The organism is uncultured Stenotrophomonas sp. (assembly GCF_963519925.1).
GTDB classification, from domain to species: Bacteria; Pseudomonadota; Gammaproteobacteria; order Xanthomonadales; family Xanthomonadaceae; genus Stenotrophomonas; species Stenotrophomonas maltophilia_AE.
On sequence record NZ_CAUQPH010000019.1, the window covers coordinates 1 to 47,562 of the forward strand.

The window sequence follows — 47,562 nt, forward strand, 5'->3', positions numbered from 1 at the left end:
GCCGTCTGTTAGACGGCTGCTTCTATCCTGGTAGAGCCGTCTGTTAGACGGCTGCTTCTATCCTGGTAGAGCCGTCTGTTAGACGGCTGCCTTCTGCGCGAAGAGCAGCGGACTAACAGTCCGCTCTACCCGTACGCTCTACCCCGTCCGCTCTACCTGACCTCGATACCCGTCCGCTCTACAACAGCGTTGATTCTTCAGCCGTAGGCGTCACCGACACTGGTAGGTGACGTCCTGGCGGCTGTGGCGGAAGGGGTCGGTCAGGTCGTCGGAGTATCTGCCCAGCAGCAGACGCTGCTTTGGCAGGAAATGCTGGCGGTAGAAGCGGCTCAGCGAGGCAACGCGACGGCCCTTGTCGGTGAGCAGTACACAACCGTTCTGGATCTGGATCGTGCCGGAGCTCTCCTGCTCGGTCAGGCGCACGTCCACCAGCCGGTGTTCCACCATGTATTCCTTGGTGAATACGTCCTGGAAGGCGTCCTGGCGGATGCCACCGCCGCGCTGGTCGAGTTTTTCCAGGATGTAGAAAGACAGCGAACGGTCGATCACCGTCGGCACCGAGATCGCGAATGCGTAGCCGCCCAGCAGCCATACCAGCGCCAGCAGCACCCGCTCGGCGGGCGTGAACGCGCGGAACGGCGCCGCCAGCAGGAGCAGGCCAGTCACCACCGCGGCCAGCAGGGCGTCGCCGATGGCCGCGTAGAACACCACGTCCACGGTGAAAAAGCGCACGTGCAGGAAGTGGATGCCGAGCAGCAGGCCGATGTAGACCAGGGTCAGCAGCCCGGCCTTGAGGAGGGTTGTCATGGCTTGAACACCAACAGGCGGTTGCCCAGGAACGAAAGGATGAACTGCACGATGCTGATCAGGACGAAGCCGACCCGGTAGTCGAAGTGCAGCAGGTCCGACCATACCGCCATCAGCCCGCCATTCACCAGCGCAATGCCCGCGTACAGCAGCACGAACCGCCACAGCTGGCCGCTGGCGCGGGCCTGGGTGGCGGCGAACACGAAGTAGCGGTTGCCCAGGAACGAGACGCCGATGGCCACGGCGGCGGCGAGCAGGTTGGCCACGCCCTTGGACGGCACGCGTACCACCTCCACCAGCAGGCTCAGCACGGCGAAGTGCACCGCGGTCGCTACCAACCCGTTGATGACGTAACGCAGCAGCTGGCGCAGGTCAGCGCGGCGTTGCATCCGCCGTCACCTCGATCACCCCGGCCAGGTAGTCCCGGTAAGCACCCGGCTTCTGGATGGTGCCGCGCACGATGCCACTGAGCATCAGCGTCATCAGGGTGAGCGTGCCGGTCTGCAGGAACACCAGGAACAGCACGCCCAAGGCCATCGAGAACCAGCCCGGGGTGGCGTAGCCGGCCAGCTTGAGCAGGGTGGCCACCACCGCCAGCACGATCGAGGCCGAGGACACCAGCACGCACATCAGGCCGACCCGCACCAGCACGTCCTCGGCAAATACCATCAGCGCGCGGAACCCATGCAGGGTGAGCCCGACGAAGTTCATCTTGCTCTGCCCGGCGTAACGCGGTCCCCGGTCGATCGGGCACACCGCCAGGCGCAGCTTGCTGGCGATCAGCCCGGCCGCCACGTGGGTCCACACTTCATGCATGGCATTGAGGCGATGCAGCGCACTGACCTTGATCGCCATGAAGTTGCCGAAGCTGATGGTGCGCCCGGTAAGCAGCTGGAAAATGAACTTGTAGACCACGTAGAACGCGCGGAATCGCAGGGTTTCCACCCGGCTGCGGCGGCGCGCCACGGCCACATCGACATTCTCGTCGCGGGCGGCGGCCAGCAGCTCGGCGATGGTTTCCGGCAGGTCCTCGCCGTCCGAATCCATCACCACCACGCGCTGCGCGTCGGGCAGGTTTTCTTCCACGTAGCCCAGCCCGACCGCGATGGCCTTCTGGTGGCCGACATTGCGCCGCAGCTTCAGCACCACGCCGTTGACGCCGGACCCGGACAGCTGGAACGGCTGCACCGGTTCGCGGATCGAGCCGTCATCCACCGCCACCACGAACACGCGGTCGCCGTACAGGCGCGCCAGCTCGGTGAACAACCGGGTGGAGGCAACGTGGTCCTCGTAAACCGGGGTGACCACCACGAAGGATTCGTTGGGCTCAAGCATTCCGTTCTCCTGCACGCTGGCGCGGGGCCGTCTGTTTCCACTGGTCCAGCAGCACCAGAACGCCGTACATCAACAGCAACTGTACCGGCAGCGCCACGCGCTTGGCACTGGTGGCCAGGTGCCAGGCCAGATCGTGCGGGGTGCTCAGGTACACGGCGAACAGCACGCCGAAGTACGCCACTGCAACCAGCAGCGCGGCGCGGGCAGCGGACACGCGCCAGGTGCGCGCCCACAGTACCAGCAGCAGCACCAGCGGCACCCACACGGCACTGCGCAGCAGGGCCTTCAGGATCAGCACGGTGGGGGCCAGGTCGGGCAGGCGCGCCAGCAGCTGCCCCTTCAGGTCGCTTTGCGCCAGGTCGTTGCCCAGGTTGGCGCCGGCCACTGCCAGCTTCCACGCCAGCAGTGGCAGCATCGACACGGCGAAGGCGGCCAGCAGGCCCCAAGGCATGCGGCGCTCGCGCAGCAGCAACGTGCCGGTTGCGACCACGGCCACCAGAATGGCCAGCACCGCGCCTTCGTTCTTGATCAGGGTCAGCACCGCCGACAGGGCCGCGTAGGCTGCAAGGTTGAACCAGCCCCCCGCGGCGTTGTCAGTACGCGGCTGGATCGCCATGGCCAGGGCAGCGACCGCATAGACCGCCAGGAACGCATCCATGTAGCCGTCCACCAGGTAGCGCCCGCCCACTTCCAGCACCGCCACCGCGAACAGGCCCGCCGCCCACCAGGTGCGCAGGGTGCGTGCGATCAGCAGCAGCGGCGGCAGCAGCAGGAGCGTGGCTGCGGCCTTGGGGAAGATCTCATTCCAGTGGCCGACCACCTTGGCCGCGGTGGCCGACCAAAGCGGCATCAGCGAGGGGTAGTCGTTGTGGCTGAAGATGGCATAGCCATCCAACTGGGCGTACAGCGAGTTTTCCAGATAGATGCGCTTGGCGTGCAGCATCCAGATCGAGCGCGGGTCCCACTCGTCGGTGGGGCTTCCCAGCGCGAGCACCAGCAGCACGGCGACAATGCCCAGCATCCAGGCGGCGCGGCCGTCGCGCAGGGCCAGCAGTGACCACAGCGCACAGATGAGCACCGCAATGAAGGCCAGCTGCGCAGGCAGCCCTACCCAGCCAAACGCGGCGAAGGCATAACAGAGCAGCACGCCGGCCAGCATGCCCAGCGCGGCGCGGGCGCCACCGTCAGTGGCAGTCAACGAGAACAATGCGCTCACTCCTTGCGATTTCGGTGCAATCGGGCTGCTGCGGACCCGGGGTGCGCCAGAGCATCAGGCCCTTGTCGGCCCAATGAACGCGGCGGGGGTACAGCCCGTCCCACAGGCGCTCGCGCACCAGCGGGTCTTCCCACAGGCCCGGCGCCAACGCGACCGGCACGCTGGGGTCGCCGTGGCGGGAAAGCAGCGCGCGGGCCTCGACGACCTCCGGCGGTACCGACTCCTCCCACCCGGCACCGGCATCAAACGCCTGCCGTAGCAGGGCACTGTCGAACTGGACATCCTTGGCGATGCCGCGCAGCCCCACAAGCAGCGCTGCCCCGATCAGCAGGCCGACCAGCCAGCGGTGCAGCACGGAGGGGGTTCCCTTCCCGGGTGTGATCACAGCAGCCTTCCAGGTCCAGACAAGCCGGAAATTCTAGCATTGCACCCGACACTGCCCAGGACGGGGCACCGGTAGGGTCGGTCCCCAGACGACCGCACGGAAACCCCTCAACGCCCGGTAACGCATGACTCCGAATCGAAAAGGCTCGCCCTACGTCCGACGGGCACATGATGGTGATTTGCATCCGGCCGTGTACCCCATATCGAACATTCTCGAACGGAAAGTCCAAGTTTGTTCGCTCTTGCGTGCAACGCGCGGATCAAAAGGTGATCTTCGACTCGGCGCTCGCGCGCCATCCCATGTGATGCAGCGGGAAGCCCAAGTCGAACTTCCCGCCGCTTGCGACCAACCCCGCTACTGCCAGATGTGCCCCAGAAGTCCCAGGAATACAGCCCGCTTTCCTTCGCAGTTGGCATCCGTGGTGTCGAAGTTGTCTCCCCAACGACCGGATGGGAGCCCTCCAACCCGCATGCAGCGGTACAGCGGAACGGTACCTGGTAGGGGCGTTGCCGCTATGTGGCCTGTGATCGGAATTTGCGGCATCGGCAGGTGCCCTTCGCAGGACGGATCAATTGAAGTGAATCGGTCGCTGTAGTCGCTTGCCCTGCACCCGAACAACGGCCGACTGCCTGGGAAGGCGGTGAATGAGATGAAGCCAAGCACCCCTTCGCGCTTGCCCGGATGCGTCTGGTGCGGGGCAGCGGGCCGAACCGAGAACGTTACCTCGCGCCCGATCCAACGCTCAAGCTCTACGAGTTGAGCCTCGGGGGGCACAGAAGCCACGAAGACGTCGGCTGATTGCGTCCTTGCCTCGACAGTTCCAATAAATAACGAGTCCTGCGCAGACGCCGCGTTGCCGGACACCATCGCGATTGCCGACGAAAGAACTACCGCAATATTTTTCACTCTGGCTCACCTCATTGTCTGCTGCGCCAATTGCGCGGGCAGATTCTAGTGAGCATAAACAGATCGAAACTGAGATCATCATAGCCATTCGCTTCTCAATAAAAACATTCGATGATCACGGCATCATTGATTGAGCTTTCGAATGTTCTTCTGCCCCTTCGCGGGCAATGGTTTCGCCAGACCTGTCACGCGACCTGAAGGGTAAGTACGCGACGCAATGAGGTGCTTGCGTGCTTCCATGGGACTGTACGGAGCTGTTCCCATGCCTCGCGCGGAACCGCCTGATTGGTGCCGTTTCCGTCACCTGACCTTCCGGCGTTGTCAGCGCGATATCGATCGATAGCGCTCAATTCGTGGCCGCCAATCCCACTCGTGGCAGCTTTATGCCACGAGGGTTCCAGGCCTCACGCGAGCCGATCACGACAAATCTACTTCTTGAGCCGACGGAGGCGCAGGCGCCCACGGAGGGGTATCGCAGTTGTACCGTCTCGCGCTTCGCCGGATATGGCGTGGATGGAGAGCCTGGCGATGAGCCTTCGCCGTTACGTGGGCGCTGCTCGGCGCTCGATTTCCCGCCATGGCGGCGGCACTGCTGGACTGAGGTCCGTAGTGATGCGTGCATTCCGGGTCGTCAGGGCCATGGGCATCGGCGGCCTCATCGGCCGCTTGCGTTCCGCCAGCCAGGTGCACACTCCGGTGGCCGATCCCTTCGATGCACCGGCGTTGCCGGAGCCTGTACCTCTAAGCGCATTCAACCTGCGGGTTGGTGTCATGGCGCACATCTACTATGGCGACCTGATCGAGGAGTTCGTCGCAACGCTGGCGCTGGTTCCCGTCCCCTTCACCCTGCTGGTATCGGTGGTGGACACGGAGACTGGAGGCTTGGCGCGACGCAGGTTCGCCGCGCTGCCGAACGTTTCCCGCCTGGTAGTGAAGCGCGTCGAGAACCGAGGGCGCGATATCGCCCCCCTGCTGGTCTCGTTCCATGACGAGGTCCTCGCACTGGACCTGGTCGGCCATGTACACAGCAAGAAGTCGCTCTACACCGGCAGTGAGCAGGGCGACTGGCGTCGCTACCTGCTGCAAAGCCTGTTCGGCTCCTCCGAACGGCTGGCGTGGGTCCTCGGTATGTTCCAGGCGGATGCAAAGCTGGGGATGGTGTATCCGGAGAGCTATGCAGGCATCCCGTCATGGGGTCACACCCTGCTCAGCAACGCCGATGTCTGCGAAGCACTCGCCCGCCGCCTGGGGATTGAGGTGGATCGGCAGCGCTACCTCGACTTCCCTGCAGGCTCCATGTTCTGGGCGCGCGTTTCCGTTCTCCGCCCGCTGTATGACCTGCGCCTGCGGCTGGACGACTTCCCGTCGGAACAGGGCCAGATCGACGGCACGCTGCACCATGCTGTCGAGCGCCTGCTGGGTGTCGTTACCCGCCACCAGGGGTATCGACTGGGAGTCCTTCCAAAAGATGGTCGCCTGGCGCTGCCGGTCGAGGGAGAGCGCAATGCAGCGTCCGCCTTGGACCTCAATGTCTTCGAACGGCTGCAGATGGCCGCGCTGGACGCAAAGCAGGTAACCGTGGACGTGTTCGATACACTGGTTACCCGCGCCTTCCTGACCCCCGCCGCCGCGCGCGAGCACCTTGGGTGGCGGCTGTACCGACGCTTCGGTATCGAGCGCTTTGCCGAACTGCGCGACGAGGCCGAGTTCACTTTGCGGGCACGACTCGACCGTGACCCCACACTTTCCGAGATCCATGACCTGCTGGCGCAGCAGATAGGACACGCCGATCTGGACGCGGCGTCGCTCGCGGATCTTGAGCGAGCACACGAGCGCGCCCTGCTGCATACGCGGGAAGGCGTGCTCGCCGCGCTGCGTCGCCTGAAAGTACAGCCATTGACTGCATTTTCAGACATGTACCTGCCCCGCAGCGACATGGAAACGGTCTTGCCTCCGGCCGTGGTCCGCGACATCGGCAGCTGGCGGATATCCTGCGAGACGGGATGCCGGAAGGACAGTATTGCGACCTGGACACAGGCCGCGCGTGAAGCGGGCGCTGCACACCGTCGCTGGCTGCATGTAGGCGACAACGAGCACTCCGACGTCCAGCTGCCTCAGCAGGCAGGCCTTCTCACGCCGACGCACGTACTGCGTCCTTCGGCCTTGTTGGATATCGCGCCCGGGCTGCGGGTGCTGCGTCATCCGCGGGGCACGCGTGCAGCCTGGCCGGAACAACTCTGGCGCGGGCTGCTCGCCAACCGGTTTGCGGCGATTGTCGATGAAACGCCCAGGCATCTACTGGGTTCGCCAATACTGGATGCCCCAACGCTGGGCTATGTGGTGCTTGGACCGCTGGTGCTGGACTTCCTGCTGGCGGCGATCGATACGGCGCGTGAGAAGGGTGTAGCTACGCTGTTGTTCCTGAGTCGTGAAGGGCATCTGCTGCATCAGGGTTTCGCTCGGCTGCAGCCTTACCACGCCGCAGCAAGGGCCATGTCTGGACGCTACTTCCTTGCGTCACGTCGGGCCACCCTGCTCCCGTCGTTGTACAACAGAGAGGATCTTTCGCGGGTGACCCAGGGAACCTTCAATGGAACATTCGAGACACTGCTCGGGGCACGATTGGGCGAGGAAGCCACGAACGCGGTGCGTTTCCATGGGCCAGAGCGCATGACCCAACATGTGTTTCTCCCGGAGATGTCCGACGAAGTTACGCGCTGGCTGGTGCCTGCACTGCCTACGTTGTTGACGCTGGCGCAGGTGCAGCGCGAGGCCTACAGGGCCTACCACCACGGCTGCGTGGGCGATTCCAGCACAATGTTTGTTGACGTTGGCTATGCGGGCACCATCCAGCGCAACCTCGAGCGGGTGCTGGGCACCCCACAGGGAGGTTATTACATGGCCCTGCGAGACCATGCCGTCGCGCTGTCCGACCACGGATGGGCAGGCGCGCGATATGTCGATGGTCGCGACCGTGAAGATGAACCCGAATCAAGCATCCTGGCCAACGACCTGTTGTTGGAATCGCTCCTGGGCGCCCCTCAAGGGCAGTTCCTGGGCTTTGACTGCAGCGGCACGCTGCAGCCGCACTTCGGTCCGGTCGAGCTGTCCAGCGAGGGCATCAAGGTTCTGGCCCAGGTCCATGCAGGCGCACTGGAATTCATCGACCATGCCTGCGCTGCGATTGGCGAAGACATTGCCGAATTGAAGCTCGATCCCACCGGCGTGCAGATTCCACTCCACTGCACAGGCAGCGGGCGATGGGACGCGAGTGCTTCACTTGCCCACCTGTGCACCGAAGACGCCTTTACCGGGCGCGGCAGGGTGTCCGCGAGCAGACCGGGTTAGGTCCTTTTTACGGTCAGGTCCCGGGTCAAGGGCGACCCGGCCGCAGGTTGCCGACGTACGTTCAAACCCCGAGAATGGGCTATTAACGACACGTCGGAACCACCATGCCTGCTGCTGCGCCCGCTCCGAACGGGGTCCGCCGTCCATGACCACCCTCAAGGGCCGCCTGCGCGCAGCGGTTTATCTGGCGCTGCGTACCGGCTTCCGGGCGCTGCCCCTTTCCGACGGGCAACGCGACCGGCTCCGGGCACGCTTCCTGGACAAGCATGGCGACTGGGTACCGCCGCCGGCTCGCGGACGCGTGGAAGGCGACCTCTCCGGGGCCGCCCGCCGCCCGCTGGTGCGCGCCGACGAAGCGGCCATCGGCCACGTGCCGTACCGCAGCGAAGCGCTACCGGAGACGCTGCCGGCCACCCTGGTGGCGTTCTACCTGCCGCAGTTCCACCCGTTTCCGCAGAACGATGCCTGGTGGGGCAAGGGCTTCACCGAATGGCGCAACGTGGCCCGCGCCCTGCCCCAGTTCGAGGGCCACGTGCAGCCGCGGCTGCCGGCCGACCTGGGTTTCTATGACCTGCGCAATCCGCAGGTGATGCGCGACCAGGCGAGCTTGGCGCGCGAGTACGGCGTTGGCGCGTTCTGCTTCTACTACTACTGGTTCAGCGGCACCACGCTGATGGAAGACCCGCTGCGCCAGTGGCTGGCCGATGACAGCATCGAGATGCCGTTCTGCCTGTGCTGGGCCAACGAGAACTGGGCGCGGCGCTGGGATGGGCGCAACGACGACATCCTGATCGCGCAGCAGCACAGCGCCGAGGACGACCTGGCGTTCATTGCCCATGTCGCCGATTACCTGCGCGACCGGCGTGCGCTCAAGGTCGATGGCAAGCCCATGCTGCTGGTCTATCGCCCGCACCTGTTCCCGGATGCGCGCGCCACCGCGCAGCGCTGGCGGCAGTGGTGCCGCGAGCACGACATCGGCGAGATCCACCTGGCCTATGTGCAGGGCTTCGAGCGGCCCGACCCACGCGACATCGGCTTCGATGCCGCGGTGGAGTTCCCGCCGAACATGAGCAATCCGCGCGCGCTGACCGCCGACCAGTATTTGATCAATCCCGACTTCGCAGGTGACGTGCGCGACTGGCGCGAGCTGGCCAGCGAAATGGCCGCGCGCCCGCTGCCAGACTATCCGCTTTACCCGGGAGTCAATCCGGGCTGGGACAACGAGGCGCGGCGGTCCGGGAAGGGCCGCGTGTTCCTGCATGCTTCACCGCGCGGCTACCGCGACTGGCTGTCGACCACGATCCACCAGCGCCTGTCCGCGGTGCCTGCGGCCGACCGGCTGGTCTTCATCAACGCGTGGAACGAGTGGGCTGAAGGCGCGGTGCTGGAACCGGACATGCGGCTGGGACATGCGTGGCTGGAAGCGACCCGGCAGGCCCTGCGGGCCCCGACCGCGCATGCCGCGCCGGCGCGGCCGTGCGTGGTGATCCATGCGTGGTACCTGGAAGAACTGGGGGAACTGCTGACGCATGTGCGCGGCAGTGGACTGGAATGCAGGCTTGTCATCACCACGGCGGCCGAGCATCGCGATCGCGTGCAGGGGCTGCTGCAGGCGGCGCAGCTGGACGCCGAGGTGATGGTGTTCGCCAACCATGGCCGCGACCTGCTGCCGTTCCTGCAGGTGGCCAACCTGCTGCTGGACCAGGGCGAAGACGTGGTGCTCAAGCTGCACACCAAACGCTCGGTGCACATGCAGCAGGGTGCGCAATGGCGCCAGGACATGCTGCAGCAGCTGCTGGACGATGGCCATGGCGCGCAGGCGGTAAGACGCTTCGCCGAGGAGCGCACGCTGGGAATGCTGGCACCCGCCGGGCACCTGCTGGCGGTGCGCGATTACCCGGGCGCCAACGACGAGATGCTGGCGCGGCTGGCCGTGCGGCTTGGCCTGCGCGCCGACGTGCTGGCCGCCCACTTCAGTGCGGGCACCATGTGCTGGCTGCGCTTGGCGGCCCTGCGGCCGCTGCTCGATGCCCACCTGTCGCCGGGCGCGTTCGAGCCGGAGCAGGGTCAGATCGACGGCACGCTCGCGCATGCGCTGGAACGTGCGCTGGGCGCGGTGTGCGTGGATGCCGGATACACGGTGGACACCCTGGGCAACGCCGCAGGCGGTGCCGCCTACTCGTACGCCAAACGCAGCTGATCCACACGCCGGTTGGCGTGTGGAAGACTACGGCGGTAGTCAGCTGAAGGCGACGCCGGTTTTTTGCGCCAGCTCGTCCTTTTCCACGCCGGGCGCGGCTTCCACCAGCTTCAGCCCGGCCTCGGTGACATCGAACACCGCCAGGTCGGTGATGATCCGATCCACCACGCCCACGCCGGTCAGCGGCAATGTGCATTCGGGCAGGATCTTGTGCTCACCGTTCTTGGCGGTGTGCTCCATCAGCACCACCACGCGCTGCACGCCGGCCACCAGGTCCATCGCCCCGCCCATGCCCTTGACCATCTTGCCGGGCACCATCCAGTTGGCCAGGTCGCCCTTGTCGGTGACCTGCATCGCGCCAAGGATGGCCAGGTTCACGTGGCCGCCGCGGATCATGGCGAAGCTGTCGTGGCTGCCGAAGTAGCTGGCGCCCGCACGTGCGGTGACGGTCTGCTTGCCGGCGTTGATCAGGTCCGCATCAACTTCGGCCTCGGTCGGGAACGGGCCGATGCCGAGCAGGCCGTTCTCGGACTGCAGCCACACATCCACGCCTTCGGGAATGTGGTTGGCCACCAACGTTGGCAGGCCGATGCCCAGGTTCACGTACGCACCGTCGGTGAGCTCGCGGGCGGCGCGCTGCGCCATTTCATCGCGGGTCCATGCCATCTCAGTTGCCCTCCGCACGCACGGTGCGCTGTTCGATCCGCTTCTCGGGAGTGGGGTTGTGCACGATGCGGTGCACGTAGATGCCCGGCAGGTGGACCTGGTCCGGGTCAATGCTGCCCACCGGCACCACCTCTTCCACTTCCACTACGCACAGCCTGCCGGCCATCGCGCAGGCCGGGTTGAAGTTGCGCGCGGTCTTGCGGAACACCAGGTTGCCGGCCTCGTCGGCCTTCCACGCCTTGACCAGCGCCACGTCCGCGCGCAGCGCGGTTTCCATCACGTAGTGCTTGCCGTCGAATTCGCGGGTTTCCTTGCCCTCGGCCACCACCGTGCCGTAGCCGGTGGCGGTGAAGAAGGCCGGGATGCCGGCGCCGCCGGCGCGCAGGCGTTCGGCCAGGGTGCCCTGCGGGTTGAACTCCAGCTCCAGCTCACCGGCCAGGTACTGTCGTTCGAATTCCTTGTTCTCGCCCACGTAGGACGAGATCATCTTTTTGATCTGGCGGGTTTCCAGCAGCTGGCCCAGGCCGAAACCGTCCACGCCGGCATTGTTGGAGATCACCGTAAGGCCCTTGACCCCGGTGTCGCGCAGCGCGGCGATCAACGCCTCGGGGATGCCACACAGGCCGAACCCACCGACCGCCAGGGTCTGGCCATCGGCCACCGCGCCCTGCAGCGCCTCGGCGGCGCTGGCGTAGCGCTTGCCGCGCCGGCCGCCGTTGTCTGGGGACTTGCTCATCTACGCCCTCACCTCGTTGATGTAAGGGCTTAGTGTAGCGGCTGGCCGGGTTCTTCCCTGTCGCGGTGCAGCGCGTTCAGCGCGCGGGCAGCCTGGCCATGACCTGCGCGAGCCCTTCCTGCCAGCTGGGCAGGCGGACACCGAAATCGGTCTGCAGCCGCGATACGTCCAGGTGCGAGTACGCCGGTCGGCGCGCAGGCGTGGGGTAGTCGGCGGTGGTGATCGCTTCAACGCGCGGGGCACGTTCCAGCACGCCCCGCGCGACGGCGGCGGCGAAGATCGCCTCGGCAAAGCCGTGCCAGCTGGTTTCGCCGGTCGCGGTCAGGTGCCACGTGCCCGAGAGAGTGCCGGGATGCCGCAGTGCCTGCGCGGTGACATCGGCGATCAGCGCGGCCGGCGTGGGGGTGCCGATCTGGTCGTCGACCACGCGCAGCACGTCGCGCTCGGCGCCAACGCGCAGCATCGTGCGCAGGAAATTGGCGCTGTGCTCGGCGTACACCCAGGCCGTACGGAAAATCAGGTGGCGACCGCCGGCAGCGCGGATCGCGTCTTCACCGTCGCGCTTGGTTGTTCCGTACACGCCGAGCGGCGCGGTGGGGGCGTCTTCGCGATAGGGCACGCGCGATTGGCCATCGAACACGTAATCGGTGGAGTAATGAACGAACGGCACCGCGTGGCGCGCACACCAGCGCGCGATTTCCCGCGGCGCGTCGACATTGGCGCGCCGGGCGGCATCCGGCTCCTGCTCGGCGCGATCGACCTGGGTGTAGGCCGCGGCATTCACCACCACCGAGGGCTGCAGGCGGTCCAGCAACGCCGGCAGCGCGGCCGGCTGGTCGAAGTCGGCGGTTTCGCACGCGCTGCCGTCGGCAAGACGACCACTGCGCGTGGCGGCGACCACGGGGCCGTGCGCGCCGAGTGCGCGCAGCAGCTCCTGCCCGAGCTGACCGTTGCCGCCGAACAGCAATGCACTCATGGAACGTAGACCGGCAGCCGCTCCTGCGGGATGTCCTTCAGGAACGGCGCCTGCTCATCCTTGCCCGACAGCGACGGCGCGCTGATCGGCCAGTCCACGGCAAGCTCGGCGTCGTTCCAGCGGATCGCCGCGTCGGCTTCCTTTACGTAGACGTCCGTGCACAGGTAGCTGAACAACGCGGTGTCCGACAACACGGCGAAGCCATGCGCGAACCCTGGCGGAATCCACAGCTGGCGCCGGTTTTCGCCGCTGAGGATGAACGCCTCCCAGCGACCGAAGGTGGGCGACCCTTGGCGGATGTCGACCGCCACGTCGTATACCTCGCCCTGCAATACAGTGACCAGCTTTCCCTGCGGACGCGGCCACTGGTAGTGCAGGCCGCGCAGCACGCCACGCGCCGAACTGGAGACATTGCTCTGCACGAAACCAGTCGGCAGATCATGCTCGGCGTAGCGCTCGGCATTCCACGTTTCGAAGAAGAAGCCGCGCTCATCGCCAAACACGGTTGGCTCGATCAGCACACAGCCTGGCAGCGAAGACGGAATTACCTTCACGGCACCACGCCCCGCTGCAGCAGCTTCTGCAGGTACTGGCCGTACCCGTTCTTGATCAGTGGCGCAGCCAGCGCCTCAAGCTGGGCGCTGTCGATCCAGCCACGACCAAACGCGATTTCCTCGGGACAGCAGACCTGCAGGCCCTGGCGGGTCTGGATGGTTTCGATGAAGTTCGAGGCCTCGAGCAGTGACTGGTGGGTACCGGTATCGAGCCACGCGAATCCGCGACCCAACGCTTCCAGATGCAGCTGCCCGTCGCGAAGGTAGCGCTGGTTGAGGTCGGTGATTTCCAGTTCGCCACGCGGCGACGGCTTGAGCTCGGACGCGTAGTCGCTGGCATTGCCATCGTAGAAGTACAGGCCGGTAACGGCGTAGTTCGAGCGCGGCTTTTCGGGCTTTTCGACCAGGTCCACCACTTTGCCCTGCTTGTCGAATTCGGCGACGCCATAGCGCTCCGGATCATTGACCCAGTAACCGAAGACCGTCGCGCCGGTTTCCCGCTCGTCGGCGCTGCGCAGCACCTCGCCAAGGCCGTGGCCGTGGAAAATGTTGTCGCCCAGCACCAGGCAGCTCGGCTTGCCACCGATGAAATCGCGACCGATCAGGTAGGCCTGGGCCAGTCCGTCCGGGCTCGGCTGCACCGCATACTCGATGTTCATGCCCCACTGCGAGCCATCGCCCAGCAGCGCCTGGAACAGGGCCTGTTCGTGCGGCGTGTTGATGATCAACACCTCGCTGATGCCGGCCAGCATCAGCACGCTGAGCGGGTAGTAGATCATCGGCTTGTCGTACACCGGCAGCAGCTGCTTGCTGACGCCCTTGGTGATCGGGTACAGGCGCGTGCCCGAACCGCCGGCGAGAATGATGCCTTTACGCTGTGTCATGTCTGGTCTTCCTGGTTCAGGCCGCGGTGCCGATGCGCTGCAGGCGGTAGCTCCCGTCCAGGACACCATTCACCCATTCCTGGTTGTCGAGATACCAGTACACGGTGAAGGCGATGCCCTGGTCGAAGGTGTGCTCCGGCTCCCAGCCCAGCTGTTCCTTCAGCTTGGACGCATCGATCGCGTAGCGGCGGTCGTGGCCCGGGCGGTCGGCCACGTAGGTGATCTGGCTGCTGCGCGGCTGTCCGTCTTCGCGTGGACGACGCGCATCCAGCAGCGCGCAGATAGCGTGCACCACTTCGATGTTCTCCTTTTCGGAGTTGCCGCCCACGTTGTAGGTCTCGCCCACCTGGCCCTTGGCCAGCACGGTGCGGATCGCTTCGCAGTGGTCGGACACGAACAGCCAGTCGCGCACCTGCCGGCCATCGCCGTAGACCGGCAGCGGCTCGCCGGCCAGCGCCTTGGCGATCACCAGCGGGATGAGCTTTTCCGGGAAGTGGTACGGGCCATAGTTGTTCGAGCAGTTGGTGGTCAGCACCGGCAGCCCGTAGGTATGGTGGAACGCGCGCACCAGATGGTCCGATGCCGCCTTGGACGCCGAGTACGGCGAGTTGGGCGCATACGGAGTGGTTTCGCTGAACTTGCCGGTCTCCCCCAGGGTGCCGTACACCTCGTCGGTGGACACGTGCAGGAAGCGGAACGCGGCGCCCTTGTCGGCCGGCAGGGCCTTCCAGTAGTCGCGCACCGCCTCGAGCAGGCCCAGCGTGCCTACGACATTGGTCTGGATGAACGCGCCAGGGCCATCGATGGAACGGTCCACGTGGCTTTCGGCGGCGAAGTTCAGCACCGCGTCTGGCTGGTGCTCACCCAGCAGGCGGGCCACCAGCTCGCGATCACCGATGTCGCCGTGCACGAATACGTGGTCCGGGTTGCCCTCCAGCGGGGCAAGGGTTTTCAGGTTGCCTGCATACGTCAGCGCGTCGAGATTGATGACGCGCACGCCCCTGGCGACCGCTTCGAGGACAAAGTTACCGCCAATGAATCCGGCTCCGCCGGTGACAAGCCATGTGGGCACTACCCGTTCTCCTGATGGTGGTTCGTCTGGTCGCCGTCTCCGGCGCCCCTGACACAGCGCAACAGGATACATGGCGGCCGTCTTCACGACTGCCAGCCGGGCGTGAACAAACCGGCCGGACGGCTCTTTCATGGCGCACTGCAACATAACCATACGCATTCGCATGGTGCTCGCAAGCCAGTTAGAATCGCGGTCCCACCCCCGAACCGGTTGCCGTTCCGGAAACCGGACGTTCCCCGTTATTCAAGGATTCCGCACCAGATGAAAATCCTCGTCGCGTACAAGCGCGTGGTGGACTACAACGTCCGCATTCAGGTCAAGCCGGACGGGTCCGGCGTGGTCACCGACGGCGTCAAGCTGTCCCCCAACCCCTTCGACGAAATCGCGCTGGAAGAAGCCCTGCGCCTGCGCGACAAGGGCATCGCCACCGAGGTCGTGGTGGCCACCATCGCCCCGGCCGACGCCCAGGCGCACCTGCGCAACGGCCTGGCCATGGGCGCCAATCGCGCCATCCATGTAGTCACCGACCAGGCCATCCAGCCGCTGACCGCCGCGCGCACCCTGCTCAAGCTGGTCGAGAAGGAGCAGCCGGACCTGGTCATCCTGGGCAAGCAGGCCATCGACGACGACGCCAACCAGACCGGCCAGATGCTGGCCACGCTGTGGGGCCGCCCGCAGGCGACCTTCGCCAGCAAGCTGGAGATTGCCGATGGCAAGGCCACGGTGACCCGCGAGGTCGACGCCGGCCTGGAAACGCTGGAGGTGGACCTGCCGGCCGTGGTCACCACCGACCTGCGCCTGAACGAGCCGCGTTTCATCAAGCTGCCCGACATCATGAAGGCCAAGGCCAAGCCGCTGGAGACCCTGCAGCTGGCCGACCTCGGCGTTGAAGCCGCCGATACCTTCACGACCACCCACTATGCGGCGCCGTCCAAGCGCAGCAAGGGCGTGATGGTCAAGGACGCGGCCGAACTGGTCGCCGCACTCAAGCAGAAGGGGTTGCTGTAATGACCAAGATCCTCGTTGTTGCCGAGCACCACGACGGCAAGATCAACGCCGCCACCGCCAAGACCGTCAGCGCGGCCGCCGCCATCAGCGGCGCGAGCATCGACGTGCTGGTGCTGGCTGCGGACCCGGCGGCCGTGGCCGCCCAGGCCGCCGAACTGGCCGGCGTAGCCAAGGTCCTGACCGTGGCCAACGCCGCCAACGCCCAGGCGCTGGCGCAGGTGCTGGCCCCGCAGGTCGCGCAGCTGGCCAAGGGCTACACCCACGTGTTCGGCCCCTCGACCACCTTCGGCAAGGATCTGATGCCGTGCGTGGCGGCCCTGCTCGGGGTCAACCAGGTCTCTGACCTGATGAGCGTTGAAGGCAGCCACAGCTTCAAGCGCCCGATCTACGCCGGCAATGCCATCATCACCGTCGACGTCCCGGCCGACCAGATCGTGGTCGCCACCGTGCGTGCGGCTTCCTGGCCGGAAGCAGCCAAGGGCGGTAGTGCCCCGGTCGAAGCCGCCAGCGTGGACGCTGCCCTGCCCGCGCACACCCGCTTCGTCGGCTTGGCCGCCGGTGCCACCGACCGCCCGGACCTGCAGAGCGCCAAGCGCGTGGTGTCCGGTGGTCGTGGCGTCGGTTCGGAAGAGAACTTCAGGGTGATCTTCCAGCTGGCCGACAAGCTCGGCGCCGCCGTGGGCGCTTCGCGTGCGGCGGTGGACGCCGGCTACGTGCCCAGCGACCTGCAGGTGGGCCAGACCGGCAAGATCATCGCGCCGGAGCTGTACGTGGCGGTGGGTATCAGCGGTGCCATCCAGCACCTGACCGGGATCAAGGACGCCGGCACCATCGTGGCGATCAACAAGGACCCGGATTCGCCCATTTTTGAAATTGCCGATATCGGGCTGGTGGGCGATCTGTTCACCCTGTTGCCGGAACTGGAAGCCGCGCTGTAAATTGCGCGTGAAGACAAAGGCCGCGTAACCGGTGGTTGCGCGGCCTTTGTTACTGGTTGGGCCCGGATGGCCCATTTTGGCCGCAAACGCTGCGCGTTCCCCGGAACGCTGTCGCTATAATCGGCGGTCAACCCTGTAAGGACTGCATTGATGACGCTCCCCTGTTTCAAGGCATACGACATCCGCGGCCGCGTTCCGGAAGAACTGGACGCCGCCCTGGCCGAGCGCATTGGCGCCGGCACCGCGTCCCTGCTGGGGCCCGGCCCGGTCGTGCTGGGACGCGATATCCGCCTGAGCAGCCCAGAGCTGCAGGCCGCACTGGAAAAGGGGTTCACCGCCTCCGGCCGCGACGTGATCGATATTGGCCTGTGCGGCACCGAGGAGGTTTACTTCCAGACCTTCCACCGCCAAGCCGCCGGTGGCGTGATGGTGACCGCCAGCCATAATCCGATGGGCTACAACGGCATGAAGCTGGTGCGCGAGCATGCGCGCCCGATCAGTGGCGATACCGGCCTGTTCGATGTCCGCGACTACGCCGCCGGCACTGCCGCGCTGCCTTCGGGCACCGGCCAGGTGCGCAGCGATACCGACAAGACCGCCTACATCCAGCACCTGCTGGGCTATGTGGACGTTGCCCAGCTGAAGCCGCTGAAGATCGTGGTCAACGCCGGCAACGGCGGCGCCGGCCTGGTGATCGACGAGCTGGCCCCGCACCTGCCGTTCGAGTTCGTCCGCATCCAGCATGAGCCCGATGGTTCCTTCCCCAACGGCATCCCCAATCCGCTGCTGCCGGAAAACCGCGCAGCCACCGCCGATGCGGTGCGCGCCCACGGCGCCGACTTCGGCATCGCCTGGGACGGCGATTTCGACCGCTGCTTCTTCTTCGACAGCCACGGCGAATTCATCGAAGGCTATTATCTGGTCGGCCTGCTCGCGGTGGCCCTGCTCAAGCGCAGCCCCGGCGGCAAGGTCATCCATGACCCGCGTTTGACCTGGAACACCGTGGAAATGGTGGAACAGGCCGGTGGCGTGCCGATCATGAGCAAGACCGGCCACGCCTTCATCAAGGAGCGCATGCGCGCCGAAGATGCCATCTATGGCGGCGAGATGAGCGCGCACCATTATTTCCGCGACTTCGCCTACTGCGATTCGGGCATGATTCCGTGGCTGCTGATCGCCGAACTGGTTTCGCAGACCGGTACCTCGCTGGGCGACCTGGTGGCCGACCGCATGCAGGCCTTCCCGTGCAGCGGCGAAATCAACTTCCGCGTCGACGACGCCAAGGCCACCGTGGCCCGCGTGCTGGCGCACTACGCCGACCAGTCGCCGCAGCTGGACCACACCGACGGCGTGAGCGTGGAGTTCGACCGCTGGCGCTTCAACCTGCGCAGCTCCAACACCGAGCCGCTGCTCCGGCTGAATGTCGAAACCCGTGGCGATGCCGCCCTGTTGCGCGCCCGCACCGAAGAGCTGACCGCCCTGATCGGCGGCCAGGCTCCCCAACACTGATTCAGGACGATCTCCATGTTGCCCATTCTCCCCGTCATCCTTTCCGGTGGTTCCGGCACCCGCTTGTGGCCGCTGTCGCGCGAAGCGTACCCCAAGCAGTTTTTGCCGCTCGTGGGCGATGTCACCATGCTCCAGGCCACCTGGAACCGGGTTGCGGCCATCGCGGGCAAGGCGCCGATCGTGGTGGCCAACCAAGAGCACCGCTTCATGGCCGCCGAGCAGCTGCGCGAGTGCAATGTCACCCCGCAGGCGCTGATCCTGGAACCGATCGGCCGTAATACCGCGCCAGCCATCGCCATTGCCGCGCTGCAGGCGCTGGCCGCCGGTGAAGACGCCTTGCTGCTGGTACTCCCATCCGATCACGTGGTCCGTAACGACGCGGCCTTCCACGCTGCGGTCAAGCAGGCGGCTGCCGCAGCGGACGCAGGCAAGCTGGTGACCTTCGGCATCGTGCCGACCGCACCGGAAACCGGCTACGGCTACATCAAGGCCCAGGCCGGCACCGGCGTGCATGCGGTCGACCGCTTCGTGGAGAAGCCCGACCTGGCCACCGCCCAGCAGTACGTCGCCTCTGGCGAGTACTACTGGAACAGCGGCATGTTCCTGTTCAAGGCTTCGCGTTACCTGCAGGAGCTGGAAGCCCTGCAGCCGGCGATCCTGGCCGCCTGCCGCGCCGCGCTGGACAAGGCGTCGCGCGACAGCGACTTCATCCGCCTGGACGCCGACGCGTTCGCCGCCAGCCCGAACGACTCCATCGACTACGCGGTGATGGAAAAGACCGCCGACGCCGCCGTGGTTCCGCTGGATGCCGGCTGGAACGACGTGGGCTCGTGGTCGGCGCTCTGGGAAGTGTCGGACAAGGACGCGGACGGCAATGCCTGCCACGGCGACGTGATCGCGCTGGACTGCCGCAACAGCTACGCCTACGGCACCCGCCTGATCGCGATGGTGGGCCTGGAAGACGTGGTGGTGGTGGAGACCGACGATGCGGTCTTCGTCGGCCACAAGGACCGCGTGCAGGACGTCAAGGATATCGTCGGCCAGATCAAGCGCGATGGCCGCAGCGAAGCCGCTGCGCACCGCAAGGTCTATCGTCCGTGGGGTGCCTACGATTCCATCGACAACGGCGCGCGTTTCCAGGTCAAACGCATCACGGTGAAACCCGGTGCGACCCTGAGCCTGCAGATGCACCATCATCGTGCCGAGCACTGGATCGTGGTGAGCGGCACGGCCGAGGTGACCCGTGGCGAGGACGTGATCCTGCTCACTGAGAACCAGAGCACCTATATCCCGCTGGGCGTGACCCATAGGCTCAAGAATCCGGGAAAGCTGCCGCTGGAGCTGATCGAGGTGCAGTCGGGCAGCTATCTGGGCGAGGATGACATCGTGCGTTTTGAAGACCAGTACGGGCGCAGTTGAGTGACCGCCCCGGCATCACTTCCCAGCCAAGCCGGCTCGCCGTCCGCGCCCCCTGCAATCATTGGGCGCGGCCTGTTGGCGCGCGCATTCGATGCGGCACAGATTGCCGGGCTTGGCGCGACGGTGTTCGCCTCGGGCGTTTCGAACTCGCAAGCGTCCGATCCGGCCGAGTTCCAGCGAGAGGCTGACATGCTGGCCGAAGCGCTGCAGCAGTGCCGGGGGCGTTTTGTGTACTTCAGCACGTGCAGCGTCACCGACGACGACCGTGCGGCAACGCCGTACGCGGTGCACAAACGAAAGATGGAAGCGCTTATCCAGGCGCGCGGCAACCATCTCATCCTTCGCCTGCCACAGGTGGTCGGCAACACCGACAACCCGCACACCCTGGTCAACCACCTCGTCGCGCATATCCGCGGCGGGGTACCGCTGCAGATATGGTCGCACGCGGTTCGTTGCCTGATCGACGTGGACCATATCGCCGCTATCGCCATGCACCTTCTCCAGCACGGGCTGGAGCCGGACCGTACGCTCGATCTCGCGCCACCGGAAAGCATGACCCTGCAGGAGCTGCTGCCCCTGGTCGAACAGACCCTGGGCCTGGCTGCCGTGTATTCGCTGGTGGATCGCGGTGGCGGCGCCACGCCGGACTCAACGATTTTCTGCACCTATGCACCGCCGGCCGGCGTGGATGCCTCGCCCGGTTACACCCGCCGCCTGCTGCACAAGTATTACGGAGCTGCACATGATTGATGTGTCGGTGGTGATTCCGGTCTACGGAAGCGCCCCCATTCTGCCCCGACTGGCCGAGCGCCTCGAACAGGCGCTCGACGCACTGGGCCGTCCCTATGAGGTCGTCCTGGTCTACGATTGCAGCCCCGACGATTCCTGGAAGGTCATCGCCGCGCTGTGTGCGACCCGTCCGTGGCTGAAGGGCGTGCGCCTGCGCAAGAACGCCGGCCAGCACAATGCGATCATGGCGGGGCTCGGAGTCGCAAAGGGGCGCTACATCGTTACGATGGATGACGACCTGCAGCACTCTCCGGATGATATTGCACGTATCGTGAAGATCCTCGATGAAGGCGCGGATGTCTGCTATGTGCAGTTCAAGCGCCGGCGGCACGTACTCTGGAAACGACTGGGCAGCCGTTTCAACGACCAGGTAGCGTCGTGGCTGCTACGCAAGCCGAAGGGTCTGTATCTGTCGCCATTCCGTGGCTTCATCCGCGACATCCGGGATGAGATGCTCCGCTACGAAGGTCCGTTCGTCTATCTGGACGGGCTGATCGTCCAGAGCACCTCCAACATCGAGACGCTACAGGCCGAGCACCATGATCGCGATGACGGGAAGTCAGGCTACAGCCTGTCCAAGTCCATCTCGTTGTGGATGCAGATGGCCACCAGCTTTTCGATCAAGCCGCTGCGCGTGGCGTCGCTGACCGGCATTGTGGCCTCCGGTTTCGGCTTCGTTGCCGCGGCAGTGCTGGTGGTGCAGAAGATCATCTGGCCACAGACGGCCGTTGGCTGGACCTCGCTGATCGTCGCCGTGCTGATCATGGGCGGCATCCAGCTGCTGGCTTTGGGGGTGGTGGGCGAGTACGTCGGGCGGGTCCTGCTCAACGTCAGCAATCGACCGCAGTACGTACGTGGCACCGTGCTCAATGATGGTCGGGACGGCGAAGAGACGAACGGATGATGCAGGTCGACCGCTCGCTGGTACTGAAGTTTCTACGCTTCTGCGTTGTAGGTGGGCTCAGCACCGCGGCCTTCAGCCTCCTGACCTGGCTGGCTGTCAGCCGGTTGGGCATGGACCCGACCTGGGCCACGGTCGCGTGCTACCTGGTTTTGGTACCCCCAAATTTCGTTGCGCACCGAAGCTTCACCTTTGTGTCGCAGGGGCACATCAGTCGCGAAGGCCTTCGGTTCGTGTGCCTCCATGCGTTCAACCTGACACTGTCCACGCTCGGGATGAAGTTCATCACCGATGTGCTGGGCCAGGACTACCGCTGGGGAATCGCTTTCTCGGCGGTAATCGTTCCGGTGATTGTCTTCATCGTAATGAACTATTGGGTGTTTCGCCCGCATCGGGCCGACGACCCCACAGCGCCGCCCTCGCATTGAACCTGCCGATTGCACGCAGGCTGCTCAAGACAACCACAGGATGTTCTGAATGATTTCACCAACCGAACGTAGCGATACGATGAGGGCTGCGGGCTACTTCGCCCTCGCCTCGACCGCGCTTGTCTGCCTGCTCTGGCTGCCCTTTGGGTTCGGCATGGTCGGCAACATCGAGGAATGGGACATCCTCAGTCTTCTTACCCGGCATGGCGTTTTCTTCTTTGCCGGCGAGAACAGCCCGCTGGCCAGCCACAGATTGCGGCCATTGACCGCCGCGCCCAACGCGGTTGCCTACCTGCTGTCGCCGGATTCCTTCTTTGCGATGCACCTGTTGCAGATGGGGTCATTGATCATCAAGGGCGTCGCCGCCGCGCTGATGGGCTATTGGCTGCTTCGTTCACGTCTGTACGCGGTACTGCTTGGCCTGCTGGTGATAGTCCTGCCGGCCGACACCATGCAGCTGTCGTTCCGTTCGTTCCACATCAACTGCGCCGTCGCGCTTGGCATGGCCGGTGTTGCTGGCTTGTTGTACGCGTATGAACGACGCGAATTGACGGGCCGGGGCGGCATCATCCTGGCACTGCTGTCGGCTGTCTGCCTTGGCATCGCGATACAGATCTACGAAGTGGCGCTGGTCTTCGTTCCATTCCCGTTCCTGCTGCTGTGGGCACGCAATGGTCTGCGTGGGACGCTTCGCATCGCGTTCGCCCAGCTTCCGGTGACGGCGCTGTGGAGCGTGGCAGTGGCCGTTTGCCTGGGCTATATCTACACCGTCCTGGCCCACGGCTCCACCTACCAGAGCAGCGTCGTCGGGGGCCAGAGCACCAGCGTGCAGATGGTCAAGGAACGGCTGTGGGTACTCGCATTCACCGGAATGGGACGCGCGCTGGTCGGGGGCTGGATCGACGCTGCGATGATTCTCATGCACGAGTTCCGTACCTACGTGTACGTGCTCGCCACCGGCGTGGTCATTGCCGCAATCCTCGTGGTTGCCTTGCGCAGTGGCAAATCAGCGCTGCCCGCCCAGGAAGCTGCAGTAGGCCAGCGGTGGGTGAGCGCACGTGTGGTTGCCATCGGACTGGTGATGACAGCGATCGGCTATCTTCCCTTCCTGTCTTCGCCCGCGCACATGGCCATCTCGCAGCGAACCTTCCTGTTCGCGACGCTGGGTGCCGCATTGGCAACGACCGGGGTGCTTGCATTGCTGTTCGGCGGCTGTCGCCCCCGCGCGGTAGTGGCCGCGGGAACGCTGCTGGTGACGGTTGGCCTGTCGGCGCAGATGTTCCAGTTCCAGCACTACCAGAACCTTTCCGATACCGAGCGCCAGGTGCTGGCAAACGTCGTCAAGACCGTACCGGCGATCGGCCCCGAAACGAATGTGGTCATTCTGGATGGCAGCGAGCGCATTGGAAGCGTCTGGATGCTTCGCGACAACATGTTCCATGCGTTGACCTACCTTTACGGAGCGCCGGTCAATCTCGTCCATACTTGCACCGTTCCCGGCGATTACTGGCAGCGACTGGATCCGTATGGCAGGCCGGGAAACTGTGCACGTTCAGCCAATGGCTGGGTGTTCACCGACGGCCCGGCTGTGGGTGCCCCGGGCCAACCGGTGCGCCAGCCGCAGGTGAAGATCGAAGTTGCCGACGCAAGCGCGGTCGTGGTCAAGGTTGACAGCGGCGGCAACGTCGACGCGTTGCCGGACCAGCTGGCACGCCTGAAGAACGGCGACGATGTGCTGTCGCGCAGGTACGCGAAGGTGCTGGCTGACCGGTCCTGGCCCCTGGCCATCGATCAGTTCCGTCATCAGGACACTTCTGACAGTTTCCGCTGGGACTTTGGTCGCTGGTGGAGTCTTGAGGCTGCGGTGCATGGCAGGGGTTGGCAGGACAGCCAATGGGCCAATGACGGCAAGTTCAAAAAGGTCTCCATCGCATGGGCAAACATGCCCGATGCCTCCCTGGTCTTCAATCTGCAGCCGCGCGACACCGAGTACCTTGTCAAGGGCCGTATCCAGGCGGTTGCCGGCAATACCGACCGCAAAGCGGTCACCATCTCCATCAATGGAGGGCCGAAGCACCCCCTTGAATGGATCACGGACAATGAGTTCTACACGTATGTTCCCGCCGGAGAACTGGTCAAGGGACGCAACGAGGCCGTCTTCCATGTTCCCGTCGACATGAATTTCTATGGCGTCGGAATCGCCATGGATTGGGTCCGCTTCACGCCTCGCAACTAGTTCGGCCAGCCGTTGCATCCCCCTATCTTCCTCATCCACAAGGATCATCCATGAATCGCAGTACCGCCTCCCTCAAGCTCGCGCTTGCCGCCGGGATTGTCGCCGCCACACTGGCCGGCTGTTCGTCGAACAATGAAGAAACCCCGATTGGTGGAGCGCCGAAGGCAGAGGCGCCGGCGCCGGCCCCGGCAGGCGAAGTCAATGCGCCGCTGAGCCCGGAACAGGTCAGCATTTCGACCAGCATCCTTGAAGGCCCTGTGTATGACGCAGCGTCCGATACGCTGATTGTGAAGGTGGGTCTGCAGAACAAGGGCAGCGTCGTCTTGCCGGTTACCGGAACCAACCCGGTCACCCTGGGTGTCGTCCAGAAAATCCCTGGCCAGGCTGGCCAGCCTGATACCCGCGGGGTCGATACCCGTGCGCCTTTCAATGAGGACATCAAGCCCGGCGATACTGGCGTGGCGGATGTAAGTATTCCCGCGGGCTTCGCCGTCGGTTACAAAGTGGAGTTCGATCCGCTGCAGGAGAACGTGGTGTGGTTCGGCTTCAGTCTCAATCAGCCCACCGCAGTGATTGGACCGTTCGCTCGCTGTGCCGATGGCAAGGGTCTGTGCGACGGCGAAGGCAAGGCAGTTGCTGCAAAGTAAACCGACCTGCCCAGGCTGAACGCAAAACGCCCGGATCGATGATCCGGGCGTTTTTTCTTTCTTGGGCACGCGGCTTGGCTCAGCGCCCCTCGAGCATCCACTGGATGGTCTCCCGCAACGGGCGGAACGCATAGCCTCCAGTCAGCGCCAGGAGATGCGCGTTGGAGCCTGCCAGGCGGTTTACCTCGTTGTCCCGCACAAACTGGTTATCGCTGTGGATCTCGAAGGTCATCCCGGAGAGCTCTTCCACAAGCCCGATCACGCTGCGCAAGCTGACCGATCTACCACTACAGATATTGACCACTTCTCCAGCGCGCGGCTGCCCTGTCAGCAGGGCGTAGCAATGAACCAGGTCGCGCACATCGGTGAAATCCCGTTCCACGTCCAGGTTGCCCAGGCGCAGTACGCGTTCGCCGCGCAGGGCGTGGTCCACGACCTTGGCAACGAAGAACGAAAGCGCCTGCCCGATTCCGATGTAGTTGAACGGCCGCGTGACCATGATCGGCAAGCGGTCCGCATACAGCCTTGTCACGTACTCTGCAGCCACCTTGCTGACCGCGTAGTCGTTGAACGGCGCCATCGGCGACTGCTCGGTAAGTAGAGCATGGGATGAAGGACCGTACACGTGCGCACTGCTCGCCACGAGCACGCTCGAGGGCGCGCGGCTGAGCCGGGCAGCAGCATCCAACAGGTTGCGGGTGCCCACTACATTCGACTGGTAGATCGCAGAAACGTCATGGTGGGCGACGTTCGAAATCCCCGCCAGATGCACGATCACGTCTGGCTTGACGCGGCCCAGCACTGTGGAAAGGCCTTCCGCATCGAGCAGATCCACGGCGGTTACCGTATCGCAGGACTCACCGGAACGGCGCAACCCATGCACGCGGTAGCCCTGCTGCTCGAGCTCGCGGGCCATGTATGGACCTGTGAATCCCTCAATTCCGGTGACCAGAGCAATCGGTGTCATCGGTATGGTTCTCATGTTGTGTTACAGATACCAGCCGGACCGCCGACTGCACGCGGGCAGACGGCGATCACGCCCGCCATCAGAACGAAGCGCCCGCCTCGTTGCGACGCAGGTCGGCCTTCACCATCATCTCGCAGAGCTCTTCCAGCGTCGTAGCCGGTTCCCAGCCGAGCTCGCGCTTGGCCTTTTCCGGATTGCCGATCAGAAGGTCGACCTCGGCCGGGCGGTGGAACTTCGGATTGATCTTGACCAGGACCTTGCCCGAACGCGAGCAGGTGCCGGTTTCGTCAAGCCCTTCACCTGCCCAGACCAGGCTGATGTCGACTGCCTTGAAGGCCATGGTGACGAAATCGCGCACGGTTTCGGTGCGGTTGGTCGCCAGCACATAGGTGTCTGGCTTGTCGGCCTGCAACATGCGCCACATGCCTTCCACGTATTCCTGGGCAAAGCCCCAGTCACGCTTGGCATCCAGGTTGCCCAGCTCCAGCACGTCCAGCTTGCCCAGCTTGATCTTGGCAACCGAGTCGGTGATCTTGCGGGTCACGAACTCACGGCCACGCAGCGGCGACTCGTGGTTGAACAGGATGCCGCTGGAGGCAAACATGTCGTATGACTCACGGTAGTTCACCGTCATCCAGTGCGCGTAGAGCTTGGCTACGCCATAGGGGCTGCGCGGGTAGAACGAGGTTTCCTCGGTCTGCGGCACCTGTTGGACCAGGCCGAACATCTCCGAGGTCGAGGCTTGGTAGAAGCGGATCTTCGGGTTGACCGCACGAATGGCCTCGAGCAGGTTCAGTGCGCCCAGCGCGGTGATCTGCGCGGTCAGCACCGGCTGATCGAAGGACACGCCGACGAAGCTCTGGGCCGCCAGGTTATAGACCTCCGTGGCCTGACTGTCCTGAAGCAGGCGGATGGACGAGCCGAGGTCCTGCAGGTCGTGTTCGACCAGGTGCAGGTTCGGGTGCTTTTCGATGCCCAGCTCTTCAATGCGCCAGAAGTTGACCGAGCTGGTGCGGCGATACGTGCCGTAGACCTTGTATCCCTTTTCAAGAAGCAGCTGCGCAAGGTAAGCGCCGTCCTGGCCGGAAATACCGGTGATTACTGCAGATTTCATGGCTTTTCGTTCCTCGAAAGAATGCGATGGCGAGCATGCGGGGCCTGTGGGGGTTCACAGGTCGAACATGCGCTCCAAGGTGTTGGTGATCTTGGCGGCGGGCCTGCTGTTGCCGGGCAGGCCCATTCTACCCAGCTCCCGGCCCAATTCCTGCGCGTTGAGCACGTAGGGTTCGGCCGCAATGAAACCGGGGATGGTCTTTTCAAGACCATCGACATAATGGGACGCGGAAAACTCGTGGGCGGCCCAGGCTGCGGCAGCCATGCCCATTTTCCGGGCCTCGGCGCGCTGGCGATCGACAAACCGCAGGTGCCGAAGCAGGTCCTGCTCCGGATCCTGCATACCCACCTTGAGCACATATTCATCAGGCAACTCGGCGTAGAAGCCGGCATCGCTGACGATGACGGGCGCCCCCGACTGCATGCCCTCGATGGCGGACGCTGAAGCCCCCTCCAGAGCGGGATCACGCAGGCAGCAGATCACATCCGCTTCTGCCATGCCGTCGTGCAGCCGGCCATTGCTGACCCGGCCTTCAAACGTCAGCCCGGCGAAGCCGACCTCCGCGCAGACCTGCTCCAGGCGACGTCGCTCGCTGTCGTCCACCGGACCCAGCACATGGTAATTGGTGCGCGCGGCCAGCTCGGGATCGAGCGCCAACGCCCGGATGACGCGGTCGATCCGCTTGTTGGGGTTGACCATGCCGAACGTGCGTACAGCCAGCGCGCCACCGCGCTGTGTAGCGGGCCGGTGTTCACGATCGAAGGCATCGACCGGATAGGCCAGCGAAAGCTTGTGCACGGGCCCGGCGCAGGACTGCCGTACCCGCTCGCCGTAGAATTCTGAATGGATGATGCAGCCGAGGGTGTCGCTGCTGATCCACTCCGTCAACGGGAAGTGCTGGGTGGCACGCTCCAGCAGGTTGTCCCAAGTCGCGGTGGCACACAGCTCGCCGGCCTGCTGCCCGTACATGGACGCAATCACGCGCGGTGCATCGTGGGAGCGGTGGTTGGCGATCAACCAGCCCCAGAAGAAGTTGAGCACGCACCAATCATGCAAAACAGCGACATACGGACGCTTCTGGGCAAGTTCAAACACCCCCCCGTGGTAAGCGTAGTGATCGCCAATATTTGCGATCACCAGGTCGGCTTCATGGAACCAATGGAGCTCCTCCTGCGAACCGTGCTCCAGCACGCAGGCATTCTCGCGCGGCGGTAGCTCCAGATCGGCACCCACTTCCGTCCGGTAGATGGCAACATGGTGACCGCGATCGCGCAGCTCGGCCACCACTGCCTCGCTGTAGCGGGCAATGGCCGAGTTTTCGGAATATGGGGTGGCCCAGATGAGTTTCATCGGGTAAGCGCCTCCACGGTCGCGTTCCAGTTGATGTTCTTTCCGGTCCAGTGCGCGTGGGCCGCCTGCCCCATTTCGATGGTGCGCTGGCGATTGGAAAACAGGTCCGAAAGCGCCTCTGCCAGCTGCTCGGTGTCATCGTCGCAGACCCGGCCGTGCACCCGGTCGTGAATGAGTTCGGTCAGGTCACCTGAATCGTTTACAGTGAGAACTGCCTTGCGCGCCTGGCATGCTTCCATCGTGACGTAACCGTAGGAATCCTCCGCGAATGGAAGGTAGGCGCAGGCAAGCGCGTTGTTGGCGTAGTCGGCGATTTTCTGGCGAGGCAGGAAACCGATATCCAGCACGACGCGATCATTGAGGCGGTGCTCTTCCACCAGGGCGCGCAGGCGATCTGCGTCACCGGGCGTATCGGCCGGCCCGGCGATCACCAGCTTGCCCGTTCCAGCGACATGGCGCATCGCTTCAACAAGGCGATGTTGGCGTTTCCCGGAATTGATCCGGCCACCAGCGAATATGTAATCGCCGTAGGCGCCACCGGGATACATCGATTCGTCGTTCAGCGGCGCGCGCAGGATCGTCGAAGATAGACGGTTGTAATGCAGCAACCGCTCCTGCACGGTTCGCCCGACCACGAAGATATCCTTGATCGGCTCGAACGCGGCATTGTCCGCTTCAATGATGGCGGAGCGGATCTGGCGCCCTTCGGCAGTGTCCGGGATGTTGCTCTGACCTGCGTCCCAGAGGTCGTACGCCTGTCGGTACTGATGGGCAAGCCATAGCACCTTCTCCGGGAACGGGATCATGTACGCGGGAAACTTCATCGCAATGACGCGATCCACATTGCTCAACTGCATGTTGCGGCACATCACCATCTCGTCGACGATGCGTTCGGCCGGCTCCCAGCTGAAGGGAACCCGCAGGAGTTCGGACTCGTGCCCTGCCTTGCGAAGGTTCAACACCAGCTGGTCGGCAAGCTCTTCGGCCCCGCCACGCATGCCTGGCACCATGTTGTTCACTACCAGGATCTTCATGACAGCAGGCGCTCCACCACATGGCTCCAGTCGATCTTCAGTTCGCCGATGCGCGCATGGGCTTCGGCGCCCATTTCGCGCGTCTTCTGGCGATCTGTCCACAACTGGTCGATTGCCTCGGCCAGCGCACGCGGATCCGGTTCGGCAATCAGGCCGTTGCGCCCGTGCTGGACGAACTCGAGCACGCCACCGGAGTCGGTGGTCGTCAATAGCGGCTTGCATGAATGAGCCGCCTCAAGCGAAGGATAGCCGTATGAATCCTCGTCTTCGGGCAGATAAGCGGCAGCCAGTGCGGTAGACAGCCAACCGGCCTTTTCGTCCTCGGTGATCCAGCGTTCGACGAACGTAACCTTGTTCTCGAGGCCATGCTGCGCGATGTACTGGTGCAGCCCTGCGGCATAGGCCGGATTGCTGCCCGTCCCGCAGATGCGCAGGCGCACCGGAGTGCGCACATGGGAGAACGCTTCCAGCAGCAAGTGCTGCCGCTTGTGACCTTCGGTGCGGCAGATGTATACGATTTCTTCGCCCTGGCCTGCGTTGCTGAATCGCCGCGGATCGTGCAGCGGCGGGTAGAGCACCTCAGGTTGCAATCCGTTGAAGCGCTGCACCCGATCCGCGACGACCTGCGAGTTGGAAAAAAGCCGGTGCGCTTCGGAGAGCGCTACCGTGTCGGCGCGGGTGATCGCTTCGCGAATCGCGCGATGGCGGGCGTCATCGGCGAATCCCCGGTGCGGCGTATCCCACAGATCGTAGTACTGGCGGAAATGGTGGATGAACCACACCACCTTCTTCGGATGCTGGATCAGATGGGACGGGGGACGCGTGGTAATGATACGGTCCACCGACTGACTCAGGTCCATCATCCGGTACGCGCTCATCTGCCGGAGCATCGACTCGGATCGCTCCTCATTCATGGGCAGGTAAATCAGCTCGACCGAATGGCCGTGCTCACGGAGGCGCTCCTCCAGCCACTCGACGATGAAGCGGGCGCCACCGTTGATGAACGGCACGAACGATGAACAGATCGCGATACGCAACTTCAACGGCCCGCTTTACGGACAGCCGAGACCAGGGATGCGACGATCCGTTCGATATCGCCAGCATCCAGTTCGGCATGGGTGGGCAGGTTGACGCCGCGCGCCGCCTGGTCGTTGGCCACGCTGAACTCCGCGCCATCTTGGAGATAGGGCGGCAGCACGTGCATCGGATAGAAGACCGGACGGGTTTCGATACCGTCTGCGTCCATCAGGCGCATCACCTCGTCGCGCTGGGCGTCGCTCACGCCGGTCAGCAGCACCGTATACATCCAGTAGACATGGTGCGCATAGTCAGCAACCGCAGGGCGCTCGACAAGGTCCGCGTGGGCGGCAAACGCTTCGTCGTACCAGCGCGCAATTTTCTGCCGGGTTTCAAGGGCTTCGTCGATCCGCTCCATTTGCGCCACGCCGATCGCGGCGGCGACATTTGTCATGCGGTAGTTGTAACCGACCACGGGGAACCAGTAACGGCGCTTGGGATCCATGCCTTGGCCACGGTACAGGCGCAGGCGCGCAGCCAGTTCATCGTCATCGGTGGTCACCATGCCACCTTCACCGGTAGTGACGATCTTGTTGCCAAAGAAACTGAACGTTGCGCAGTCACCGATGCCACCGACCCGCTTGCCGTTGTACTCGGCACCATGTGCTTCGGCAGCGTCCTCGATTACCTTGAGGTTGTGGCGGCGTGCGATCTCCATGACCGGGCCCATATCAGCCGGATGGCCGTACAGATGGACCACAATGATGGCCTTGGTGCGCGGCGTGATCTTCGCTTCCAGCTTGGCCGGATCGATGTTCATCGTCCCAGGTTCGGAATCGACCAGAACCGGCTTGGCATTGCAGTAGGCAACCGCGTTGGCGGTGGCAATGTAGGTAAGGGTCGGAATCAGGACTTCGTCGCCCTCGCCGATGCCCAGCGCGACCAGTGCGAGATGGATCGCCGTGGTGCCGTTGTTGATGGCAACCGCATGGCGCACGCCACAGAAGTCTGCAAAGCTCTGCTCGAAACGGCCGATGAATTCGCCTGCGGACGAGATCCACGTCGAATCGAGACATTCGTTCACATATTTCTTCTCGTTACCGTTCAGACTGGGAACTGCAACGGGGATCCGCTTTGTCGACAACATTGGATCAATCCTTTCTCGTAATTTGTCGGGCCGGTATTCCAACCCACGTCCCCGCGGAGGCGATGTCCCGGACGACCACGGCCCCGGCGCCAACGATGGCGCCCTCTGCAATGGTGATGCCAGGGATCGCGCGAGAGCCGACGCCCATGAAGACCGCGTCTCCGACCTTCACGGTACCGGCCAGTGCACTACCGGGGGCGATGTGGGTGAACGCGCCAATCTCGCAATCATGGTCGATTGACGCATTTGAATTGATTATAGCGAAATCGCCAATATTCGCATCCGCATTGATCACCGCCCCTTCCATGATTGCGCAGCCCTTGCCAAGCCGTGCGTTGGGGGAGATTACCGCGCTTTTACCGATGGCATTGACCATCTGGAAACCCAACGCTTCGACCTTTGCGGCGACCTTGCGGCGCAGCCTGTTGTCCCCTAGGGCGATGAAGGCGCCCGTCACGCCTTCGGCCGCCAGCGCGGGTAGTGCGATGGCTTCATCGCCCAGAACAGGCACCCCGCAAACCGTCTGACCTTCCCGCCCGGCATCCAGGCAGGCCACTACTTCATGGCCACCGGAACGCAACAGGTCTATGATTACCTTGGCATGCCCCCCTGCCCCGATCACGGCGACCCGGCTCATGCCGGGTCCTCCCCGGATTCAAATGGTTCGGCCAGGGCGCTGCCTGGCCGACACAGCAGGACGTTGGAACTGACCCGGCCATGGAGGTCGGCAAAACCGGAAAGCGGGCGGCATTGCCCATTCAGGTCGTCTATCAGGAACAGATCGAACCCGTAGTGCGCGCGCATACGCTCCCAGTCATCCGGGGCCGTTCCCACCCGCGCCAGATGCGATTCCGCATACTCTACGATGATCCCCACATCAGGGTTCCGCTCGATCAGCTGTGACATTCCCGCGATCACGTCCAGCTCGGCGCCCTCGACGTCCACCTTGACCAGCCTCACCGCACCGGCCGGAACCAGGCCATCCAGCGCCCGGATATCGACGCGTACTTCCTCGACGGTTGCCTCGTCCAGCGGATAGAGAGAACTGTGTCCGGCCACCGAGGCGACGTGGAATACATGGTTACCTTCATCCTGTGCGCCTGCTGCACATTCATGCACCAGGACCCGATCATCAACGCCACTCAGACGCAGAGAAGCGCGCAGGTGGCGGACGGTGCGTGGCATGGCTTCGATTGCCGCAACCCGACCCGTTACGCCGACGCTATGGGCCGCCACGACCGTGTGCAGGCCGATGTTGGCGCCGACGTCCACGAAGAAGTCTCCCGGCGAAAGCGTGGCCTCCAGGTACAGCCGCAGGCCGCGCTCCACGTCGCCGAATTCGGCCAGGCACATGGCCAGCAGGTCATCGCGCTCGTCGCAGGAGAAGTAACCGAAGCCGGTTGCAATAAGCCAGCCGTCCTGGGTTCGCAGTACCCGACGTTGGCCAGTGGCAGTGACCTTGATCATCGACGGCAGAAGATCCAGCCGCCCGTGCTGGGCGTCCAGTTTCTCATGGGCCGCCACCAGGATGTCCACGGTCTGGCCGGCCTGCAACCCAAGGGCATCCAGTTTCTCGTGCGCTGCGGTGAACATGGCGGGCAGGCTGGCGGCCCCGGGGTCGGTCGCGCCACCGTGCTCGATGAGGTTGCCCAGCTGCTGGGCCTGCTCGCGCATGCCGTCGGCCAATGCCTGCTGGGCGACGGCGATGGCGCGCAAAGCCTCGTCCAAGGCCGACAACGATGCCGCGTCTTCTGGACTGCGCCCTTGGCGGAGGCAGGCATCGACGACTTCCTGCATCGAATCGTGCAGCGCAGCGTGCGATTCCCGCCAGCGGTGGTCAACCGCATTCAAGAGGTCCAGCACGTCGGCCTGTCGGGAGGTCGGCTCGCCCACTCCCATGCCAAACCAGAGTTCATGGTCGGCGCGCAGTTGCGAGAGACGCTCGTCCAGCGAGCGCATGCGCGCATCAACGCCATCGAATGCTTCCGCAAGCGCCTGCTGGGTTTGCTGCTTCTTGCGCAGCGTCTCCACGAACTGGTCATAGTTACGGGCAAGGTCAGAGGTGCTGCTCGCGATTAACCCGAGGTCGCTGGCATGTACGTCGTGGGCAGTGTCGATCGACATCAGGCGCGCATGGTTCAGCTGAAGCTGTTCCATGATGGCATTGCCGCCGGACACGACGCGATCATGCTCGACCCGCTTGGCATCTGCGTCCAGTTCGATCTGACTGACCCGTTCGGCGAGCTCACGGGTCTGCCGGGCAGAGTCAAGGCGAATGAGATCAAGCTGCTGCTGAATGCCCTGCAAGGAGTAAGAGATCCGGCGCATCCAGCGCGCGACCCGGACCAGCGGATTGCGGTCGATGAGGACCTTTCGCCAAAGCGGGCCACGACTGGCCAAGGCGTTGATGACTTCGCTGGGAGAGCGCGCCGGTGGCGCTTCATCTGCAACGCGTTCTCCCAGGCATTCCACCTTGAGCGGATTGACCACCGGGGCAAGCGTGTCTTCCTCGTCTGGAGGCGCACCTGCGGCCAGACCAATCTCCACGATCCGCAGGGAGCGAATTTTGATGCCCAAGAGCCGATGATCGTCGCCCATGTTGAGCGCATTGGGCGACATCGGGTTGGCAATCTGAAACTCAACGGAGACGCCCGGCGAGCGGCCAACCGTCCCGAGCTGACAGTCCGCCTCGATCTGCATCCACCCGGCGCCACTGCGAAGCACCTGGTTTGGCGGCCCGCCGTTGATACTGATGGCGACCAGCGCGCGATGACCCTGCGCCTCGAAGAGCATGGCGCCCAGAACCAGCCGGTAACGCCGATTGGCCTTGGCCGCGCGCATGCGCACATCAATCCTGGACACTGCGGCTGCAGACCACACACCGTCCTCTTCGGGGACAGCGAAGCCACGCATGGTCAGCGCTTCCGTCCCTGCATAAAGGGAACTGGAAATCTCGACCTCCTGCCCGGGGGCGAGAAACCCGTCGGTGGCGCGCGACTGCACCGCCTTGTCCGCAGCGGATCTAACCGCGTTACCCAGCCTGAGATTCAATGCCATAACCTTCCGTTGTCAGCTGTGAGACGGGGATTTCGCGGAGCGTGCCGTGGCTGAGCACGAATACGCGGTTGCAATATTCGGCGATTGTATCCATCGAATGCGAGGCCAGGCAGAAGATCTGGGAGGACTTGATGAAGTTGTGCATGCGAGCCGAAGCGCGCTCCTTGAACGCTTCATCGCCAACATCGAAGACCTCGTCCACCAGCAGGATATCGGGTGTGGTGCAGGTCGCCACGGCGAACATCAAGCGCATGGCCATGCCGGCCGAATAGGTGCGCACCGCCAGCTGGAGGAAGTCGCCCAGGTCGGTGAACTCTTCGATTTCCGGAATGCGCGCGTTGATTTCCTTCAGGGTGAGCCCGAGCATCAATCCCATCCGGCGGATGTTCTCATACCCGGAAAGTTCCGGGTCCATGCCGGCGCCGACTTCGAGCATGGTGGCCACCCGCCCGACCCGCTCGATACGACCCTCCAGTGGGGTGTATATGCCGGCCATGGTTCGCAACAGGGTGCTCTTGCCTGCGCCGTTGTGGCCGACGATACCAATCGCATCGCCCTGCTTGAGGGAGAAGGACACGTTATCCAGTGCGGTGACCTGGGTAATCTGGCCAGTGCCGGCCTGCAAGCGGCCACCGGTGGCGATGCCCATCATCTTCCGGCGCAGCGAAAGGCTGTGCGAGTTGTAGATGGGATAGCGGAGGGTAACGTTTTCGAAATTAAGCTTGGCGGTCATGATCAGATCCAGAAAGGCAGGCGCAGCTTGGCTTTGTGCAGAAACCAGAACGCCACGATCCAGCCGACGACAGCGCCGACGACTAACACCACGTACGTGGTAAGGGACGGTACGTGACCCAGCATGGGGGCGCGCAGCACTTCGATCAGGTATGTAAAGGGATTGAACTCCAGGATCAGCGAGGAGAACGGCAGGTTCTCCAAGCGATACATGACCGGACTGATCAGGAACAGCATCGGCATGATCGACGCCACGCCATACTCGAGGTCACGGTACCGGGCGCCCATCACGCCGAACACGAACGACACCCAGAGCATGTTGGCCATGACCAGCAGCAGTCCAGGAATGAACAGAAGCGTGTTCCAGTTCACCTCGATCTTCATGAACACTGCCACGATCACAAAGACGATCAGACTGTGCGCGAAGTTGACCACATAGCGAACCACGATGCTCATTGGATGGACCGACAAGGGCATGACCACGTTTCGGATGATCGACGCCTGCCGGACGAACAGCCCGCAGCTTTCGATCAGGATCCCCGCCAGCATCTGCCAGATGATCAGTCCGGCGGTAAGGGTGGGAATGAATTTTTCCCGTTCAATGTTGAGCAGCTGGCTCCACAGCAGGCCCAGGCCGACCACGCCGACGGCGGTGGCCAGCGACTGCCAGAACGGCCCCAGAACGCTGCGCCGATAGCGCGCCTGGATATCGCCCTTGGCGATGTGGAATGAAACTTTGGCCCCCTGGATACCTTCACGAAGGTCCTTGAAGGTGGCGGAATAGCTGTGCATCAGTTTGGTCCTTCCTGGCGGGAGGGCGGAGCGATGGAGGGGGTGGAGATCAGTCGGCGCTGCTGGTGGATCTGTTCGATCCGGGAGATCAGCGTGCTCGCTGCGCGCTCGGGCGACAGCGTTTGCAGTACCGACTCACGAGCGCGCTCGCCCATGGCCAAGGCAAGCTGGGGCTCGTCCGCTAGCCTGCGCATCCAGCGCGCCGCGTCGGCCACGTTCGCCGCCGCCCAGCGCTGGCCTTCATGGTGAGCATATTCGCCTTCCATGACCGGTACCAACGTGTAGTCGACCAAGGCGCTGTTGCTTGCATCCATGAACTCCATGTTGCCAGACCAGCCCGTGCCGATGACCGGCTTGCCCTGGGCCATGCACTCGGCCAGGCCGAGGCCAAACCCCTCCGCATGGTGCAGGGATACATAGACGTCTGCGCAGCGCTGGAGCGCCTGCACGTCAGCGCGGTCAAGTACCTGATCGCGCACGACGATGCGCGGATCGCCCGACACCGCGTCCAGCAACAGCTGCAGGCGGTCAGGGCGGCGATAACCGTTGCTGGTCTTGATCAGCAACTGCACGCCCTTGCGCCCGGCGGGGAACGCCTGCTGGAAAGCCTGGATCGCTGCGAACGGGTTCTTCCGGTGTACATAGGAGTTGAAGTCGAACGAGGTCAGGAACACGAAGTCGCCCGGCGCGATGCCGAAGTCCTCGCGCTGCAGGCCACTGTCGCCGACATCACTCAAAGGCAGCGGAACGCACAGAATGGGCTTGTCGGTAACCCGCGCGAACGCCTCGCCGACGTAGCGCGATGCGACCAGGACTTCGTCGACCTGATGCAGCGCCGGCAGCCAGGTCGAAGGGATGTTTTCCAGTTCCCAGAACCAGCACGCAATGATGTAACCACCCTCGAGGCGGGCTTTGCCAATCTGCTCAAGTGCAGCGTCCAGGAAATCAGGATTGATGAAGACCAGGTGCACCCGATGAGGCGCCGCGTCGCTGATGTATGCGTCGAGACTGCGATCATTCCAACCGTGCGGCAAGTTGATGTCCACGTCCACCAGCGCGGCGGGATAGCGTGCGCCCAGCAGCGCGCGGGAGTACAGACGCGCGCATTCGGCCAGGCCGAACTGGCCCCGCAGGTAGGCGAACACGTTGACACCGTGCCCCGCCCAGGCTGGGTCGGCCTGCCCGAAGAAGTGCACCGGCGCATCGGGAACCGCGCGACGGCGCTGTTCCCACCGGCCTTCATTCTCGAAGCGGCAGTACACCGGCTCCGGCGGTGCCATCAGGCGCCCGGTCACCCTATTGCGCAGCGCAGCCGGTACCAGCCGGTATATCGCCCTCAACCAGGCCTGGCTGACCACCCACTGCACCAGGCGATGGCGCAGCGGAACCGTGACAGTAGGATTGGTCATCTCAGCCGACGCCGCCCGGTCCAGCCGACAGCGCCGTCTCCAAATCCACCTGCAGATCCCCCAGGTCCTCCACGCCCACGCTCAGCCTCACCAGCGCGTCGCTGATACCCAGCTGCTCACGCCGCTCCACCGGGATGGAGGCATGCGTCATCACCGCCGGGTGATTCACCAGGCTTTCCACGCCCCCCAGCGATTCGGCCAGGGTGAACAGCTCGGTCTTCTCGCAGAAGCGCTTCGCCGCCTCGAACCCACCCTTGAGCACGATCGAGACGATGCCGCCGTAGCCGTTCATCTGGCGCGTGGCCAGTTCGTGCTGCGGGTGCGAGGTCAGGCCCGGGTAGATCACCTTCTCGATGGCCGGGTGCTTTTCCAGCCACTGGGCCAGGGCCAGCGCGTTGGCGCAGTGGGCTTTCATGCGCAGCGGAAGGGTCTTCAGGCCACGCAGGGCGAGGAAGCTGTCGAACGGGCCCTGCACGCCGCCGATGGAGTTCTGCAGGAACGCCATCTGCTCGGCGAGCTCGGCGTTGTCGCCAACCACGACCATGCCGCCGACCATGTCCGAATGACCATTGAGGTACTTGGTGGCCGAGTGCAGGACCAGGTCCGCGCCCAGCTCCAGCGGGCGCTGCAGCATCGGCGAGGCGAAGGTGTTGTCCACCACCACGATCAGTCCGTGGCGCTTGGCGATGGCGGCGACCGCGGCGATGTCCACGATCTTCAGCATCGGGTTGGTCGGGGTTTCGATCCAGACCATCTTTGTCTGCGGGGTGATCGCCGCTTCGAAGGCGGCCAGGTCGGTCAGGTCGACGAAGCCGAACTGCAGGCCAGCGGTGCGCTTGCGCACGCGCTCGAACAGGCGGAACGTGCCGCCATAGATGTCGTCCATCGCCACCACGTGGCTGCCGGCATCCAGCAGTTCCATCACCGTGGAGGTGGCCGCCATGCCCGAAGCGAAGGCGTAGCCGCGGCTGCCGCCTTCGAGGGAGGCCACGCAGCGCTCATAGGCGAAGCGGGTCGGGTTGTGGGTTCGCGAGTACTCGAAGCCCTGGTGCTCGCCCGGGCTGGACTGGGCGTAGGTCGAGGTAGCGTAGATCGGCGGCATCACCGCGCCGGTGCTCGGGTCGGGCGACTGCCCGCCGTGGATGGCCAGGGTGGCCAGAGCAAGCGGACGGTCGGGGTGCCCGGGGGATGCGGGGTTGGACATGGAGGTTCCCAGCGAGTGAGAGCCCCCAGCGGGGGCCCTTTAAATGGAGCGGAAGTCTATCAGCGCATGCTTAATCAGGCTTTGACGCGGATAAACGGAGCTTCGAGGCTGAACGTCGGCCAATAAGCCGTCATTGCACCCGACGGCGCAGGTAGTTCAGCAGATCGATCCGGGTGATCAGGCCCAGGAAGCTGCCGCCATCCATGATGATGGCCACCTGGCCCCGGTCGAACACCGGCAGCAGGGCCTCGATCGGCGACTTCACGTCCAGCCGGTCGAGCTTGCTGACCATAGCGGTGGACACCGGATCGCGGAAGCGGGCTTCGTCGCCGTACACATGCAGCAGCACGTCGCTCTCGTCGACGATGCCCACCAGCTGGTCGCCGTCCATTACCGGCAGCTGGGACACGTCATACAACTTCATGCGCTGGTAGGCGGTGGTCAGCAGGTCGTTCGGGCCGATCACCACGGTGTCGCGCTGGCCGTACGGGCGCAGGATGAGGTCGCGCAGGTCGCCGGTCTGCGGGCGCTCCAGGAAGCCGTTGTCCAGCATCCAGTAGTCGTTGTACATCTTGGACAGGTACTTGTTACCGGTATCGCAGACCAGCACCAGGACCTTCTTCGGGGTGGTCTGCTCCTTGCAGTACTTCAGCGCGGCGGCCAGCAGGGTGCCGGTGGAGGAGCCGCCGAGCACGCCTTCCTTACCCAGCAGCTCGCGGGCGGTATGGAAGCTTTCGGCGTCGGTGATCGCATAGGCCTTGGTGACCCGGCTGAAATCGGCAATGGACGGCAGGAAGTCCTCGCCGATGCCTTCCACCAGCCAGCTGCCCGACTTGTCGTTGAGCACACCGTCATTGATGTATTCGGCCAGGATCGAGCCGACCGGGTCGGCCAGGACCAGCTCGGTCTTCGGCGACAGGGTGGCGAAGGCGCGCGACAGGCCGGTCATGGTGCCGGAGCTGCCGCAGCCGAACACGATGGCGTCCAGGTCGCCGTCCATCTGTTCCAGGATTTCCGGGCCGGTGCCGAATTCGTGCGCAGCCGGGTTGTCCGGGTTGCCGAACTGGTTGATGAAATACGCGCCCGGGGTTTCCTCGGCCACGCGCTTGGCCATGTCCTGGTAGTACTCGGGGTGGCCCTTGGCCACGTCCGACCGGGTCAGGCGCACTTCGGCGCCCATCGCCTTGAGGTTGAAGATCTTCTCGCGGCTCATCTTGTCCGGCACGACCAGGATGAGCTTGTAGCCCTTCTGCTGGGCAACCAGGGCCAGGCCGAGGCCGGTATTGCCGGCGGTGCCTTCCACCAGCGTCGCGCCCGGCTTGAGATCGCCGCGCTGTTCGGCGGCCTCGATCATCGACAGGCCGATGCGGTCCTTGATCGAGCCGCCCGGATTGGCGCTTTCGAGCTTCAGGAACAGCTCGCAGACGCCGGTGTCCAGGCGCTGGGCCTTGACGATCGGGGTCTTGCCAATGAGGTCGAGTACGGAGGAGTGGATTGCCATCGGGTCACATCGATTCGCGCCGCAATGCGGCCGGACCCCCGATTATCCGACAGATGGTAGAGACACGCCATGCGTGGCCCGCGGCAAGATCCCTGAAAAGCGACGCGGACGGCGCCCGTCGACGAGGAGACGGACACCGCCCGCGGCGGTGGGTGTCCGGCGCCGGCCATCGCTCGGCCGGTCGCCGGTCGGCGCCGACCGTGGGTCGGCGCCGGGAACGTCAATGTGCAGGGGAGGAAGACTCGAACAGCCGGAGCAGTCGTTGCTTGGCAAGCAGCTTCTCACGCTTCATCTGACCCAGGGTGGAACTGTCTATCGGAAGTACGCCCAGCTCGGCATCCATACACTTCTTGTTCAACTTCTGGTGCCGTTCGTAAAGCGCCTTGAATTCCGGGTCCCGCTGGCGACGGGCGTCGATTTCACTCTGGGGCTGACCTTCAAACATGATGGACCTCCTATAGCGTCTGCAGCACAAACAAGAACGCCCCGGCCGGAACGGCACGGGGCGACTCTTCGGGTGGAGCACCGGCGTCAACCGCAACCGCAGGCGGACCCATGCGCCGAGCCCGGACATTCCGGACTGCAGACTGCGCTGGTTCGTGCCCTCGGTTCATCGGCCCGGCCCTCCAATCGTCCGGGTCGCGGAAGGCCACCCGGACAATCGACCCTACGCCTGCCAAAGGGTGGGTTCAAGGGTTTCATCTGAAATCGTGGACGGTGCGCAGTCGGGGTTCAGCCTGAACGCGCAGTCCAACAAAATTTAAACAAAATCATTGGGTTGCGTCACGGTTCGGCGTGGGTCACCACCAACGGTCGTGACCCACGCCAAACAACGCAGGTAGGTCATGACCGTTGGTCATGACCCCCGCAATCAGGGGGCAATGATGACCTCGGCCGACCGCGCCTTGGTGGCTGCGGCCTTCTTGCCGCTGACCTGCAGGCGGCTGGCGCTGACGCCGGCGCCCACCAGCGCGTCGCGCAGGGCTTCGGCGCGCTGCTGCCCTACCCCGGCGGCGGCGTCATAGGCCTCGATCCGCACCCGGCCCTTCTTGCCGATGTTCAGGTACTCGGCCAAGGCCTTGGCCTGGCCCTTGGCCCCGCCGGAAAGCGCGCCCTTGCCGCTGGCGAACGCGTCGCCCGGGAAGGTGAACACCTCGCCGCGGCTGTCGAACTTCGACCCCGGAAGCTTGTTGCCCGAGACCAGCTCGGCTTCCTCGCGGGCCAGCTTGGCCGCATTCTGCTGGGCCGCGCTGAGGCGGGCGGTCTGCTTGCCGGCCACGCTGGTCAGCGCGGTTTCGGCGTCCTGGCGGGCCAGGGCTTCGGTTTCGGCGGCCAGGCGCAGGCGCTCCGACTCTTCGGCCTGGATCTGGGCCTGCACGCGCAGGCGCTCGCTTTCCTGGCGGGCGCGCTGGGCGTCGCGACGGCTGGCTTCGATCAGCAGGTCGCTGCGGGTGCGCTCCAGTTGGCTCAGCTCACGCTTGGCCAGCGCGGCGCGGACGCTGGTTTCGGCGATCTCGACCCGGCGATCGGCCAGGTAGCGGGCCTGGTCCAGGTCGCGGCGCTTGGCATTGGCCAGGGTGGCGATGGCCTGCTGGGCCTGCAGTCGCTCATAGGCGGCCAGTTCGGAGGCGTCCGGGTTGGCCTGGATCGCCATCAGGCGCTGGGTCAGCTGGGCCACGGCCGGGTCTTCGGCGGCGAAGGCCGGTGCGGACAGGGCCAGGCCGACGGCCAGCAGCAGCGGGGAAAGGCGCAGGGCGGTCTTCATCGGCGGCCCTCCCCGTCGGCCAACTGGCGTTCGAGCTGGGTCACCTCATTGCGGCGCAGCTGCAGCTGGGCGGTGGCGGTGGCTTCTTCGCTGCGGGCACGGGCCAGGTCGGCGTCGGCGGTGGCGCGCACGGCCAGAGCCGGGGCGTTCTTGCGTTCGCGGCGGTCGCCGGCGGCGCGCTGGGCCTGTTCCAGGCCTTGGCGCGCAATGGCGATCAGGTCCGGGGCGTACTGGTCGGCGTCGGCCTGGGTGGCTTTGTCCACGGCCTGTCGGGCCTGCATGAGCTCGAGCGCGCCGTCCTGGGCCAGGGCCGGCCCGGCCAGTGCGAATGCGCACGCCATCACGCAACTGGTCAAAACTACATACGGGGTACGCCGCATTTGTGCGAAGCTAGGATTCATTGGGGGTGCCGTTCGCCTGAAGAAGGTGCGCGGCCATTGTCGGAAGCCTGCGGCGTGCTTGCAATGGCATGTCGCCGATTGTTGGGGAAACATTTCGCATGGATATCGGCTATTTCCTGAAGCTGATGACCGAAAAGAACGCTTCGGACATGTTCTTGACCACCGGAGCCCCGGTGTACATCAAGATCGAGGGCAAGCTGTACCCGCTGGGCAATACCGGGCTGCCGCCCGGCATGGTCAAGAAGATCGCCTATTCGCTGATGGACGAGGGCCAGGTGCCGCAGTTCGAGCGCGACCTGGAGCTCAACATGGCCATCGCCCTACCCGACGCCGGGCGTTTCCGCGTCAACGTGTTCAAGCAGCGCGGCGAGGTCGGCATGGTCATCCGTGCGATCCGCAGCAAGATCCCGAGCATCGAAGAGCTCAACCTGCCCCAGGTCCTGAAGGACGTCATCATGACCCCGCGCGGGCTGGTGCTGGTGGTCGGCTCGACCGGATCGGGCAAGTCGACCTCGCTGGCCTCGATGATCGACCACCGCAACAGCACCACGACCGGGCACATCCTCACCATCGAGGACCCGATCGAGTACCTGCACAAGCACAAGATGTCGATCGTGAACCAGCGCGAGGTGGGGCTGGATACCCATGCCTTCCACAACGCGCTGAAGAACGCGATGCGTGAAGCGCCGGACGTGATCCTGATCGGCGAAATCCTGGATGCGGAAACGATGGAGGCGGCCATTGCGTTCGCCGAAACCGGGCACCTGTGCCTGGCCACCCTGCACTCCAACAACGCCGACCAGACCATCGAGCGCATCCTCAACTTCTTCCCCGAGAGCGCGCACCGCAACGTGCTGATGAACCTCTCGCTGAACCTGCGCGCGGTGATTTCCCAGCGCCTGGTCAAGGGCCAGGACGGGCGCCGCCTGCCGGCCACCGAAGTGCTGATCAACACGCCGATGATCCGCGACCTGCTGCGCCGCGGCCAGGTGCACGAGATCAAGGCGGCGATGGAGGCCTCGCTGGAAGAAGGCATGGAGAGCTTCGACCAGTGCCTGTTCCGGATGGCCAAGAACGGCATCATCGAGCAGGAAGAAGCGCTGCGTGCCGCCGATTCGCGCGACGGCCTGGCACTGAAGTTCCGCCTGTCCGAAGGCGGTGCCGAACATGATCCGTACGCGGATTATTCGCAGCAGGGCGCGCCGGCTGCGATCACCCACGGGTTCTGATGGAATCGGCGCCCGGCGACGGGCGCCCAGCGGTTTGGAACCGCCTGGGCCGGCCAACGGCCGGCGCTACCGGTATCCGAAGCCTTCGGTTGATTGATCCGGATCCCAATGGGCTCGTAACGGTTCGTAGCCCCGGCCGTTGGCCGGAAACCGCGCGCAGCGCGGTCAACGGCGCCCAAGCCGCCCGTCACCCGGCGCAATCCACCTGGTTCTCCGGGCGGGCCGCGTCAAACGCCTCCAGGGCCAGGCATTCTTCTTCGATCCGGACCAGGGTCGGGTACGCCGCCAGGTCCACCTGGAATCGCCGCGCGTTGAACAGCTGCGGCACCAGGCAGCAGTCGGCCAAGGTCGGGGTGTCGCCGTGGCAGAAGCGCCCGGTGTCCACCGACTCCACCAGCAGCCGCTCCATCGCATCGAACCCGACCCGCATCCAGTGCCGGGTCCAGTCCTCGCGCTCGGGCTGCGGTACGTTCCAGGTGTCGGCGAAGAACTGCATCACCCGCAGGTTGTTGAGAGGGTGGATCTCGCACGCCACCAGCTGCGCCAGCGCGCGCACCCGGGCCCGGCCCGGCGCGTCGTCGGGCAGCAGCGGCGGCTCCAGGAACACCTCGTCGAGGTATTCCAGGATCGCCATCGACTGGTGCAGCACGCGCTCGCCGTGCAGCAGGGTGGGCACCAGCTCCTGCGGATTGAGCGCCGCATAGCCTTCGCTGTGCTGCTGGCCGCCGTCGCGGACCAGGTGCACCGGGGTGACCTGATGCTCCAGACCCTTCAGGTTGAGGCCGATGCGCACGCGGTAGGCGGCGCTGGAGCGCCAGTAACTGAACAGCTCGATGCGGTCGGCCGAGGTGTTCAGGGCCGTGCCGCCTGTTCGATGCGCTGCTCGATCGCGCCGAAGATGCTCTCACCGGCGGCGTCGAACATTTCGATGCGGACCACGTCGCCGAAGGACATGAACGGCGTGCTCGGCTTGCCGTCGCGCAGGGTTTCCACGGTGCGCTGTTCGGCGAAGCAGGACGCGCCCTTGCTGGTGTCTTCGTTGGCGATGGTGCCCGAACCGACGATGGCGCCGGCACCCAGCGGCCGGGTCCTGGCCGCATGCGCGACCAGCTGGGCGAAGTTGAACTGCATGTCCACGCCGGCTTCGGGGGCACCGAACCAGGCGCCGTTGACGTGGGTCACCAGCGGCAGGTGGACCTTGCTGTCCTGCCAGGCGTCGCCCAGCTCGTCGGGGGTCACGAACACCGGCGACAGCGCCGAGCGCGGCTTGGACTGCAGGAAGCCGAAGCCCTTGGCCAGCTCACCGGGAATCAGGTTGCGCAGCGACACGTCGTTGACCAGGCCGATCAGCTGGATGTGGGCGGCGGCCTGTTCCGGGGTGACTGCCATCGGCACGTCATCGGTGATCACCACCAGCTCGGCTTCCAGGTCGATGCCATGCTCCTCGCTGACCACCTTGACCGGGTCGCGCGGGCCGTAGAAGCCGGCGCTGGTGGCCTGGTACATCAGCGGGTCGGTATAGAAGCTTTCCGGCACCTCGGCACCGCGTGCGCGGCGCACGCGTTCAACGTGCGGCAGGTAGGCGCTGCCGTCGACGAACTCATAGGCACGCGGCAGCGGCGCGGCCAGCGCCTGCAGGTCCAGGTCGAACACGCCGTCGGCACTGCCGTCGTTGAGCGACTCCGACAGCGCGTTCAGGCGCGGCGCAAGCTGGCTCCAGCCTTCCAGCGCCTGCTGCAGCGTGGCCGCGATCCCGGTAGCGCGCACGCCACGGCGCAGGTCGCGCGAAACCACGATCAGGGTGCCGTCGCGGCCGCCTTCCTTCAAAGAACCAAGCTTCATGGGTGGGGTATCCGGGATCGCAGAAAATAGGTTTCGAGTGTAACCAAATGCGCGCGCGTGCCAAGGCGCGGTGCGTCAAAAGACGATAAACCATCCGGCGTGATCGCGCGGGTCCGGTGGGCCGGTGGGCCGGTGGGGCGGGGGCCGGGCCGGGCCGGTTGGCGGTCGGCGGTCGTCCGTGGCCGATGCGCCGATGGGCCGATGTGCAGGTAGGCCGATGGCCGGTAGGGTCGGTCGACAGACGACTGCCGATAACGGTGATCGGCAGGGAGACGCATCGTCCTTCGGTGGAAACGGCGTTTTCGTTCGGGGTCCATGCGTTACCGGGGTGCCAATGCGTATCGGCGGTCGTCTGGGGACCGACCCTACCGCCGGCCACCTCCGCCACCTCCGCCTCCCTCCGCCTCCGCCTCCGCCTCCACCTCCACCGCCTCCTCCACAGCTAAGCAGACGGTCCTCCCCGCGTTTACCTTCCCCGACCCCCACCCTGAGGATCAGAACCGGCATACAACCTGAACGGGGCATTTGTTATGGCTGTCGCAGTTCAGCTACAATCCCGGGGTCTGCAGCGGCCGTCCGTTTCCCTTCGGGATCGCCGGCGATCGGGATTACCGTCCCTCGCCCGCCCCCACTCCGACGCCATTCGTCATGCATTCCAGTCTGCGCACCGCGCCGGCTGCACCCAATTCTCGCAGCGCGGTTCACGGGAACGCTCCGAGTCAAGCCGATCTCTTCGATCTGCCTCGCGTCCGGCCAGTCGGCCTGGCGTTACTTTGTCTTTGGAGTTTCCACCCGATGTCTTTTGAAAACCTGGGCCTGGCCCCGTTCCTGCTGCGCGCGTTGTCCGAGCAGGGCTACGATTCCCCGACCCCGATCCAGGAGCAGGCGATCCCGCTGGCCCTGGAAGGCCGCGACCTGCTGGCCGGCGCGCAGACCGGTACCGGCAAGACCGCCGCGTTCGGCCTGCCGCTGCTGCAGCACCTGGGCACCAACCCGCAGGCCGTGAACGGCCCGCGCAAGCCGCGCGCGCTGGTGCTGGCCCCGACCCGCGAACTGGCCACCCAGGTGCATGACAGCCTGCGCGGCTACAGCAAGTACCTGCGCATCCCCAGCGCCTGCATCTACGGCGGCGTCGGCATGGGCAACCAGTTCGACGTGCTGCGCCGTGGCGTGGACCTGCTGGTGGCCTGCCCGGGCCGCCTGATCGACCACCTGGAACGTCGCAGCGTCGACCTGTCCGGCATCGAGATCCTGGTGCTGGACGAAGCCGACCGCATGCTCGACATGGGCTTCCTGCCGTCGATCAAGAAGATCCTGGCCAAGCTGCCGCGCCAGAACCGCCAGACCCTGCTGTTCTCGGCGACCTTCGAAGAGAGCATCAAGCAGCTGGCACTGGAGTTCATGCGCGATCCGGCGCAGATACAGGTCACCCCGAAGAACACCGTGGCCGAGTCCATCAAGCACTGCGTGCACCCGGTTGACGGCGCGCGCAAGCGTGAGCTGCTGCTGCACCTGCTGTCGCAGGACAGCCGCGAGCAGACCCTGGTGTTCGGCCGTACCAAGCACGGCTGCGACAAGCTGGCCACGTTCCTGGAGAAGTCCGGAATCAAGACCGCGGCGATCCACGGCAACAAGAGCCAGGGCCAGCGCCTGCGTGCGCTGGGCGATTTCAAGGCCGGCCGCGTGACCGTGCTGGTGGCCACCGACATCGCCGCGCGCGGCATCGACATCAACGAGCTGCCGAAGGTCATCAACTACGACCTGCCGATGGTGCCGGAAGACTACGTGCACCGTATCGGCCGTACCGGCCGCAACGGCTCGACCGGCCAGGCGATTTCGCTGGTGGCCCAGGACGAAGCCAAGCTGCTGCGCCAGATCGTGCGCCTCCTCGACAAGGACATGGACATCCGCGACGTGCCGGGCTTCGAGCCGCAGACCCCGATCCGCTGGGGCAACAGCGCGCCGGGCAAGGCCGAAGTGCCGGGTGGCGATCGCGCACCGCGCCGCGGCGCGCACGCGCGTCGTCCGCATGGCGATGCGC

Annotated in this window: 43 protein-coding genes; 13 read left to right on the forward strand and 30 right to left on the reverse strand. The window is 64.8% G+C overall.

Annotation, left to right across the window (positions count from 1 at the left end; genetic code table 11):
• Positions 1-210 precede the first annotated feature (210 nt).
• The 6 genes from RWO33_RS05870 to RWO33_RS05895 all read right to left on the reverse strand — a co-directional run bounded on the left by RWO33_RS05870 (position 211) and on the right by RWO33_RS05895 (position 4,649).
• A complete protein-coding gene (locus RWO33_RS05870) occupies positions 211-807 on the reverse strand; it encodes a hypothetical protein (RefSeq protein WP_314103132.1) in 597 nt (198 codons plus the stop codon).
• A complete protein-coding gene (locus RWO33_RS05875) occupies positions 804-1,196 on the reverse strand; it encodes a GtrA family protein (protein WP_145481464.1) in 393 nt (130 codons plus the stop codon). Before RWO33_RS05875 ends, RWO33_RS05870 begins: the two co-directional genes overlap by 4 nt.
• Positions 1,180-2,142, reverse strand: coding sequence for a glycosyltransferase (locus RWO33_RS05880; RefSeq protein ID WP_314103137.1), 963 nt, complete (start codon positions 2,140-2,142; stop codon positions 1,180-1,182). The genes RWO33_RS05875 and RWO33_RS05880 overlap by 17 nt, the downstream gene beginning before the upstream one ends.
• Complete coding sequence (locus RWO33_RS05885; RefSeq protein ID WP_314103141.1) at positions 2,135-3,349, reverse strand: hypothetical protein; 1,215 nt, start codon at positions 3,347-3,349, stop codon at positions 2,135-2,137. The genes RWO33_RS05880 and RWO33_RS05885 overlap by 8 nt, the downstream gene beginning before the upstream one ends.
• Positions 3,327-3,713: a hypothetical protein gene (locus tag RWO33_RS05890; RefSeq protein WP_314103143.1), complete on the reverse strand. Its 387-nt coding sequence runs from the start codon at positions 3,711-3,713 to the stop codon at positions 3,327-3,329. Before RWO33_RS05890 ends, RWO33_RS05885 begins: the two co-directional genes overlap by 23 nt.
• Before the next feature lie 384 nt (positions 3,714-4,097).
• Positions 4,098-4,649 (reverse strand): hypothetical protein, encoded by a 552-nt coding sequence (locus RWO33_RS05895; protein WP_314103145.1) that lies wholly within the window; start codon positions 4,647-4,649, stop codon positions 4,098-4,100.
• A gap of 528 nt (positions 4,650-5,177) precedes the next feature.
• Between RWO33_RS05895 and RWO33_RS05900 the strand changes: the two genes are divergently transcribed.
• On the forward strand, positions 5,178-7,997 hold the full coding sequence (locus tag RWO33_RS05900) for a rhamnan synthesis F family protein (RefSeq protein ID WP_314103147.1): 2,820 nt from the start codon (positions 5,178-5,180) through the stop codon (positions 7,995-7,997).
• Positions 7,998-8,142: 145 nt separating this feature from the next.
• The gene (locus tag RWO33_RS05905) at positions 8,143-10,197 is read left to right on the forward strand and encodes a glycoside hydrolase family 99-like domain-containing protein (RefSeq protein ID WP_314103149.1); all 2,055 of its coding nucleotides are present in this window, start codon (positions 8,143-8,145) and stop codon (positions 10,195-10,197) included.
• Positions 10,198-10,236: 39 nt separating this feature from the next.
• Here RWO33_RS05905 and RWO33_RS05910 read toward each other — a convergent pair whose 3' ends face one another.
• From RWO33_RS05910 to rfbB, 6 genes are all read right to left on the reverse strand, one after another.
• Positions 10,237-10,863 (reverse strand): CoA transferase subunit B, encoded by a 627-nt coding sequence (locus RWO33_RS05910; protein WP_314103150.1) that lies wholly within the window; start codon positions 10,861-10,863, stop codon positions 10,237-10,239.
• 1 nt (position 10,864) lies between these two features.
• Complete coding sequence (locus RWO33_RS05915; protein WP_093536194.1) at positions 10,865-11,599, reverse strand: CoA transferase subunit A; 735 nt, start codon at positions 11,597-11,599, stop codon at positions 10,865-10,867.
• A gap of 76 nt (positions 11,600-11,675) precedes the next feature.
• Positions 11,676-12,575 carry a dTDP-4-dehydrorhamnose reductase gene (gene rfbD, locus RWO33_RS05920; protein ID WP_314103153.1) on the reverse strand — a complete coding sequence of 300 codons (900 nt, stop codon included), beginning with the start codon at positions 12,573-12,575 and terminating at the stop codon, positions 11,676-11,678.
• Complete coding sequence (rfbC, locus tag RWO33_RS05925) at positions 12,572-13,129, reverse strand: dTDP-4-dehydrorhamnose 3,5-epimerase (RefSeq protein WP_314103155.1); 558 nt, start codon at positions 13,127-13,129, stop codon at positions 12,572-12,574. Before rfbC ends, rfbD begins: the two co-directional genes overlap by 4 nt.
• A complete protein-coding gene (gene rfbA, locus RWO33_RS05930) occupies positions 13,126-14,013 on the reverse strand; it encodes a glucose-1-phosphate thymidylyltransferase RfbA (protein ID WP_314103157.1) in 888 nt (295 codons plus the stop codon). Before rfbA ends, rfbC begins: the two co-directional genes overlap by 4 nt.
• A 16-nt stretch (positions 14,014-14,029) precedes the next feature.
• Positions 14,030-15,085, reverse strand: a complete 1,056-nt coding sequence (rfbB, locus tag RWO33_RS05935) for a dTDP-glucose 4,6-dehydratase (protein WP_314103159.1) — start codon at positions 15,083-15,085, stop codon at positions 14,030-14,032.
• A gap of 261 nt (positions 15,086-15,346) precedes the next feature.
• Here rfbB and RWO33_RS05940 point away from each other — a divergent pair, with 261 nt between their 5' ends.
• From RWO33_RS05940 to RWO33_RS05980, 9 genes are all read left to right on the forward strand, one after another.
• Positions 15,347-16,093, forward strand: coding sequence for an electron transfer flavoprotein subunit beta/FixA family protein (locus RWO33_RS05940; protein ID WP_145481450.1), 747 nt, complete (start codon positions 15,347-15,349; stop codon positions 16,091-16,093).
• Positions 16,093-17,031, forward strand: a complete 939-nt coding sequence (locus RWO33_RS05945; RefSeq protein ID WP_314103163.1) for an electron transfer flavoprotein subunit alpha/FixB family protein — start codon at positions 16,093-16,095, stop codon at positions 17,029-17,031. Before RWO33_RS05940 ends, RWO33_RS05945 begins: the two co-directional genes overlap by 1 nt.
• A gap of 150 nt (positions 17,032-17,181) precedes the next feature.
• On the forward strand, positions 17,182-18,540 hold the full coding sequence (locus tag RWO33_RS05950) for a phosphomannomutase (protein ID WP_314103166.1): 1,359 nt from the start codon (positions 17,182-17,184) through the stop codon (positions 18,538-18,540).
• Positions 18,541-18,555: 15 nt separating this feature from the next.
• Complete coding sequence (locus RWO33_RS05955) at positions 18,556-19,959, forward strand: mannose-1-phosphate guanylyltransferase/mannose-6-phosphate isomerase (protein WP_314103167.1); 1,404 nt, start codon at positions 18,556-18,558, stop codon at positions 19,957-19,959.
• Positions 19,960-20,034: 75 nt separating this feature from the next.
• Positions 20,035-20,709: an NAD-dependent epimerase/dehydratase family protein gene (locus tag RWO33_RS05960; RefSeq protein ID WP_314103169.1), complete on the forward strand. Its 675-nt coding sequence runs from the start codon at positions 20,035-20,037 to the stop codon at positions 20,707-20,709.
• Positions 20,702-21,652 carry a glycosyltransferase family 2 protein gene (locus tag RWO33_RS05965; RefSeq protein WP_314103171.1) on the forward strand — a complete coding sequence of 317 codons (951 nt, stop codon included), beginning with the start codon at positions 20,702-20,704 and terminating at the stop codon, positions 21,650-21,652. The genes RWO33_RS05960 and RWO33_RS05965 overlap by 8 nt, the downstream gene beginning before the upstream one ends.
• Positions 21,649-22,077 (forward strand): GtrA family protein, encoded by a 429-nt coding sequence (locus RWO33_RS05970; protein ID WP_314103173.1) that lies wholly within the window; start codon positions 21,649-21,651, stop codon positions 22,075-22,077. The genes RWO33_RS05965 and RWO33_RS05970 overlap by 4 nt, the downstream gene beginning before the upstream one ends.
• Positions 22,078-22,126: 49 nt before the next feature.
• Entirely contained in the window at positions 22,127-24,313 is a 2,187-nt protein-coding gene (locus RWO33_RS05975) for a hypothetical protein (RefSeq protein ID WP_314103175.1), read from the forward strand.
• 50 nt (positions 24,314-24,363) lie between these two features.
• Positions 24,364-24,960 carry a hypothetical protein gene (locus RWO33_RS05980; protein WP_314103177.1) on the forward strand — a complete coding sequence of 199 codons (597 nt, stop codon included), beginning with the start codon at positions 24,364-24,366 and terminating at the stop codon, positions 24,958-24,960.
• Positions 24,961-25,039: 79 nt separating this feature from the next.
• On the opposite strand, the gene RWO33_RS05985 is transcribed toward RWO33_RS05980, so the two are convergent.
• From RWO33_RS05985 to RWO33_RS06060, 16 genes are all read right to left on the reverse strand, one after another.
• On the reverse strand, positions 25,040-25,942 hold the full coding sequence (locus RWO33_RS05985; protein WP_314103180.1) for an NAD-dependent epimerase/dehydratase family protein: 903 nt from the start codon (positions 25,940-25,942) through the stop codon (positions 25,040-25,042).
• 64 nt (positions 25,943-26,006) lie between these two features.
• Positions 26,007-27,041, reverse strand: coding sequence for a GDP-mannose 4,6-dehydratase (gene gmd / locus RWO33_RS05990; RefSeq protein ID WP_314103183.1), 1,035 nt, complete (start codon positions 27,039-27,041; stop codon positions 26,007-26,009).
• A gap of 54 nt (positions 27,042-27,095) precedes the next feature.
• Positions 27,096-28,391 carry a glycosyltransferase family 4 protein gene (locus tag RWO33_RS05995; protein WP_314103186.1) on the reverse strand — a complete coding sequence of 432 codons (1,296 nt, stop codon included), beginning with the start codon at positions 28,389-28,391 and terminating at the stop codon, positions 27,096-27,098.
• The gene (locus RWO33_RS06000; protein WP_314103189.1) at positions 28,388-29,425 is read right to left on the reverse strand and encodes a glycosyltransferase family 4 protein; all 1,038 of its coding nucleotides are present in this window, start codon (positions 29,423-29,425) and stop codon (positions 28,388-28,390) included. Before RWO33_RS06000 ends, RWO33_RS05995 begins: the two co-directional genes overlap by 4 nt.
• Positions 29,422-30,468 (reverse strand): glycosyltransferase family 4 protein, encoded by a 1,047-nt coding sequence (locus RWO33_RS06005; protein ID WP_314103192.1) that lies wholly within the window; start codon positions 30,466-30,468, stop codon positions 29,422-29,424. The genes RWO33_RS06000 and RWO33_RS06005 overlap by 4 nt, the downstream gene beginning before the upstream one ends.
• Positions 30,465-31,589, reverse strand: a complete 1,125-nt coding sequence (locus tag RWO33_RS06010) for a DegT/DnrJ/EryC1/StrS family aminotransferase (RefSeq protein ID WP_314103194.1) — start codon at positions 31,587-31,589, stop codon at positions 30,465-30,467. Before RWO33_RS06010 ends, RWO33_RS06005 begins: the two co-directional genes overlap by 4 nt.
• Before the next feature lie 4 nt (positions 31,590-31,593).
• Positions 31,594-32,226 (reverse strand): acetyltransferase, encoded by a 633-nt coding sequence (locus tag RWO33_RS06015; protein ID WP_314103195.1) that lies wholly within the window; start codon positions 32,224-32,226, stop codon positions 31,594-31,596.
• Complete coding sequence (locus RWO33_RS06020) at positions 32,223-34,646, reverse strand: FkbM family methyltransferase (protein WP_314103198.1); 2,424 nt, start codon at positions 34,644-34,646, stop codon at positions 32,223-32,225. The genes RWO33_RS06015 and RWO33_RS06020 overlap by 4 nt, the downstream gene beginning before the upstream one ends.
• On the reverse strand, positions 34,621-35,379 hold the full coding sequence (locus tag RWO33_RS06025; protein ID WP_314103201.1) for an ABC transporter ATP-binding protein: 759 nt from the start codon (positions 35,377-35,379) through the stop codon (positions 34,621-34,623). Before RWO33_RS06025 ends, RWO33_RS06020 begins: the two co-directional genes overlap by 26 nt.
• Before the next feature lie 2 nt (positions 35,380-35,381).
• Entirely contained in the window at positions 35,382-36,170 is a 789-nt protein-coding gene (locus RWO33_RS06030) for an ABC transporter permease (protein ID WP_314103204.1), read from the reverse strand.
• Positions 36,170-37,528, reverse strand: coding sequence for a glycosyltransferase family 4 protein (locus RWO33_RS06035; RefSeq protein WP_314103206.1), 1,359 nt, complete (start codon positions 37,526-37,528; stop codon positions 36,170-36,172). The genes RWO33_RS06030 and RWO33_RS06035 overlap by 1 nt, the downstream gene beginning before the upstream one ends.
• A 52-nt stretch (positions 37,529-37,580) precedes the next feature.
• Positions 37,581-38,783: a cystathionine gamma-synthase gene (locus RWO33_RS06040; protein WP_314103208.1), complete on the reverse strand. Its 1,203-nt coding sequence runs from the start codon at positions 38,781-38,783 to the stop codon at positions 37,581-37,583.
• A 130-nt stretch (positions 38,784-38,913) separates the two neighbouring features.
• Entirely contained in the window at positions 38,914-40,284 is a 1,371-nt protein-coding gene (locus RWO33_RS06045; RefSeq protein WP_314103210.1) for a pyridoxal-phosphate dependent enzyme, read from the reverse strand.
• 220 nt (positions 40,285-40,504) lie between these two features.
• Complete coding sequence (locus tag RWO33_RS06050; RefSeq protein ID WP_093532890.1) at positions 40,505-40,729, reverse strand: YdcH family protein; 225 nt, start codon at positions 40,727-40,729, stop codon at positions 40,505-40,507.
• A 426-nt stretch (positions 40,730-41,155) separates the two neighbouring features.
• Positions 41,156-42,049, reverse strand: a complete 894-nt coding sequence (locus RWO33_RS06055; protein ID WP_314103215.1) for a hypothetical protein — start codon at positions 42,047-42,049, stop codon at positions 41,156-41,158.
• Entirely contained in the window at positions 42,046-42,450 is a 405-nt protein-coding gene (locus RWO33_RS06060) for a DUF4398 domain-containing protein (protein WP_314103217.1), read from the reverse strand. Before RWO33_RS06060 ends, RWO33_RS06055 begins: the two co-directional genes overlap by 4 nt.
• 98 nt (positions 42,451-42,548) lie before the next feature.
• Here RWO33_RS06060 and RWO33_RS06065 point away from each other — a divergent pair, with 98 nt between their 5' ends.
• Complete coding sequence (locus RWO33_RS06065; RefSeq protein WP_145481432.1) at positions 42,549-43,679, forward strand: PilT/PilU family type 4a pilus ATPase; 1,131 nt, start codon at positions 42,549-42,551, stop codon at positions 43,677-43,679.
• Between the two features lie 187 nt (positions 43,680-43,866).
• Here the strand turns inward: RWO33_RS06065 and maiA are convergent, their stop codons facing one another.
• A complete protein-coding gene (gene maiA / locus RWO33_RS06070) occupies positions 43,867-44,535 on the reverse strand; it encodes a maleylacetoacetate isomerase (protein ID WP_314103226.1) in 669 nt (222 codons plus the stop codon).
• Positions 44,532-45,521, reverse strand: coding sequence for a fumarylacetoacetate hydrolase family protein (locus tag RWO33_RS06075; protein WP_145481430.1), 990 nt, complete (start codon positions 45,519-45,521; stop codon positions 44,532-44,534). Before RWO33_RS06075 ends, maiA begins: the two co-directional genes overlap by 4 nt.
• 795 nt (positions 45,522-46,316) lie before the next feature.
• Here RWO33_RS06075 and RWO33_RS06080 point away from each other — a divergent pair.
• Positions 46,317-47,562: DEAD/DEAH box helicase (locus RWO33_RS06080; RefSeq protein WP_314103223.1), on the forward strand; the 1,246-nt coding region annotated here is incomplete at its 3' end.

Coding starts and splice junctions, on each gene's coding strand:
- RWO33_RS05870 (WP_314103132.1), bottom strand. CDS start 807: ATGACAACCCTCCTCAAGGCCGGGCTGCTGACCCTGGTCTACATCGGC.
- RWO33_RS05875 (WP_145481464.1), bottom strand. CDS start 1,196: ATGCAACGCCGCGCTGACCTGCGCCAGCTGCTGCGTTACGTCATCAAC.
- RWO33_RS05880 (WP_314103137.1), bottom strand. CDS start 2,142: ATGCTTGAGCCCAACGAATCCTTCGTGGTGGTCACCCCGGTTTACGAG.
- RWO33_RS05900 (WP_314103147.1), top strand. CDS start 5,178: ATGAGCCTTCGCCGTTACGTGGGCGCTGCTCGGCGCTCGATTTCCCGC.
- RWO33_RS05905 (WP_314103149.1), top strand. CDS start 8,143: ATGACCACCCTCAAGGGCCGCCTGCGCGCAGCGGTTTATCTGGCGCTG.
- RWO33_RS05910 (WP_314103150.1), bottom strand. CDS start 10,863: ATGGCATGGACCCGCGATGAAATGGCGCAGCGCGCCGCCCGCGAGCTC.
- RWO33_RS05915 (WP_093536194.1), bottom strand. CDS start 11,599: ATGAGCAAGTCCCCAGACAACGGCGGCCGGCGCGGCAAGCGCTACGCC.
- rfbD (WP_314103153.1), bottom strand. CDS start 12,575: ATGAGTGCATTGCTGTTCGGCGGCAACGGTCAGCTCGGGCAGGAGCTG.
- rfbA (WP_314103157.1), bottom strand. CDS start 14,013: ATGACACAGCGTAAAGGCATCATTCTCGCCGGCGGTTCGGGCACGCGC.
- RWO33_RS05940 (WP_145481450.1), top strand. CDS start 15,347: ATGAAAATCCTCGTCGCGTACAAGCGCGTGGTGGACTACAACGTCCGC.
- RWO33_RS05945 (WP_314103163.1), top strand. CDS start 16,093: ATGACCAAGATCCTCGTTGTTGCCGAGCACCACGACGGCAAGATCAAC.
- RWO33_RS05950 (WP_314103166.1), top strand. CDS start 17,182: ATGACGCTCCCCTGTTTCAAGGCATACGACATCCGCGGCCGCGTTCCG.
- RWO33_RS05955 (WP_314103167.1), top strand. CDS start 18,556: ATGTTGCCCATTCTCCCCGTCATCCTTTCCGGTGGTTCCGGCACCCGC.
- RWO33_RS05965 (WP_314103171.1), top strand. CDS start 20,702: ATGATTGATGTGTCGGTGGTGATTCCGGTCTACGGAAGCGCCCCCATT.
- RWO33_RS05970 (WP_314103173.1), top strand. CDS start 21,649: ATGATGCAGGTCGACCGCTCGCTGGTACTGAAGTTTCTACGCTTCTGC.
- RWO33_RS05975 (WP_314103175.1), top strand. CDS start 22,127: ATGATTTCACCAACCGAACGTAGCGATACGATGAGGGCTGCGGGCTAC.
- RWO33_RS05980 (WP_314103177.1), top strand. CDS start 24,364: ATGAATCGCAGTACCGCCTCCCTCAAGCTCGCGCTTGCCGCCGGGATT.
- RWO33_RS05985 (WP_314103180.1), bottom strand. CDS start 25,942: ATGAGAACCATACCGATGACACCGATTGCTCTGGTCACCGGAATTGAG.
- gmd (WP_314103183.1), bottom strand. CDS start 27,041: ATGAAATCTGCAGTAATCACCGGTATTTCCGGCCAGGACGGCGCTTAC.
- RWO33_RS05995 (WP_314103186.1), bottom strand. CDS start 28,391: ATGAAACTCATCTGGGCCACCCCATATTCCGAAAACTCGGCCATTGCC.
- RWO33_RS06000 (WP_314103189.1), bottom strand. CDS start 29,425: ATGAAGATCCTGGTAGTGAACAACATGGTGCCAGGCATGCGTGGCGGG.
- RWO33_RS06010 (WP_314103194.1), bottom strand. CDS start 31,589: ATGTTGTCGACAAAGCGGATCCCCGTTGCAGTTCCCAGTCTGAACGGT.
- RWO33_RS06015 (WP_314103195.1), bottom strand. CDS start 32,226: ATGAGCCGGGTCGCCGTGATCGGGGCAGGGGGGCATGCCAAGGTAATC.
- RWO33_RS06020 (WP_314103198.1), bottom strand. CDS start 34,646: ATGGCATTGAATCTCAGGCTGGGTAACGCGGTTAGATCCGCTGCGGAC.
- RWO33_RS06025 (WP_314103201.1), bottom strand. CDS start 35,379: ATGACCGCCAAGCTTAATTTCGAAAACGTTACCCTCCGCTATCCCATC.
- RWO33_RS06030 (WP_314103204.1), bottom strand. CDS start 36,170: ATGCACAGCTATTCCGCCACCTTCAAGGACCTTCGTGAAGGTATCCAG.
- RWO33_RS06040 (WP_314103208.1), bottom strand. CDS start 38,783: ATGTCCAACCCCGCATCCCCCGGGCACCCCGACCGTCCGCTTGCTCTG.
- RWO33_RS06045 (WP_314103210.1), bottom strand. CDS start 40,284: ATGGCAATCCACTCCTCCGTACTCGACCTCATTGGCAAGACCCCGATC.
- RWO33_RS06050 (WP_093532890.1), bottom strand. CDS start 40,729: ATGTTTGAAGGTCAGCCCCAGAGTGAAATCGACGCCCGTCGCCAGCGG.
- RWO33_RS06055 (WP_314103215.1), bottom strand. CDS start 42,049: ATGAAGACCGCCCTGCGCCTTTCCCCGCTGCTGCTGGCCGTCGGCCTG.
- RWO33_RS06060 (WP_314103217.1), bottom strand. CDS start 42,450: ATGAATCCTAGCTTCGCACAAATGCGGCGTACCCCGTATGTAGTTTTG.
- RWO33_RS06065 (WP_145481432.1), top strand. CDS start 42,549: ATGGATATCGGCTATTTCCTGAAGCTGATGACCGAAAAGAACGCTTCG.
- RWO33_RS06075 (WP_145481430.1), bottom strand. CDS start 45,521: ATGAAGCTTGGTTCTTTGAAGGAAGGCGGCCGCGACGGCACCCTGATC.